The following is a 55,951-nucleotide window of genomic DNA, read 5'->3' on the forward strand; positions in this document are numbered from 1 at the left end:
GACACTGGAGCAGTATCTTGATGCGCGGCCCATCGCCGATCCGATCGCCCTGTTTGATTGCGTGATGCCTTGTGCGGGCGCCGAAGCATTTCTGGTGATGACGGTGGACGAGGCCGAGGCGCGCGGGCTGCCTTATGCGACGATTGGCGGGGCCATCGAAAGGCACAATGCCCATGCGGATGATCCGATCCAACTTCGTGGTGGCTGGACCATGGATATTGATGAATTGTGGGGCATGGCGGAATGTTCCCCTGAAGATGTGGATTTGGTCCAGACCTATGACGACTACCCGGTGATCTCGATGATGCAGATCGAGGATCTGGGGTTTTGCGGCAAAGGCGAGGGGCCGGATTTCCTGCGCGACAAAGACATGACCATCACCGGGGATTTTCCGCACAATACGTCCGGCGGGCAACTTAGCGGCGGGCAGGCCGGGGCGGCGGGTGGTTTCATCGGATTGGTCGAGGCGATCCGGCAGGTGACCGGGCAGGCCGGGCCGACGCAGGTCACCGGGGCAAAAAGGGCACTGGTGAGCGGGTTCGGGATGATCAACTACGACCGGGGGGTGTGTTCCTCGGCTGCGGTGCTGGAGGGCGTTACATGACCGAGCGACTGAAGCCACCCCCAAGGAAGAACCCGCAGAAACGCACGGTCAGCCCGACAAGCCCGCCTGCGATGCGGTCGCGGGCGTCGCTGGGGATATCGGCGGCGGCTGCCGAAGGGCGGTTCATGTTGCAGGTCTGTGGAGAATGCCACGCGGTTCAGTATCCGGCGCGGGACGCTTGCTGCAAATGCCTCTCGGTCGATCTGCCGTGGCAGGATGTGGATCCGGCGGGTCAGTTGCTGGCGGAAACCACCATTCGCACCTCGACGAACCTCTATTTTCGTGAGCGGTCCCCGTGGCGGACCGGCTCGGTCAAGCTGGACGCCGGGCCGGTGATCATTGCCCATGTTCACGGCGACGTGGAACGTGGGGCCCGGGTGCGGTTGGAGAACAAGCTCGACCGGTCGGGCCAAGGTGTATTGCTGGCCATGCCAGAGGAAAGGAGCCCGGATATGGAAGATGATCCGCAACTGCGTGCGATGAGCTCTGACCCGAAGCTGCGGCGTGTGCTGATCGCCGATGGGCGCAATTCGAACGCAGTTGCTTTGGCGCAGGCATTGGCCGAGGCGGGCACAAGTATGATTTTTGTCGGAGAATCAGAGTCCTGGCGGCCAAACCCGAACCGATCTGCATTGGAAAAGGTGCCGGGCGTCGAAATGATGGCGCTGGATGTGACTGACACCAGCTCGGTGCGTGAATTAGCGGGCGAGATCGGCGGTAAGACCGATATCCTGATCAACAATGCACGCTTTGTGCGCCCCGGCGGCGTGCTGGAGCGGGGTGATACCGCCTTTGCCCATGACGAGATGGAGGTGAACTATCTCGGTCTGATGCGGCTGGCTCAGGCGTTCGGGCCCGGGATGTGCGGGCGCACGGCGGATGGGGTTAACTCGGCCGTGGCCTGGGTCAATGTGATTTCCGCCTACGCCTTGGTCAATGCATCAGACTATGGCTGTTTCTCGGCGTCCAATGCTGCCGCGTTTTCTTTGAGCCAGTCCTTGCGGGCCGAGTTCCGGGCATCGGGCCTGCGGCTGATGAATGTTTTTGTCGGTCCCACGGAAGATGACTGGCACCAACCCCTGCCGCCGCCCAAGGTGATGCCGAAGGCGTTGGCGCGCGACGTGGTGAAGGGGCTGCGTGACGGGTTGGAAGATGTCTATTGCGGCGATGTAGCCAAGGACCTTCGCGAGCGGTTCATGGCCGGGCCAAAGATATTGGAGCGGGAAATGACGGGGGGCGGGGCATGAGTGTTCTGGACGATCTAGCGGTCAAGATCGCCTCGGGCGCGGTGCGGATGGTGGATTTGACCCATACCCTCGACCCGGATTTCCCGGTGATCATCCTACCGCCTGAGTTTGGTCAATGCGCGCGGTTCAGGATGGAGGAAATCAGCGCCTATGATCATCGCGGCCCGGCGTGGAAATGGAACAATATCTCGATGTGCGAGCATACGGGAACGCATTTCGATGCGCCGAGCCACTGGATATCGGGCCGGGATGTGCCGAACGGGGCCGTGGATGAGATTGCGGTGGAGCGGCTGGTTGGGCCGGTGGTGGTGATTGATTGTTCCGAAGGTGCGTCGAAAGACGACGATTTTGAACTGACTCCCGAGGTGATTGAGGCCTGGGAGGCCGAGCATGGGACAATCCCCGAGGACTGCTGGGTGTTGATGCGCACGGATTGGTCCAAACGGCGCGGGGCGGAGTATCTGAATATGCAAGATGACGGTCCGCATTCGCCGGGGCCGACGCCGGAGGCGATGCGGTTGCTTGTCGAGGAGCGCAATATCCGCGGGTTCGGGACCGAAACGGTGGGGACGGATGCCGGTCAGGGGATGCATTACACGCCGCCCTATCCGGCGCATTACATCCTGCATGGGGCTGGGAAGTATGGTCTGCAATGCCTTGCAAACCTTGATCTTTTGCCCGCGACGGGGGCGGTATTGATCGCGCCGCCGCTGAAGATCAAGAACGGCACTGGGTCGCCGCTGAGGGTGATGGCGATGGTGGAGGAGGCGTGATGGGCAACCTGACGGCGGTGATCACCGGGGGCAGCAAGGGGATTGGCCGGGATCTGGCCGAGGCGATGCTGGCCGAAGGATACACGGTGATCTCGATCGCGCGGAACCTGCCCGAGGATGCGCCCGACGGGATGATTTCTGTCGCGTGCGATCTTCTGGATGGGGACGCAGTGGCCAAGGTGGCGGCCAAGATCGCGGCTGAGCACAAGGTGACGCATCTGGTGCATAATGCCGGGCTGATCTGGCCGAACCTGGTTGAGGAGGCGGAACCGAGCGATATTACCGGGTTGGCGCAGCTGCATTTGGGCGCGGCGCTGACCCTGCTCAAGGCATTCCTGCCCGCGATGAAAACGCGCGGCATGGGGCGGGTGCTGTTCAATGGCTCGCGTGCGGCTTTGGGCGTTCCGACGCGCACAGCCTATTCCGCCACCAAGGCCGGGATCATCGGCATGGCGCGGACCTGGGCGCTGGAACTGGCACCGCACGGGATCACGGTGAACGTGGTGGCGCCGGGGCCGGTCAGGACCGACAATTTCTGGGGCATCGTGCCCAAAGGGTCGGATCGCGAAGCGGATTTGGCGGCGAAGTTGCCGGTTGGGCGGCTCGGCGAGGTGGGGGATATCACCCGGGCCTTCATGTTCTTTGCTGATCCCAGGAATGGGTTTGTCACCGGGCAGACGCTGTATGTCTGTGGCGGCGCGAGCGTGGGGACGTTGAGCCTGTAAGAAATCGTTGGCGTGCTGGGGCCCACGATTTGCGAGGGAGGCTGGAGATTGACGCCCGGATAACGTAATGGGGCGCCAAGAAATCAGGAGACGCGCCCATGACCAAATCCTTTACCACCACCCGGATATTACGTTTTGGCGATTGCGATATTTCCGGGACGGCGTATTTCCCGTCCTACCTCAACATCCTCAACGGGGTGAACGAGGAATTCTGGGAGGATCTGGGATACCCGTGGCACAAGATTATCTGGGAGGATCGCTGGGGCACGCCGACGGTGCATATCCGCTCGGATTTCTCCAGCCCGTCGTTTTTTGGCGAGGAGCTGACCTTTGTGGTGAAGGTGCTGAAGGTCGGCAAGTCGTCACTGACCATCCACCACGACATCAGCTGCAAGGGTGAGAAACGCTGGGAAAGCACGCAGGTGCTGGCGGCCTCGGATCTGGACAAGCATTGCTCGATCCCGTGGCCGGACGATGTGCGCGCGGCGCTGGAGGCCTATTTGCCGGACGAGGGAGAATAGGGAGGGGTGGTGCGCGAACCCGGCCTATCGGCCGGAACCGCACACCCTGCGTTTCATTAGAAACACTTCTCGATACGGTCCAGGGTACGCATGGCATCGAGCGTCTGGGCGACCGAACCGTTGGGTTCGCGCCCCTCTTGAATTGCGGCGATGAATTCGCGGTCAATCAGTTCGATACCGTTGTTGGAGACGGCGACATCGGAGAGGTCGATCTGGTTTTCATTGCCGTCATAGAGATCGTCATAGCGCGCCAGATAGGTGCCGTTGTCGCAGATATAGCGGAAGAAGGTGCCAAGGGGGCCATCGTTGTTGAACGACAGTGACAGGGTGCAGATTGCGCCCGAGGGGGTTTTCATGCCGATGGACATGTCCATGGCGATGCCGAGGTCCGGGTGGTGTGGACCTTCGAGACCGTAGCAGTCGCTGACGACCTCGCCAGTCTGGTATTGGAACAGGTCGACCGTGTGGCAGGCGTGGTGCCAGAGCAGGTGATCTGTCCAGCTGCGCGGCTCGCCCTTGGCGTTCATGTTGGAGCGGCGGAAGAAATAGGTCTGCACGTCCATCTGCTGGATCTTCAGCTCGCCTGTGGCGACCTTGTTCTGGATCCACTGGTGGGATGGGTTGAAGCGGCGGACCTGACCGGCCATGGCCAAAACGCCGGTTTCCTTTTGCACCCGGACAATCTCTTCGCTGTCCTCTAGGCTGTCAGCCATGGGGATTTCGATCAGCACCGGTTTGCCCGCCTTCATGCAGGCGATGGCCTGTTCGGCGTGAAGCTGGGTCGGGGTGGCGAGTATGACCGCGTCAACATCATCACGCGCGATACATTCCTCGAGCCTGGTGGCGGCGTGACCGATGCCACGTTCGGCGGCCAAGGCTTCGATCTTGGTCTTGGTAGGACCCATGACCGAGGTGACGGTGACCTCGTCAATGGCGGCCAGCGCATCGAGGTGTTTGATGCCGAAGGCGCCGTAAGCGCCAGCTACGCAAATTCGCATGTGTGTTCTCCTTGGCCCGTGATCAGGCGTGGTTTTCCAGAATGATATGGCCGACGGCAGTGTTCGACGCGGGGACGTGATAGTGGCGGTGGATTTCCGTCACCTCGTCGTTCAAAGCGCCGCGCATGACGTGCCACATGACCATTTCGACGCCTTCGCTGCCCGCTTCGCGCAGGTAGTCGACGTGGGGCATCTGGCTGAGGCCCACCGGGTCCGAGGTCAGGCGGTCGAGGAAGCTTTTGTCCCATTCGGGATTGATCAGACCGGCGCGTTTATATTGCAACTGGTGGCTCATCCCGCCGGTGCCGAAGATCATGACATTGAGGTCTTCGTCGAAGCTGTCGATGGCACGGCGTACGGCCTTGCCGAGGTTATAACAGCGGTTTCCGGTGGGGGCGGGGTATTGCACCACGTTCACCGCCAGCGGGATCACCAGGGCGGGCCATTCATCGTCGACGCCATGTTCGCCATACATCACCGACAAAGGCACGGTCAGTCCGTGGTCTACCTCCATCTCGTTCATTACGGTGAGGTCAAACTCGTCCAGGATCAGCGACTGAGCGATGTGAGAGGCGAGCTTCTGGTGGTTCTTGACCACGGGGACGGGGCGCGGGCCCCAGCCTTCGTCGGCAGGTTGGAACTCGGCGGCGCAGCCCAATGCAAAGGTGGGGATGCAGGAGGCATCGAACGCGGTGCAATGGTCATTGTAGACCATGAAGATCACGTCCGGGTTTTGCTCTTTCATCCATTCGCGGGATTTCTGGAAGCCGTCAAAGACCGGTTTCCAGTAAGGCTCTTCGGTAATGCCGGTGTCCATGGCGATGCCGATGGCGGGGACATGGCTGCACCCGACCCCTGCGGTGATACGTGCCATCACTCGTCCTCCCATTCAGATTTATAGCGGTTGCCTTCGATGGAGCGCCCACCGTTCAGCATCATGTCGCGGTAAGCCTCGACTCCCATGCCGGTCATGAGGCCTGCAAGGTTCTGAAAGTTGATGCCGTCATTGGCGGCGAGTTTCGAGGTGTAGTAGATGTTGCCACCGAGTTCGAGCATTCGGTTCCACTCACGCTTGAGCACGGCATCGCGTTGCTCGGGCGTCATCGGGTAGGCGTCGAGATAGGCTGATTCATCGGCGTTGAAGGCGTCACGGTTCTTCTGCAGACGCAAGGAAATGCAGAACTGGTTGAGGTGATAGCCCTCGCGGCCGCGATCAGCGTCAAAGACGAAGGTGCCGGGAATGTCTTCATAAGGTTTATCGGTCATGTCGGTATCCTAGCATTCGGCGCGCGGCAGGTGACAATCACTTCCGACGCCGGGGTATTGAAAAAAGCTATGATGAGTTTGGCGCCATGGCGCGCAGATGGTCGAGGAATTTGGCCTGGGACTGCGTCGGGCGCCAGCTCGCCCGGGTTGTCAGGCCGATAGGGCGGCGGTCGCCGGACAAGGGAATTTCGAGCGCGGCGATGAAGCCTGCGGCCTCCTCAATAGAGATCTGGTTGCGTGAGATGATCGAGACGTAAGGGCCTTCCGCCAAAAGGCCACGTAGCATGATGAGCGACGAGGACACCACGCGGACAGGGGTTTCCGGCCGGTCATGAATGCGCAGGGTGTCAAACAGGTACTGCCCGGCAGGGGCGGTCTTGGGGGGGGCGATCCACGGGTAAGAGAGCGTGTCCTCGATGGTAAGATCGGGTTTGCCTGCCAGGGGATGCGACGGGTGGGCGACGATAGCGAGCGCGTCGTCGAACAGACGTTCCTGTACGATATCATCTGCGGGCGGCGGGTCGCGCAGAGCGCCGATCAGGCAATCCAGATCGCCCTCGCGCAGGGAACGCAGCAACTCGTCGTAGCGGCCATCGACCACGCGGATTTGCATGCCGGGCGTTGACGAGATCATTGCATGCGTGGCGCGGGGCACAATGGTGGTGCGCGCCAGGGGCAGGCTGCCGAGGGCGAAACTGGATTTGTGCTGGCCCAGTTCCTGGGCAATTTCCTCGTTTGCCTGGCGGATTTCGCTGAGCGCCAGCTTGGCACCTAGGACGAAGGCCTGTGCCGAAGGGGTCAGTTCGACACCAGACGGGGTGGCGCGGAAGAAGGGCACGCCGGCCACGTCTTCAAGGCCGCGAGCGGCGCGGTGCACAGTGGGTTGAGAGATGTCGAGATTATGGGCCGCCACGGTGAAGCTGCCGCTGGCGGCGACGGCGATCAGGGTGCGCAGCTGGGCAGCAGTAACGTTGTGATCGAAGGGGCGTGCTTTGGGTAAGCCTTTGAGTGCGGCGCGGGCGCCGATGGACAAGTGATCAAGCGCGGTTTCAACCCGGGCGGCATAGAGCGCGCCGCAAGGCGTGGGGGTGAAGCTGCCCGTGCTGCGCACAAGAAGCGGGGCGCCGATGGCCGCTTCAAGCCGTTTCAGGGCCTGAGTGGCGGCGGGTTGCGACAGGGCGCAAAGATCGGCGGCGGCCGACACTGATCCGGTGCGGGCGGTTTCGCGGAACACCCGCATGTGGCGGACATTGGGAAAGTCGGTGGTCATGGTGGTGTGGCTGGTTGCTATAGCTAAAACTTATTCTAAGGCCTCAATTCGCATTAGGCAATTGCAGACCGTTGCGGCAGGGTTGTGTCGAGAGATTTTGCAGGAGCTTAGACCATGACCAAATCTGCGCTGGTAATCTCAGCCCACTCCGCCGATTTCGTATGGCGCGGGGGCGGGGCGATCGCGCTGCATTCAGAGCTGGGCTACGATGTCACGGTGGTTTGTCTATCCTATGGCGAGCGGGGCGAAAGTGCCAAGCTGTGGAAGCAGGAAGGCATGACACTTGAGAAAGTGAAATCAGAGCGCCGGAAAGAGGCCGAGAATGCCGCCGAGGCGCTTGGTGTGCATGACATCAGGTTCTTTGATATTGGCGACTATCCGCTGGACCTGGGTCGCGAGACGCAGGATCGCATGGTTGACGTGATCCGCGAGGTTCAGCCGAAGTGGATGATGAGCCATTCGAAGTGGGACCCCTACAACACCGATCACATGAACACGACGCAGTTTGCGCTGGAAACCCGCATGATTGCCCAGGCCTGGGGGCATAACCCTGGTGAGAAGGTGTTGGGAGCGCCGCAGCTTTATCTCTTCGAGCCGCACCAGACCGAACAGATGGGATGGAAGCCGAGCGTCTTTCTGGACATCACGCCGGTTTGGGACCGCAAATGGGCGGCGATCCAGTGCATGCAAGGCCAGGAGCACCTGTGGGAATTCTACAAGAACGTGGCGCAGAACCGGGCCAACCACTTCCGGCGCAACTCGGGCGGGATGGCCGGCGGGCGCAAGGCGGAATACGCCGAAGGGTTCGAGACGATCTTCCCGCGCACGGTGGACGAGTTGGAATGAGCGATTTGACGGGACAGACGGGTGTGGTTGTCACCCAGGTGGAACGGGCCGATCAACGCGTGATCGACGGGTTGGCGGAATGTGGTGTGGCCACGGTACACGAGGCGCAGGGGCGCAAGGGGCTGTTGGCGTCCTATATGCGGCCGATCTACACAGGCGCCCGCGTGGCCGGTAGCGCTGTGACGATCCTGGCACCGCCCTGTGATAATTGGATGATCCATGTCTGTATCGAGCAGTTGCAGGACGGCGATATCATGGTGCTGGGCACAACTTCGCCGTCCGATGCGGGATATTTTGGCGATCTGCTGGCGACATCAGCGATGGCGCGCGGCTGTCGCGGGCTGGTGATCGACGCAGGCGTGCGCGACGTACGCGATCTGACCGAGATGGGCTTCCCGGTGTGGTCCAAGGCCATCTGTGCACAGGGAACGGTGAAGGAAACGCTGGGATCGGTGAACGTGCCGGTGGTCTGCGCCGAGGAACTGGTGCAGCCCGGAGATGTGATCGTGGCGGATGATGACGGGGTTGTTGTCGTGCGCCGGGATGAGGCCGCTGCGGTGCTTGAAAAGGCGCGGGCACGGGAAGCGAATGAAGGCGACAAGCGCGCAAGATTTGATGCCGGGGAACTGGGGCTCGATATCTATGACATGCGCGGGCGGTTGGCCGAGAAGGGATTGAAATATCTGTGAGGACGGCGCCGGGGGCCAGCCCCTCGGGACTCCGAGATATTTTTGGTCAGATGAAGAATGGATCAGGGCTCATGACGGGTGTGCGGTGCATGTGGATGCGGGGAGGGACCTCGAAAGGCGGGTATTTCCTAGCTAAGGACCTGCCGGCGGATCGTGATGGGTTCCTGTTGCGGATGATGGGGTCGCCCGATGCGCGTCAGATTGACGGGATGGGCGCGGCGGATCCGCTGACCTCGAAAGTGGCGGTGGTGAATCGGTCCGAGCGACCGGGCGTGGACGTGGATTATCTATTCTTGCAGGTGTTTGTTGACCAAGAGATCGTGACGGATGCGCAGAATTGCGGGAACATTCTGGCTGGCGTGGGGCCTTTTGCCATCGAACGCGGGTTGGTTGAGGCGCAGGACGGCGAGACGCCGGTGGTGATCTACATGGAGAATACCGGGCAGGTGGCCGAGGCGCGCGTACAGACGCCTGATGGCGTGGTGACCTATGCGGGCACGGCACGGATTGACGGGGTTCCGGGGACGGCCGCAGCAGTGCCGGTGGCATTTCGCGACACTGCCGGGTCGAGCTGTGGTGCGTTGTTGCCCTGTGGTGTCGTTGACGAGGTCGAAGGCGTGCAGGTCACGATGATCGACAACGGCATGCCGGTTGTGGTGCTGCGGGCCGAGGATATGGGGATTGCAGGCGATGAGGCCCCGGAGGCTCTGGAGGTTGACGCGGCTTTGCGGTCGCGTCTGGAAGGACTCCGGCTGGCCTGTGGTCCGAAGATGAATTTGGGTGATGTGCGTGAGAAATCAGTGCCGAAACTGACAATGGTCAGCGCGCCACGCGAGGGCGGGGCGGTTTCTACTCGAACCTTTATCCCGCATCGCTGTCACAAGGCGATTGGCGTGCTGGGGGCGGTTTCGGTGGCCACTGCCTGTCTGATCCCCGGATCGGTTGCCTATGATATGGCGGAACGGGGCGAGGGCCGGGAGCGGAGATTGTCAGTGGAGCACCCAACAGGTGAGATGAGCGTGGTGGTGACGTTGGATGACAGCGGTGAGGTGGCACGGGCGGCAATCCTGCGCACGGCGCGCAAACTGATGGATGGTGAGGTGTTCGCATGAGCGACGTACAAGTCATGGATTCGGATTGGCTGGAGTTTCATCCCAACCCGACGAAGCCTTCCTTCAAGCTGCCGCAGGGGGCCGTGGACGCCCATTGCCACGTGTTCGGGCCGTCACCGGAGTTTCCCTTTGCGCCCGAGCGCAAATACACGCCCTGCAATGCGGGTAAGGACAGGCTTTTTGAGCTGCGTGATTTTCTGGGCTTCGAGCGCAATGTGATCGTGCAGGCGACCTGCCATGGCAAGGACAACCGGGCGATGGTGGATGCCTGTCGCGCAGCAGGGGATTTGGCGCGGGGGATTGCCAGCGTTGGGCCTGATATCACCGACGCCGAGATCGCCGAGATGGACGCGGCGGGGGTGCGTGGAGTCCGGTTCAACTTTGTCAAACGGCTGGTGGATGCGACGCCGAAAGAGGTGTTCCTGTCGATTGCCGAAAAGATCAAGCCGTTTGGTTGGCATGTGGTGGTGTATTTCGAGGTAGCGGACCTGGAGGAGCTTGTGCCGTTCCTTGAAAGCCTTCCGACGGTGATCGTGGTGGATCACATGGGGCGGCCCGACGTGGGAAAGGGCGTGAAACATCCTGACTTCAAACGGTTTCTTGACCTCATGGCGCGCAATGAAAACATCTGGAGCAAGGTAACCTGCCCGGAGCGGTTGAGCCTAGAAGGGCTGCCCTATGATGACGTGGTGCCCTATGCCCGGACCGTGACAGAGATGTTTCCCGACCGGGTGCTGTGGGGCACCGACTGGCCCCATCCCAACATGAAATCGCATATGCCCGATGACGGGCAGCTGGTCGATTTCATTCCGAAAATCGCGCGAACCGAAGAGTTGCAGCGCAAGCTGCTGATTGACAACCCGATGCGCCTGTATTGGGCGCGCTAGGAGAACAAGATGGATCAACCCGGTTTCGACGTGCATGCCGACATTCCCGGCACCACGATCTTTGACGGCACACAGGCGATGAAGGGCTATGCGCTCAACAAGATGTGCTATGGTTTCAATCGCGCCGAGAACCGCGAAGGCTTCTTGGCGGATGAAGAAGGCTGGATGGAAAAATACGGACTGAACGAAGGCCAGAAGCAGGCCATTCGCGACCGCAACATCCTGACGATGATCGAACAGGGCGGCAATATCTACTACCTCGCCAAACTGGCCGGCATTTTCAAGCTGTCGGTGCAGGATGTGGGCGGTATGCAGACCGGCCGCACCACCGAAGAATTCAAAGAATACCTTCAGAGCAAGGCGTAAGGGGCAGATATCATGGCAAAAATTCTTGGTGGGATTACAACCTCGCATATTCCGGCCGTTGGTAATGCGATCCAGAACGAACTTTATGACGATCCGTATTGGAAGCCGTTTTTTGACGGCTATCCGAAGGTGCATGGCTGGATTGACGAGCACAAGCCAGATTACGTGATAAACATTTACAACGACCACGGGCTTGGATTTTTCCTGGACCAGATGCCGACCTTTGCAATTGGTGCGGCGCATGAATACCGCAACGAGGATGAGGGCTGGGGTCTGCCGTCCCTTGATCCGTTCCCGGGCGCGCCGGAACTGAGCTGGCATATCATTGAATCGATGGTGGCGGACGAGTTCGACATCACATCCTGCCAGGAGCTGGCTGTGGATCATGGCTTTGTCGTGCCGATGCAGCTTTTCTGGCCCGGAGCGCCGAACAATGTGGATATGCCCAAGGCGGTGCCGATTTCAGCCAATACGGTGCAGCATCCGATCCCGACACTGAAGCGGGCGTTGGCGTTTGGCCGTAGCCTGCGCAAGGCACTGCTGAGTTTTCCTGAGGATGCTAAGATCGTTGTTCTGGGAACCGGCGGGTTGAGCCACCAGCTGGATGGGGAACGTGCCGGGCATATCAACAAGGAGTTCGACCAGTACTGCCTTGAAAATATTGTGAATAATCCCGACGAGCTGACCAAGATCAGCCGCATGGAGCTGGTCGAGAAAGCGGGCGCGCAGGGCACTGAATTCCTGATGTGGATGATGATGCGCGGAGCGCTCGGAGACGACGTGACCGAGATAACACGGAATTACCACATCCCGATTTCCAATACGGCGGCGGGGACGTTGCTTTTGGAATGTGCGGCGTGATTGAGGAGATCTGAAATGAAAACCCAAGTTTGTATCATCGGCGGCGGGCCTTCGGGGCTGATGCTGTCTCAATTGCTTGATCTCAAGGGGATCGACACCATCGTTCTGGAACGCCAGAGCCGGGAATATGTGCTGGGGCGGATTCGTGCGGGCGTGTTGGAACACGGCTTTGCCGACCTGATGCGCGAGGCACAATGTGGTGCGCGGATGGACATGGAAGGCGAAATCCACGAGGGCTTCTTCATCGCCCATGACGGCGAGATGACCCGGGTCGATTTGCACAAGCATTCCGGCGGTAATTCGGTGATGGTCTATGGCCAGACCGAGTTGACCCGTGACCTTTACGAGGCGCGCGACAAGATGAATAGCAAGGTCATTCACAATGTCGAGGATGTGAAGCTGCACAACGTGAAAAGCGACGAGTCGCCCTATGTGTCCTATCGTGCAGGGGATGAGATCATCCGGATCGATTGCGATTACATCATCGGGGCTGATGGGTTCCACGGGGTCAGCCGCAAGACCATTCCGGGCGACGTGCTGCGCGAATACGAGAAGGTCTATCCGTTTGGCTGGCTGGGGGTGCTGAGCCGGACCAAGCCGGTGAGCCCTGAGCTGATCTATGCCAAGCACGAGCGGGGCTTTGCGCTGTGTTCACTGCGTTCCCAGGTGTTGAGCCGCTATTACATCCAGGTGCCATTGACCGATACGGTCGAGGATTGGTCAGATGAGGATTTCTGGGCCGAGCTAAAGCGGCGCTTGCCGGACGAGGTGGCAGAGCGGCTGGAAACCGGGCCGTCGATCGAGAAGTCGATTGCGCCCTTGCGCAGCTTCGTCGCCGAACCGATGCGCTATGGCAACCTGTTTCTGGCCGGCGATGCGGCGCATATCGTGCCGCCGACCGGTGCCCGTGGGTTGAATTCGGCGGCGTCAGATATCTATTACCTCTATCACGCGATGGTGGATCATTACCTGAACAATGACGATCAAGGTCTTGATGTATATTCACAAAAGGCTTTGGCGCGGGTGTGGAAGGCACAGCGGTTCAGCTGGTGGATGACCAATATGCTGCATCGCTACCCCGACAGCATCGACTATGATCAGCGCTTGCAGCAGATCGAGATGGAGTACCTGTTTTCCTCAGATGCGGCGATGGCATCACTGGCGGAAAACTACACCGGGTTGCCGTTCTGAAGCACTCGGGGCTCGCGCCTCTGTTCAGGTTATTCGCGGGAAATCAGGGTTTTCCGGGCCGTTTGTGTTGACAAGCGGCCCGGGCATGGAAACCCTGACACCCGGAAAACAAGCTTTGGGAGGAGCGACACATGAAATTCAGACATCTGATGATGGCGGCCTGTGCGGCGGCGATGACCACTGGCGCGGGATATGCCGAGGGCCTCAAGGTCGGCATGATTACCACGCTGTCGGGTGGCGGCGCGGGGCTTGGCATCGATGTGCGTGACGGGTTCATGCTTGCGGTGAAGCAAAGCGGCGCGGACATGGAAGTGGTGATCGAGGATGATCAGCGTAAGCCGGATATCGCGGTGCAACTGGCTGACAAGATGGTGCAGCAGGAGAAGGTTGACGTTCTGACCGGGATCATCTGGTCGAACCTAGCGATGGCGGTTGTTCCTGCGGTAACGGCTCAGGGCAAGTTTTACCTGTCGCCCAACGCGGGTCCAAGCGCGCTGGCGGGCAAGGGTTGTCACAAGAACTACTTCAACGTCAGCTGGCAGAACGATGCCTTCAGCGAGGCGGCGGGGGCCTGGGCCAGTGAGAACGGTATCGGCAAGGTGTTCCTGATGGCACCGAACTATCCGGCGGGCAAGGACATGATGGCGGGCTTCAAGCGCTACTTCAAAGGCGAGGTCAGCGACGAGGTCTATACCAAGCTGGGCCAGAGTGACTATGCCGCCGAGATTGCCCAGATCAAGGCGTCTGATGCGGATATGGCTTATTACTTCCTGCCCGGCGGCATGGGGATTTCGTTCATGAAGCAATATGCCGGGTCGGGGGCCGACAAGGCCGTGATGGGACCGGCGTTTTCGTTTGACCAGGGCATCCTGGGTGCAATCGGCGAGGCGGCCCTGGGTGTGAAGAACACCTCGCACTGGGGCAAGGATATCGACAATGCCGCCAACAAGGCCTTCGTCGAAAGCTTCCAGGCCGAATATGGTCGTCTACCGTCGCTCTATGCAAGCCAGGGTTTCGATACGGCGGCGCTGCTGATCTCGGCCATGGGCAAGGCGGATGTTAAGGACGCGGATGCGTTCCGTGCGGCGCTTGAGGCGGCGGATTTCGCGTCGACGCGTGGCGATTTCTCGTTCGGTCCGAACCATCATCCGGTGCAGACAATTTACATGCGCGAAGTGGTGAAAGAGGGCGACGTGGTGACCAACAAGATCATCGGCACGGCCTCGGCCGGGCATACCGACACCTATGCAGGTGACTGCAAGATGTAAGCACCGTTTTCGACGGGACAATTGGGGCCGGGGGGCGTGATGCCGCTCGGCCCTTTTTTCGTGTGATTCCCCCGAACGCCCCGGCATTTTGGAGGTGAAAACCTGTGTTGCTGGCGCCGGCGGTTCACGAAAAACCGTGCAATCCTTGGGTAATGAGTCGAAAAACGACAATTTCAAAAATTTACCAATTGATAAAAAATTTATTTGTGGCACCCTGAATGCAAGTAACATGAGGGAGATGAAACGATGGGCAATTCCCCCAGGACCCCAGGGCTGGCGGCAGGGCGTTTGCCTGCCGAGACACTGGCGCAGAATTTTGCCGACCTGCACGAACCGCTGGATTCGCATGAGGCGGCGGTGGCCGCGGACCGGTGTTATTTTTGTCATGACGCGCCCTGTATGGAAGCTTGCCCAACCTCGATAGACATTCCCTTGTTCATCCGACAGATCGCGACCGATACGCCGTTGGCGGCCGCGCGCACGATCCTTGAGCAGAATATCCTTGGCGGGATGTGCGCCCGGGTTTGCCCGACCGAGACCCTGTGCGAAGAGGTCTGCGTGCGTGAGACCGCCGAGGGCAAGCCGGTCGAGATCGGGCGGCTTCAACGCTTTGCTACCGATGCCGCGATGTCCCATGGGCCGCAGCCGTTCTCCCGTGCGGTGCCCAGCGGAAAGTCGGTGGCCGTGGTGGGGGCAGGACCGGCCGGACTGGCCTGTGCCCACCGCCTTGCCATGCATGGCCATGATGTCGTGGTGTATGACGCCCGCGAGAAGGCCGGGGGCCTGAACGAATTCGGGATTGCCTCGTACAAGGCGGTTGATGGCTTTGCCGGGCGTGAAGTTGATTGGCTGCTTGGCATTGGTGGCATCAAAGTGAAGACCGGTCAGGCGTTGGGGCGCGACGTCGATCTGGACGGGTTGGCAGCGGGGCACGACGCAGTGTTCCTTGGCGTCGGGTTGGGCGATGTGAACACACTTGGCCTTGCGGGCGAAGACCTGGACGGGGTCGGCGACGCGGTCGACTGGATTGCCGACCTGCGCCAAGCTGGCGACATGGGGTCGGTCAGCGTCGGAAGTAATGTTGTTGTCATTGGCGGTGGCATGACGGCCGTGGATGCGGCGGTGCAGGCCAAGGCGCTTGGCGCGGGGGAAGTGACGCTGGCCTATCGCCGGCGGCAGGACCAGATGAAGGCGAGCGGGTACGAACAGGAATTGGCCGCCACCAAGGGCGTGCGGATCGTGACCGAGGCCACGCCGGAAGCGATCCTTGGCAATGGTGCGATAGAGGCGGTGGAGTTTTCCGTGACCGGCAGCGACGAGCGCTTCCGTGTAACGGCCGATCAGCTGCTTTGTGCGATTGGTCAGAAACTGGTGACGGTAGTCGGTTTGGATACCGAGGGCGGCAAGATCGTGGTCGATGACGCGGGCCGGACCAGCCGCGAAGGGGTTTGGGCCGGCGGCGATTGCGCCAGTGGTGGTGACGACCTGACCGTGACGGCTGTGGCCGAGGGTCGCGATGCGGCAGAAGACATTCATGCGGTTTTGACGGGGGTGGCGGGCTGAAGCCCGCCCTACGGAGGTAGATATGGCTGATCTGACAACTGACTTTCTGGGTATCAAGACCCCCAACCCGTTCTGGCTGGCCTCTGCGCCGCCGACGGACAAGGAATACAACGTCCGCCGCGCCTTCGAGGCCGGATGGGGGGGCGTGGTGTGGAAGACGCTGGGCGAGGACGGCCCGCCGATCGTCAACGTCAACGGGCCACGCTATGGCGCGATGTGGGGGGCGGACCGGCGGCTTTTGGCGCTCAACAATATCGAGCTGATCACCGACCGGCCGTTGCAGACCAATCTCGACGAAATCAAGCGGGTGAAGGCGGATTATCCGGATCGCGCCATCATCGTGTCGCTGATGGTGCCCTGCACGGAAGAGGCCTGGAAGGGCATCCTGCCAAGGGTAATGGAAACCGGCGCGGACGGGATCGAGCTGAACTTCGGTTGCCCGCATGGCATGAGCGAGCGCGGCATGGGGGCCGCCGTGGGCCAGGTGCCGGAATATATCGAGATGGTGACGCGCTGGTGCAAGGAAGTCTATGACAAGCCGGTGATCGTCAAGCTGACCCCGAACATCAGCGACATTCGTTATCCGGCGCGGGCGGCGCTGGCGGGCGGCGCGGATGCGGTGAGCCTGATCAACACCGTGAGTTCGATCATCTCGGTCAATCTGGATGATTTCAGCCCCGAGCCGTCGATTGATGGCAAGGGCAGCCATGGCGGCATGTGCGGCCCGGCAGTGAAGCCGATCGCGCTCAATATGGTGGCCGAGATAAAACGCGATGCCGAGACCGCCGGCATTCCGATTAGTGGGATTGGCGGCGTCACCACGTGGCGCGATGCGGCCGAGTTCATGGCCTTGGGCGCGGGCAATGTGCAGGTCTGCACGGCGGCGATGACCTATGGATTCAAAGTGGTGCAGGAGATGATTTCGGGCCTTAGCGACTGGATGGACAAGAAGGGCTATACCAGCACCGATCAGTTCATCGGCAGCGCGGTGCCGAATGTCACTGACTGGCAATATCTGAACCTGAACCACATCACCAAGGCCAAGATCGACCAGACATCCTGCATCAAGTGCGGTCGCTGTTTTGCCGCCTGCGAGGATACCAGCCACCAGGCGATCTGGATGAAGGACGACCGGGTGTTCGAGGTCAATGACGCGGAATGCGTGGCCTGCAACCTCTGCGTCAATGTCTGCCCGGTCGAAGGGTGTATCACCATGGAGACGATGCAGCCGGGACAAGTGGACCCGCGCACCGGCGAAACGGTGAAGGACGAGTATGGCAACTGGACCATGCATCCCAACAACCCCGGCTCGGGCTGTGCGGCGGAGTAGAGTCTCCGAACTGCAACGGCTTTGAGGTGATGAAGGAAACCGGTCTTGTTTTGGCGAGGCCGGTTTTCTATGTCAGCCGCATGTGACCGTGGCACGACCCGGTTTTCTGAAACCCTTTTTCGAGGAAAGGACATAGACATGATGATGACGATGCTTTCCTGCAAGGGATCTTTCACCGCCTGAACACGCGCGACGCTGTTTTAAGGCGTTAGCCCGGCCGCACGGCCGGGGTTCTGACTATTTTCGAGAGATGAAAACCGATGGGCAATTCCCAGAACGGCTGTGCACAGGCTGTGCACAGCGAGACCTTTTTCGCACGCGACGGCTGGATCGAAGGCCGGGCGCTGGATCAATTGAAACACCTGGAGGGTCTGGATGGCGTGCGCGCCGTGGCAGGCTTTCCCGATCTGCATCCGGGCAAATATGGGCCGGTGGGTTGTGCCGTGCTGGCCGACCGGCTGCATCCGCAGCTTGTCGGTTCGGACATTGGCTGCGGCATGGGGCTGTTCCGGCTCGACCTGCCGCTGCGCAAGCTGAAGCTCGACAAGGCGGCGGAACGGCTGCGAAATCTCGCCGGGCCGGTGGACGGTGACGAGATGGCCGAACGGCTGGAGGAGCTGGGGCTTGACGCTGCGCTTGCACCCGAGGCCCTGGGCTCGGTCGGGGGTGGCAACCATTTTTGCGAGGCGCAGAAGGTGGTGCAGGCTGCACCCGAAAGTGGGCTGGAGAAAGGCGCGCTGGTGCTGCTGGTGCATTCGGGATCGCGTGGGGTGGGGCATTCGATCCTGTCGCGCCTGATCGCAGAGGGGCTGGTGTCGCTGGACCCGGAGAGCGAGGCCGGGCGCGATTACCTGCGCCGTCATAATGAAGCGGTGGCCTGGGCAGGTTTGAACCGCAAGGTGATCGCCGAGCGGGCGGCAATGGCGTTGCGCGCCACGTGTGAGCCGCTGGTCGATGTGCTGCATAACCTGCTGTCACCCGAGTTTGGCGGCTGGCTGCATCGCAAGGGGGCCGCGGTGGCGTCCGGGCTGGTGCCGCTGGCTGGCTCGCGGGCAGCACCAAGCTTCCTGATGCAGCCTTTGGGTCATGCGGGGGCGCTGGCGTCGATGGCCCATGGGGCGGGGCGCAAGTATGATCGGTCGTCCATGCATGGGCGGGTGCGCGCCGGTCGCGCCGATCTGGCGGCGTTGAAGCGGACCCGGTTAGGCGGGCGGGTGATCTGCGATGAGAAAACCCTGCTGATCGAGGAGGCGCCCGAGGCCTACAAGCCGGTGTTGGAGGTGGTTTCGGCTCTGGAACAGACCGACGTGGCGCGCCCCGTGGCCGAGATGCACCCGCTGATCACCTACAAGCGGGCGATTGAAAGGGGGGCGTCATGAGCGGCTATGATACGATCACCCTGTTGATCAGTTCCGGAAATGGGCCGGGCGAGTGCCAGCAGGCCGTTCAGGGCGTGCTGGAGAGGTTGCGGCAAGAGGCTGAGATTTACGGCGTGGATTGCGATGTCGCCATCGAACCGGGGCGGCACGGGCCGAAATCGGCGGTGGTGTCCTTGCATAGGGCCGGGGCCGAGGCGCTGGCGGCGCGCTGGCTGGGTAGCATCAAGTGGCAATGTCCCAGCCGGTTGCGCCCTGGGCACAAGCGCAAGAACTGGTTTGTCGGCGTGTTTCGCATGGCCGCGGCACGACAGGTTGAGAGGCTTGATCCGGGCGGTGTGCGGGTCGAGACATTTCGCGCCGGCGGGCCGGGCGGGCAGCATCAGAACACCACGGACAGTGCGGTGCGTGCCACCCATCTGCCCAGTGGACTGAGCGTTGTGGCGCGCGATGAACGGTCGCAGCATCGCAACCGGGCGGTGGCGCTGGAACGGCTGGGGCAATTGCTGAACGCGGTGGCCGAGGTGCGGGCTGCCGAGGTGCGCAACCGGCAATGGGCGGCGCATAAGGCGCTGGAGCGTGGCGCGCCTGTGCGGGTGTTTCATGGGCCGAGGTTTCGAGAGCGGTAGCGGTTAGGTCGTTTGGCGGCTGAAGCAGATGTTCCGGGCGCAAAGCGCTTTGGGAGGCGTGTCAGCAATGCGTTTAGAAACCCAATCTTCCCTTCCGGTACCGGGCCCGTTCTTGCAAGACCGGGCTATGCATATTGAAACTTGATCGGTTGTGCGGCGGGCACAGCCGTGTGTGGCCTCAGGGCGCCAGCATCCTTGTGAACAACTGGGTCAGGTATCGCTGCGCCTCGGGGAAAGGGTCGACATCCGGACCGCCCAGAACCGCATGCACTTGCACGTCGAAATCGGCGTAATGCTGGGTCAGAGCCCAGATCGAAAACAGAAGATGGTGCGGGTTGACCTCGGCGATCTTGCCCTCTGCGACCCAGTTATTTAGGATTTCGGCCTTCTGGTCGACCAGGTCTTTCAATTCGCCCGAAAGGGCCGGGCCGATGCGCGGGGCCCCCTGGATGATTTCGTTGGCAAACAGGCGGCTTTCGCGCGGGTAGTCGCGGCTCATCTCCAATTTGCGTAGCACGTAGGCCAGGATTTCATCGAGCGGATCGCCCTCGGCATTCAGGGCCTCCAGCGGGTCGAGCCAGGTTTCCATCAGGCCGTCAAGCAGGGCCGTATGGATCGCCTCTTTCGACGGGAAATAGTAGAGCAGGTTGGGTTTTGACAACCCGGCGGCTTTGGCGATCTGATCCAGGGTCGAGCCGCGATAGCCGTTTTGCGAAAACACGTCGAGTGCCGCCTCGAGGATGGTGGCGGTGTTCTTGCGCTGAATGCGGGTTTTGGGGGCGGATTTGGACATAAAGCAGATCACGAATTGCAAGCCGTCCAAAACTAGCAGGTCGGGGGGCGGCAAACTAGCCCCAACAACAAGATCACTTCAATGCGTCAAGCTCGTGTTGCGGCACACCGATTCCCTTGAGGATAATCATCTTGACGCTCCGCTTGGCCTCGGCCCATTGCGCATCCGATAGCGGCGCGCCGTTGTTCAGGGTTTCGATCTGATGGCCGAAATCGGCGTAATGCTGGGTCGTCGCCCAGAGCATGTAAAGCAAGTGGCGTGGATCAATCGGGTCCATCCGGCCGTCATCAATCCAGCCCTGGATCACGTCAATCCGGCCATTGGTCCATTCGACCAGGGTGGTTTCCAGATAGTCCTGGATGACCGGCGCACGGTGCATTACCTCGGAGGCCCAGACCTTGGAGCCCGCCGGGTGGCGGCGCGAGATTTCCATCTTGGCGTCGATATACGCGCCGAGTCCCTCGGCTGGCCCCTCGGCAGATTCAAAAGTGTTGGCCGCCTGCAACCAGACCTGGAAGATGCTCTGGACCACTTCACGATAGAGAGCTTCCTTGGTGGGGAAGTAATAGTGCAGGTTGGCCTTGGGCAGTCCCGCCACATCGGCGATCAACTGCATGGTTGCCCCGCCAAACCCGGCCTCCGCAAAGACTTTTTCCGCAGCGGCCAGGATTGTTCGCTCGTTTTCGCGGCGAATTTCCTTTTTGCTGAGGGGGCGGAGGTTGGATGCCATTGCGGGCCTTTCAGAATTTTCTTGACCGTTTGGTCAGGCTGTGGTGCTCTCTTCTTGACCATACGGTCAGGAATTGGGTGAAGGCAAGAGGGTGCAAAGAAGACTCCGGCCGGGATTCCTGCATCGCCAAACGGGAGAATGACATGGCTGCACCTGGAGAAAACCTGCGGATCAACGGCGACCGGTTGTGGGACAGCCTGATGGAGATGGCCCAGATCGGCCCCGGGGTCGCGGGCGGCAACAATCGTCAGACGTTGACCGACGAAGACGGCGAGGGCCGCGCCCTGTTTCAAAAGTGGTGCGAGGCTGCCGGGTGCTCGATGGGCGTGGATACGATGGGCAACATGTTTGCCCGCCGTGAAGGTACCGACCCTGACGCATTGCCGGTCTATGTCGGTTCGCATCTCGATACCCAACCGACGGGCGGTAAGTACGATGGGGTTCTGGGCGTTCTGGGCGGTTTGGAGATCGTCCGCACGCTGAATGATCTGGGGATCAGGACGAAACACCCGATCGTTGTCACCAACTGGACCAATGAAGAGGGCACGCGCTACGCGCCGGCGATGCTGGCCTCGGGCGTGTTTGCCGGGGTGCATACCGAGGACTGGGCCAAGGACCGCGTTGATGCCGAGGGCAAACGCTTTGGCGATGAGCTGAAGCGGATTGGCTGGCAAGGCGACGAACCGGTTGGATCGCGCAAGATGCATGCGATGTTCGAGCTGCATATCGAACAGGGGCCGATCCTGGAGGCCAAGGAAAAGGACATCGGCGTAGTCACCCATGGTCAGGGGCTTAGCTGGACGCAGGTGACCATTACCGGCAAGGATGCCCATACAGGCTCAACCCCGATGCCGATGCGTCGCAACGCGGGCCTGGGCATGGCGCGGGTGCTGGAGGCGGTAGATGATATTGCCTGGAGTCACGCACCGCATGCGGTGGGCGCGGCAGGGCATATCGACGTCTATCCCAATTCGCGCAACGTGATCCCGGGGCAGGTGGTCTTTACCGTCGATTTCCGCTCGCCCGATCTGAGCGTGATCGAGGATATGGAAAAGCGCCTGCGGGTCGAGGGCCAGAAGATCGCCGACCGGATGCATCTGGAGATCGCGTTCGAAAAGGTAGGCGGGTTCGATCCGGTGACCTTTGACGAGGGCTGCGTGACGGCAGTGCGTAGTGCGGCCGAGCGGCTGGGCTATTCCCACATGGACCTGATTTCCGGTGCCGGTCACGATGCCTGCTGGATCAACCAGGTGGCGCCAACAGCAATGGTGATGTGCCCTTGTGTGGATGGGTTGTCGCATAACGAGGCCGAGGAGATTTCCAAGGACTGGGCCACGGCAGGCACGGATGTGCTGATGCATTCGGTGGTGGAAACGGCGGGGATCGTGGAGTGAGCCGATAGGTCGGATTGGGGGCCAGCCCCCACTCCCGCGAGATATTTTTGGTCAGATGAAGGGGCTGGGGAGGCCCCGTGAGGGAGAAAAACCATGAGCACCACAGTTATCAAGAACGGCACCGTCGTGACCGCAGACCTGACCTACGAGGCCGATGTGCTGATCGAGGGCGGGGTGATCACCGAGATCGGCAAAGGGCTGACCGGCGACAAGGAGCTGGACGCCACGGGCTGCTATGTGATGCCCGGCGGGATCGACCCGCATACCCATCTGGAAATGCCCTTCATGGGGACCTATTCGTCCGATGATTTCGAAAGCGGCACCCGCGCCGGGCTGGCGGGGGGCACCACGATGGTGGTGGATTTCGCGCTGCCCAACCAGGGCGAGAGCCTGCTGGATGCGCTGAAACGCTGGGACAACAAATCGACCCGGGCAAACTGCGATTATTCCTTCCACATGGCGGTGACATGGTGGGGTGAGCAGGTGTTTGACGACATGAAGACCGTCGTGCAAGAGCGTGGAATCAATACCTTTAAGCACTTCCTTGCCTACAAGGGCGCGCTGATGGTGAACGATGACGAGCTTTATGCGTCGTTCCAGCGTCTGGCCGAGCTGGGGGCGACCCCGATGGTTCATGCCGAGAATGGCGACGTGGTGGCGGAGTTGAGCGCAAAGCTGCTGCGTGAAGGCAATACCGGCCCCGAGGCGCATGCTTACAGCCGCCCGCCGCAGGTTGAGGGCGAGGCCACCAACCGGGCGATCATGATCGCCGATATGGCAGGGGCGCCGCTTTATGTGGTGCACGTGTCCTGCGAGGAAAGCCACGAGGCGATCCGGCGGGCGCGGATGCAGGGCAAGCGGGTTTGGGGTGAGCCGTTGATCCAGCACCTGACGCTGGATGAAAGCGAGTATTTCAACAAGGATTGGGATCATGCCGCGCGCCGGGTGATGAGCCCGCCGTTCCGCAACAAGCAGCATCAGGATTCGCTTTGGGCCGGGCTGCAAAGCGGGTCGTTGAGCGTGGTGGCGACGGATCATTGTGCCTTTACCACGGAACAGAAACGCTATGGCGTGGGGGATTTCACCAAGATCCCGAATGGCACCGGCGGGTTGGAAGATCGGATGCCGATGCTGTGGACCAACGGGGTTGCAACCGGGCGGTTGACCATGAACGAATTCGTGGCGGTTACATCAACAAATATCGCCAAGATATTGAATTGCTATCCGAAAAAAGGGGCGGTTCTGGTTGGGGCAGACGCCGATCTGGTGGTCTGGGACCCGGAGAAAGAGAAGACCATTGCCGCTGGCGCTCAGCAATCAAGCATCGATTACAACGTGTTCGAGGGTCATCATGTGAAGGGCTTGCCGCGTTACACCCTGACCCGCGGCCACGTTGCGGTGATGGATGGCGAAATCAACACACAGGAAGGCCACGGTAAGTTCGTCGCCCGCGAGGCCAATGCGACGGTGAACACCGCGCTGAGCCAGTGGAAAGAGCTGACCGCACCGCAACCGGTGGTGCGCAGCGGCATTCCGGCGACGGGGGTGTGATGTCGGAAGTATTTGCCTTCACGGATAAAGACGTCGAGAGCGTGCGACGGTGCATTCAGGCAATTGCCGAGGGGCCGTTTCTCCCAGACTGGGAATTCGCAACAGTGATGGGTTTTAAACGTCAGGAATTGCAGGATTGGCTGGCGCTAGATGTGTTCGAAATCGAAGGGGATGCGATGAAAATGGCAATTGCGGCGATGAACAATCTCAGTGGCTACCCGCATGGAAAGAACGAGGAACTGGAGGATATGACAAACCTAGCCCGAAACGAGATTCGCCCTTTGTTGGTGAAGTTCAAAAAGGCGAAGGGGTTAGAGCCAAGCTCCTCCTATTTCGACAATCTCGTATGAAACAGAAGCGATAACAATATGAGCGATCCCGTCATATCGGCCAAGAATCTGGACCTGACGTTCCAGACCAATGACGGCCCTGTGCATGCGTTGAAAGACGTGTCGCTTGCCATCAACAAGGGCGATTTCGTCAGCTTCATCGGGCCGTCGGGCTGTGGCAAGACCACGTTTTTGCGGGTGGTGGCCGCGCTGGAAGAACCCACCGGCGGCACCGTGACCGTCAACGGAATGAGCCCGGAAGAGGCCCGTAAGGCAAGAGCTTATGGCTATGTCTTCCAGGCCGCAGGACTGTATCCCTGGCGCACGATCCGGGGCAATATCCAACTGCCACTGGAAATCATGGGGTTTCCGAAGTCCGAATGGCAAAGCCATATCGACAAGGTGCTGGACCTGGTTGATCTGCGCGGTTTTGGCAAGAAGTTTCCCTGGCAACTTTCGGGCGGGATGCAGCAGCGGGCAAGCATTGCCCGGGCGCTGGCTTTCGATGCTGATATCCTGCTGATGGATGAGCCTTTCGGGGCGCTGGATGAGATCGTGCGCGACCATTTGAACGAGCAGTTGCTGGAATTGTGGGACAAGACTCACAAAACCATCGGGTTCGTGACCCACTCGATCCCCGAGGCGGTGTATCTGTCGACCAAGATCGTGGTGATGAGCCCGCGTCCGGGGCGGATCACGGATGTGATCGAGAATACCCTGCCGCGCGAACGGCCGTTGGATATTCGCGATACGCCGGAATTCCAGGCGATCGCGCATCGGGTGCGCGACGGGCTGAGGGCGGGACATGCTTATGACGATTGAGCGCTGTCACATACTGAGGGAGCGGCGATGAAGTCCTTTCTCTCCATCCTCACCGTGGTCGCGGCCATAATTGGGCTGTGGTATGCGGCCTGCGTGCCGATGAACATCCACGAGGCGGCGATGCAGGCGCAGCGGGCCGGGGCCGAAGTCACGCCCGAGACTGCGCCCGAGCGGCGCAAGATGGGGCGGATTGCCCTGATGGTGAAGAACCCGCAGCTGTGGGGCACGGTTTATGCGCAGGATCGTCCGCAGCTTCCCGCACCGCATCAGGTGGGGGCGGAGTTGTGGAAGACCACCTGGGGCATGGTCGAAAAGGGCCGGGCGTTTTCCAAGCGTAGCCTGCTGCTGCATGGCTGGATCACGCTGTCTGCGACCTTGCTGGGGTTCGCTTTTGGCACGTTGCTGGGGATCGTGTTGGCGGTGAGTATCGTGCATAGCCGGGCGATGGATATGTCGGTGATGCCGTGGATCATTGCCAGCCAGACGGTACCGATCCTGGCGATTGCACCGATGATCGTGGTGGTGCTGGCGGCGCTACAGGTGGATGACCTGATCGCCAAGGGGGTGATCTCGATGTATCTGAGCTTCTTCCCAGTGGTTGTCGGCATGGTGAAGGGATTGCGCAGCCCGGACGGGATGCAGATGGACCAGATGCGCACGTGGTATGCCAGCCGGTCGCAGACTTTCTGGAAACTGCGGCTGCCAAGTTCGATGCCTTACCTGTTTGCCTCATTGAAGGTGGGCGTGGCGGCCTCGCTGATTGGAGCTGTGGTGGCTGAATTGAGTCTGAGTCAGAATGGGGGCCTCGGGGCGCGTCTGCTGGCCGGAAGTTACTATGGGCAGACGGTGCAGATCTGGAGCGCACTACTGGCGGCGGCGGCGCTGGCGGCGGTGCTAGTCTGGGCCATCGGGGTTGCGCAGAACATTACACTGAAACGGATGGGGTTCACGCGATGAGCTGGTTTTACGGATCATTGCTCTTCTGGGCCGTGGCCTGGGCAGTCAATGCGCAGCTCTCCAAGCGTAGTGAACGATGGGTGCGGTTCTTCGTACCGACGCTGTTCGGGATCACCGTGCTGGTGATCTGGGAGGGGATGGTGCGCGGGTTCAATATCAACCCGGTTCTATTGCCGGCGCCCTCAGCGATTGGCTCTACGCTGGTTGGGGAAATTCCGACTCTGTGGACCGACCTGGTGCAGACCTTCTTCAAGGGCGCGCTGAGCGGATACATTATTGGCTGTGGCGCGGCGGTGCTGGTGGCAATTGCGGTGGATCGTTCGCCATTCCTGCAACGCGGGCTTTTGCCGGTGGGCAATTTCGTGGCGGCGCTGCCCATCGTCGGCATGGCACCGATCCTGGTGATGTGGTTCGGGTTCGACTGGCACTCGAAAGCGGCGGTTGTGGTGGTTATGGTGTTCTTCCCGATGCTGGTGAACACGGTGCAGGGACTGCAAGCGAGCGACGCGTTACAGCGCGACCTGATGAATACCTACGCCGCCAACTATCGTCAGAGCCTGCTTAAGCTGCGGCTGCCGGCGGCGATGCCGTTCATGTTCAACGGGCTGAAAATCTGTACTACCTTGGCGCTGATCGGTGCGATCGTGGCAGAGTTCTTTGGCTCGCCCATCAAGGGGATGGGCTTTCGTATTTCGACCGAGGTGGGCCGATTGGCCCTTGATATGGTATGGTCGGAAATCGCCGTGGCGGCCATCGTGGGCTCGGCATTCTATGGCGCGGTGGCGCTGGCCGAGAAGATGGTGACCTTCTGGCATCCCTCGCAGCGGGGGCAATAAGGATTAAAAAACCTAATCAAAATCAACAAGGAGAGTACAAGATGAAAAAGATGATTGGCGCAGCCATCGCGGGTGTGATGGCGTTTGGAGCGTCGGCGGCGCAAGCGGCCGATGACGTGACGCTCCAGCTTAAATGGGTGACCCAGGCGCAGTTTGCCGGGTATTACGTGGCGCTGGACAAGGGGTTCTATTCCGAGGAAGGGCTGAACGTGACGATCAAGCCCGGCGGCCCGGACATTGCCCCGGCGCAGGTGATCGCCGGTGGTGGGGCCGACGTTGTTCTGGACTGGATGCCATCGGCGCTGGCCAGCCGTGAGAAGGGTCTGGACCTGGTGAACATCGCCCAGCCGTTCAAGAGCTCGGGCATGATGCTGACCTGCCGCAAGGATGCGGGGATTTCCAGCCCGGCAGACTTCGCGGGCAAGACCCTGGGTGTCTGGTTCTTTGGCAATGAATACCCGTTCCTGAGCTGGATGAGCAAACTGGGTCTGGCGACCGATGGCAGCGACGCCGGCGTGACTGTGTTGAAACAAGGGTTTAACGTTGATCCGATCCTCAATGGCCAGGCCGATTGCGTGTCGACCATGACCTATAACGAATACTGGCAGATCATCGACGCGGGCCTGACGCCCGATGAGTTGATGGTATTCAAGTACGAGGACCAGGGCGTGGCGACGCTGGAGGACGGCATGTATGTGCTGGGCTCGAACCTGAACGACGCGGCCTTCAAGGAGAAGATGGTCAAGTTCGTGCGGGCCTCGATGAAGGGCTGGAAATACGCCGAGGAAAACCCGGACGAGGCGGCGATGATCGTTCTGGACAATGATGCCTCGGGCGCACAGACCGAGAAGCACCAGAAGCGGATGATGGGCGAGATTGCCAAGCTGACCGCAGGGTCCAACGGATCGCTTGATCCGGCCGATTACGAGCGCACGGTTCAGTCGCTTCTGTCGGGTGGTTCGGACCCGGTGATCACCAAGGCGCCGGAAGGGGCCTGGACCCATGACATCACGGATGCAGCGCTGAACTAAGCACCGCTTTGACATGATTGAACGGCCCCGAAGAAATTCGGGGCCGTTTGCTGTTTACAAGGGTGATGCACACGGCTAGAGAGGCCTCGGTTCGGGACGTGGCGCAGTCTGGTAGCGCACCTGTTTTGGGTACAGGGGGTCGTAGGTTCGAATCCTGCCGTCCCGACCAAATTCCTTGAGATATGATAGAGGTTTGCCAATGAACCTGCATGTCATTGGTCAAACGGCAGGTCCTCAGGCTGGAACGGTCTTTGGCTGCGTAAGGCGTCAGCGACAGCTTTGCGGGACTTTCCCGACCTTCGTATTGACGGTGATAACTGGCGATGAAAGCCAGAAGCCGACACTGTTTCTCTAGGTGGCAAGTGCCTCTATCAAGCAGACACTGACCACCACAAAAAGTACGACGAAATATTCAGTTCTAAATGGCTGCGCCAGAACCATATGGTGCGAGCCACCCAAATGGTTCGGTCTTCAGAAAAGTTGCTCTGTGTCCTTTAAAGTGCAAAGCTCATTCTCACCAATACGAATAAAAGGGGAGTGTACCATGAACGTTTTTAAGGCGCTGATCGCATCGGTTTGCTCGATGCTCATTCTCGGGGCTCCGGCGTTTGCCGGATCGCACGAGGATTGCCACCGGGGCACATTGGATGATGCCTATTGCGACCGCAATCTCGACCAAACAGCTGATTTGCCGCTCGATCCGGCAGATTGGGTCGATCCGTCCACAATCATTTTCACCTATACACCGGTCGAAGATCCGGCGGTCTATGCCAATATTTGGCAGGGTTTCGTTGATCATATGGCCGAAGTCACCGGCCGCAAGGTTGTGTTTTTCCCGGTTCAGTCGAACGCGGCGCAATTGGAAGCTATGCGCTCAGGTCGTTTGCACGTAGCCGGCTTTAACACCGGTTCCAACCCGATTGCCGTCAGCTGCGCCGGCTTCGTGCCATTCGGAATGATGGCCTATGATGACGGCTCCTTCGGTTACGAGATGGAGATCATCGTTCCCGCAGACTCGCCGATGACATCGCCTGATCAGATCAAGGGCAAGACCATGGCCTTTACCTCGCCAACCTCTAACTCGGGTTTCAAGGCGCCTTCGGCAATCCTGAAAGGTGAGTTTGATCTGGTGGCCGAGCGTGATTTCACCCCGACTTATTCGGGCAAGCACGACAACTCGATTCTGGGCGTCTACAACGGCGACTACGAGGTTGCAGCCGTTGCCAACTCGGTTCTTCAGCGGATGATCCGCCGTGGGGTGATCGAAGAGGGTAAGATCCGCACGATCTACAAATCGCAGACCTTCCCGACCACCGGCTATGGCACTGCCCATAACCTGCACCCCGAACTGACCGCCAAGATTAAGACGGCATTCTGGACCTATGAGTGGGATGAGAACTTTAAGAAGGAGTTCAAGAAGGCTGATCGTTTCGTAGGCATCACCCACAAGTTCGACTGGGCGGTGATCCGTCAGATCGATACCGCCAATGGTGTGAGCTACGACTGCAAGTAATTTGCGGCGTCAATACAGGCTGGGCCCGTCGGACATGTCGGGCCCAGTGTTAATTCTATTGCTTTCAGGAAACACGACTAATGCTTCGCCTGCAAAACCTGTCCAAGCGCTACAAGACCGGCGATCTAGCTTTGAACAACGTTACGTTGGAAATACCGAATGGGCAGTTGGTCGCCCTGATCGGGCCGTCTGGTGCGGGGAAATCCACGCTGATTCGTTGTGTCAATCGGCTGGTTGATGCCACCGAAGGTACGATTCATTTGGGCGACCGAGAGATCACCGGACTATCCATGACGGAGCTGCGTAAGGCCCGGCGCAGAATGGGCATGATCTTTCAGGAATATGCCCTGGTCGAACGTCTGACTGTGATGGAGAACGTCCTGTCAGGCCGCCTTGGATATGTGAACTTCTGGCAAAGCCTTTGCAGGAAATTCCCAAAGGACAGTGTGCGCGAAGCCTATCACCTGCTTGATCGGGTGGGCCTGATGCATATGGCCGACAAAAGGGCCGATGAGCTCTCGGGCGGTCAGCGTCAACGCGTCGGCATCTGCCGTGCGCTGATCCAGCATCCCGAATTGTTGCTGGTAGATGAACCCACTGCCAGCCTCGATCCGAAAACCTCGCGTCAGATCATGCGGCTGATTAAGGAACTTTGCGAAGAACGCGGCCTCGCTGCGATCATCAACATTCACGATGTGGCCCTGGCGCAGATGTACTCGGAACGGGTAGTTGGTCTGAAACTGGGCGAGATCGTCTATGATGGGGCGCCGGATGGTCTGACGCCTGATGTTCTGACCCAGATCTACGGCCAGGAAGATTGGGAAGCCACCATTGAGGCGGTGGAGGGCGATGTCAGTGAGGTCGGCGATGGTGGGCAGGCCGCATGACTGATCCAATGACTAACTACGTCGATGACTGGAAGAAACCGCCGTTCATCAAAAGCTCGTTGCTGCGCTGGCTGATCTATCTCGCGACGGTGACCTATTTCACCCTCGCCCTTTGGTCGATGGACGTGAACTGGCCCCGCGTCGTTGAAGGCATTCCGCGCGGCATGGAAATGCTAAGCAAGTTTTTCCCGCCCGATCTAAGTGATTCACGCGGCGTCATTCTGGATGGCATAATGGAAAGCATCTGGATGGCGGTGATCTCGACTATCGGGGGCATCCTGCTGTCGGTCCCCATCGGGCTGGGCGCAGCTCGCAACCTGGCGCCAAGTTGGGTCTATTTTTTCTGCCGTGGCATCATCGCGGTTTCAAGAACCTTCCCAGAGGTCATCCTGGCAATTTTCGCGGTGAAATTCTTTGGCTTCGGCCCATTTGCCGGGTTCGTGGCGCTGTCCATCGGCACGATCGGGTTTTTCGCCAAGCTTCTGGCCGAAGACATCGAGAACATGAGCAAATCCCAGGCCGAGGCGGTCAGGGCCACCGGAGCGAGCTGGCTGCAATGGATCAACTATGCGATTCAGCCGCAGGTTATGCCACGGATGATCGGCCTGTCGCTTTACCGGCTGGACATCAATTTCCGCGAAAGCGCAGTTGTCGGCATCGTCGGTGCCGGAGGAATCGGCGCTCACCTTCTGACCTCGGTGCAACGTTATGAATATGCCACCACGGCGACAGTCCTGTTCGCCATCATCGCGATTGTCATTTCGCTGGAATACTCCTCTGGTTACCTAAGAAAGTGGGTACAGTAATGCCATTGATCGAGACAAATGACGGGCCGGTCTGGCGTCGGCGCACCCCGTTGAAGCAATGGCTAATTTGGGCGGCTTGGCTGATTGGTATTTGCATTGCGGCCTATGCCTGGAACTTGATATCGGAAAAGACCATCTGGATGTTTGTTTGGGACGCACCAAGGCAGATGACCGATATCGGCGCTCGAATGTTCCCGCCTGATTGGGACTATCTTGCTAAACTATGGAAACCGGTCTGGGATACGCTTAACATTGCTACGATTGGCACGGCCATCGCGATGATCCTTGCCGTGCCCATAGCCTTTCTAGCCGCGCATAACACGACACCACACAAATCCGTGCGCGCGGTCATGCTCTTCATCATCGTCGGCACACGGTCGGTCAACTCGTTGATTTGGGCGCTATTGCTTGTGGTCATTGTCGGCCCCGGTGTGCTGGCGGGAACAATCGCCATCGGGTTCCGCTCGATCGGCGGCTGCTCCAAGCTGATTTACGAGGCCATCGAGGAGATCGACCAAACCCAGGTTGAAGCGATCGAGGCGACAGGGGGATCGCGAGCGCAGCAGATGATTTACGGTATCGTGCCCCAGATTCTGCCCACGATCGCCGGTGTTGGTGTGTTCCGCTGGGACATCAACGTACGTGGTTCGACCATTCTTGGCATCGTCGGCGCTGGCGGGATCGGTGTGCAGCTGAATGCCTCGATCAATGTTCTGGCCTGGACGCAGGTTTCGATGATCCTGCTGGTCATCCTCGGTACCGTGTTCCTCTCAGAGTTCATTTCGGCCAAGGTGCGCGGAGCCATTATCTGAGATGGCGACCCGGGATGCAAACTGGGCGGTCCGACAATATGAGGCCATACGCCCGCTTCTGCCCAAGACCGAAATGTCTTCGACGTCGGAACAGGCGGCCAATCTTGGAGATCTGGCGGACAGGTTCGACGCCTTCCTGCTGGATGCGTTTGGCGTCCTCAACATTGGTAACTCCGCGATTGCTGGCGCCCCTGAGCGTGTGAAGTTGTTGCAGGACTTGGGAAAACGCGTGCTCGTGCTGACCAACGGCGCGACATTTCCTGCCGAACAATCGCTTCAGAAGTTCTTCGACCTTGGCTTTGAATTCAGCCTGACCGACATCGTGTCGAGCCGCGAAGCGCTTAACAAAGCGCTTAAGATTCGGTATCAAACCGGCTTCTGGGGGGCGATGGCGGCTGCGGGCTCACAGCTTGAAACCCTTGGTGTGCGCTGTCAAAAACTCGGGATTGAGCGCTCGGTGTACGACGCAGCTTCCGGGTTTTTGCTGCTTTCAACCGCAGAATGGACTGATGATCAACAGTCCCATTTGCTCGACAGTCTCAAAGAAAACCCGCGTCCGGTTCTGGTGGGAAATCCAGATATCGTTGCACCACGAGAACAGGGGTTAACCTTGGAGCCAGGGTTTTTCGCCTATGAATTGAACAGACAGCTTAACATCCGTCCGCATTTCTTCGGCAAGCCATATGGCAACGTGTATGACCTGGCATTGTCCAACCTGCCCGACGTCGACCTTTCGCGGGTTCTAATGGTCGGGGATACGTTGCACACTGACATACTGGGAGGCGCCGCTTACGGTTTCCGCACCGCCCTGGTAACCGATCACGGGTTGTTTTCCGGTCGCAAAGTTGCTCCTTACATACAACAAACCGGCATCGTGCCAGACTACGTCGTACCTACGATATGAACGTCAATAAGCCAGACTGGCTATTTCTTCGTCCTCGACCACGGTCGAACCTTGTTGTCCACGAGAGTTGATGAAAATCGCTGGGGCACAAGATCTGGCTGCTCAGCCACTGAAGGTGATATGTAATCTGTAAGACAGCCTCGTCATGCTCGCACAAGCCCACATTTATTTACTTCTGCCAACATTCGAGCAATAGTCGCCAACGGCCGTTTTTTTCTCATGGAGGCGATTTCTGCAACCGACGCGATGGTCTGGTTGGGGCTCAAAGCGGTCCTTGGGGGTGGGGCCATGGCGAAATCGGTGATCGTTGGCCGTCGGGTAGTGTCCGATCAACCCGGCAGCTATCTGTACGGTTCCGCGACTTAAAACACCCTAAAACGCAGACGCGGCGCAGGTGCCAGGGTTTGGGCTGACACATGCGCCGCGCTGAGAGGGCCGGAGCCGCACGCATGACGCGTTACTGCTGGCCTTCAATTTCCGCCGCGATGGCCTCGTAGGCTTCTTTGGCGCCTGCGGGTAGGCGGTGAGCGATGCCCTGGTGGCAGTCGATACAGGTCTTGCCTTCGTCAAACGCTTCTTCGTGGCGATCGGCGCTGCGCGATTGCTGGGCGCCAAAATCCATCGAGAACTCATCATGGCAGTTGCGGCATTCCCGCGAGTCGGTTTTTTTCATCGCACGCCAGACATTCGACGCCAGGTGGATGCGTTTTTCCTCGAACTTCTCGGGGGTGTCGATGCTGCCCATGGCCTTGTGATAAAGCTCGCGGGTGGCTTGGACCTTGCGGATCATCTTGTGGGTCCAGTCTTTGGGTACGTGACAATCAGAGCAGACCGCGCGCACGCCCGAGCGGTTATAGTAGTGGATCGTCTCGGTATATTCCTCGTACACGTTGGCTTCCATCTCGTGGCACGAGATACAGAAGGTTTCGGTGTTGGTGGCCTCGACCGCCCAGTTGAAGCCGCCCCAGAACAGCACACCACAGATGCCGCCCACGATGAAAAGGAGCGGTATGCCGAATATGGCCCGGCGGCGGGTCTTGCCTGTGTCTGCGCTCATTGTCGTTTCCTTCGGTCCGTTACACGTCTTTTTCGGGCAAGGCGGATGTCACACCGCCCTGCGATTTTCAATTCAGGAATGCGGGCCGACGGCCCGCCTCCTGCCGGTAGTTGTACCGATCAGTTGTCGCCTTCGAAAAGGTTCTCAACCAGCGGTTCGGCGTCAACCTGCGGCACATGGCACTGGTTGCAGAAGTAGCGACGCATGCTCATTTCCTGCATGACGTTGCCTTCCATGTCCAGATAGTGGCTGTCACCCAGTTTGGGGGCCTTTTCCTTTTCAAAGGTTTCGGTCGAGTGGCAGTTCAGGCAGGTGTTTTCCTGCAGTACGATCCGGTCATTGTCGGTCTTGTGCGGAACGGCCGGGGGCTGCAGTTTCCACGCGCGTTTGAAGCCGCCGGTGGCATAGACTTCGTCCTTGCGGTCGAACTGCTGGGCATCTGCCGACAGTTCGCTGTCGCCGCGCAGCGACTTGACTTCGGCCGTGGCCATGGGCGCGGTCAACATTAGCCCAAGTGCAACTGCCGTCAGGGTGATCTTTTTCATGGGTTTCATCGCTTCCTCCAAGGATTAGATATCAAGCAACTTTAGTCTCTTCAGTTTCGGTCGGTTCGGATTGCGGGGTCTCGGCGCTGGTATTGGTATTGTGAGCGTCGAGTGGGTGAGGGGCTGTGAAGGCCCGATTACGCAGGCCAAAGGCGTAGACGTCATGCGGGCATATATCGATGCAGCGGCCGCAATTGGTGCAGGCGCCAGACAGGATGACGGGAATTCCGTCGGGGGCGCTTTTGACCGCGGGCGGGATGACCTGCAATTCGGGGCAGACCTCGTAGCATTCCATGCAGTCGTCGCATTTGTCGCGGCCATCTGCGCGCACCCGGATCAGGCTTCGTGCGCCCAGGAGCGAGTAGAAGGCGCCCATCGGGCAGAGGTGGCCGCACCAGCCGCGCTTGGCGACCAGCAGGTCGAAGGCGAAGATGCCGATAAGGACGACCCAGCCCAGCCCCATACCGAAGACCAAGCCGCGAAAGATGATCGAGACCGGGTTGATCAGTTCATAAGCCAATGTGCCGGTGACAGCCGCAAGCGCCACGGTCAGCGCCAGCATCCAGTAACGAGTGGAGAGCTTCAGTTTCGAACTGCCCTTTAGGTCGAGCTTGCGCCGGCCCCAGAGGGCCGCATCAGTGACGATATTGACCGGGCAGACCCAGGAACAATAGACCCGTCCACCGACGAGGAAATAGAACACGGCAACGATAGCCGCGCCGATGATCACCGCCGATGAGAGGCCGGTAAAGCCCGCCGCCAGCATCTGGATGAACAGGAGCGGCTCGGTCAGCGGTATGAAATCGAACACCAGGCTGGAGGCCAGATTGCCCTTGAGGATGTAGAGCCCGGCCCACGGGCCAAGCAGGAACAGGGCCAGCGTTCCGATCTGGGTCGAACGGCGCAGGATCAGGAACTTGTGGGCCTTGAACCAGCCCTTTTCCTCGATGGCGTCTTTGCCGAGGTTCCTGAGGGGCGTGACGGTCATTTTGCCTCCTCCAGTCCACGGTTAAGTGTATCGAGCGGGTTCGAGGAGAACGGAGTGCCGTCCATCGCCGCATCCGGCGAGGTGATCGCGCCTGCGGCCTCGGGGTTGTCGAAGACCAGGCCACGGCCGCCATGGTCGTATTGCACCCCTTCGGGCAGGTTATAGCGGTGTTCGGTGTCCGGCGTGACGAGGGAACCACCGGCCTCTTGCTGTTTTTCCCATCCCAGCCGGTAGTGTTCTCCAAGCTGACCCTTGGCGATGCGCATAGGCAGCACCTTGATCGCGGCCTCTTCGAGGATGCAGGCTTTTTCGCACAGACCACAGCCGGTGCAGGCATCTGAATGTACCACAGGGATAAACAGCGCGTGTTTGCCCGAGCGGACGTTGGCTTGGTAGTCCAGTGAAATCGCGTCGCCGCGTACCGGACAGATGTTGAAGCAGACCTCGCAGCGCAGGCCCTGGAATGCGATGCAGGCCTCCTGGTCGACGACCACGGCAAGGCCCATGCGGCTTTCGGTGATGTCGGTCATGCCAGGGTCGAGTGCGCCGGTGGGGCAGTTGGGGACGCAAGGTACATCCTCGCACATTTCACAGGGCCCGGTGCGGGCCGTGAAATAGGGGGTGCCGGTGGCAACGTCGCTGCCCAGTTCGGACAGTTTGAGAATATCATAGGGGCAGTCGCGCACGCAGATGCCACAGCGGGTGCAGGCAGCCAGGAATTCATCCTCGGCCAGCGCGCCGGGCGGGCGGATCGCGTTCTCGGGCAGGGCGCGGGCCCTGTCTGCATAGAGCCCCACACCAAAGCCGAACAGGCCCACGGTGCAGGCGGTTTTGCCCATGTCAGCCAATGCCCGGCGGCGTGTCACCGGGTTGGCCCAAGGGTTCTTGTTGTTTTGGCTCGTGGCAGTCATTGCCGTATTCCAGTGGTCCGATCAGTCTTGTCTCGGGGTCCGGGAGTGGGCCTCGGGGGTGCCCCCCGCCCGCAGGGAGGATTGCGGGCGGGGCGCGTTTTCAAGAGATGCGTGGATCAGGCCTTTTCGACCTTGCAGGCGCACTTCTTGTAGTCGGTCTCTTTCGACAGCGGGTCGGTGGCATCAAGCGTCAGCTTGTTGACCAGACGGCTGGCGTCGAACCATGGCACGAACACGAGGCCCTTGGGCGGCCGGTTCCGGCCGCGGGTTTCGACCCGGGTGACGATCTCGCCGCGACGGGTCGAGATCTTGACCTTGGAGCCGTCCCGCAGCTTGCGTTTGCGGGCGTCGTCCTTGTGCATGTAGAGCACGGCGTCCGGCACGGCGCGATAGAGCTCGGGCACGCGGCGGGTCATCGACCCCGAGTGCCAGTGTTCCAGCACACGACCGGTGCAGAGCCAGAGGTCGAACTCGTCATCCGGGGCTTCTGCTGCCGGTTCGAACGGTGCGAAGATGATGTTCGCCCGGCCGTCCGGCTTGCCGTAGAAGTTGACGGTGTTCTCGTCGCCTTCGACATGCGGGTCATAGCCGCCGCGGAAGCGCCACAGCGTTTCCTTGCCGTCGATCACTGGCCAGCGCAGGCCGCGGGCCTTGTGATAGGCATCGAACTCGGCCATTTCGTGACCTTTCTTCGGAATGCCTTCGATCGAGTTGAACTGGCGGTACTCTTCGAACATGCCCTTCTGGACGTAGAAGCCGAAATCCGCACTCTCGTGGTTGTCGTATTCGTTGCCACGATCGTCCATGATCTTGCCGTCGAACGGGAACTTGTCGATCTCGCCATTGGCATAGAGCACATCGTAAAGCGTCTTGCCGGCGTATTCAGATTGGGCCACCAGCTCGGCGGGCCAGACGTCGTCGACCTTGACGTATTTCGAGAACTCCATGATCTGCCACATGTCCGATTTGGACTCGCCCGGTGCGGCAACCTGTTCGCGCCAGAACTGGGTCCGGCGTTCGGCGTTGCCATAGGCACCTTCCTTCTCGGCCCACATGGCGGTGGGCAGGATCAGGTCGGCCGCCATGGCCGAAACGGTCGGGTAGGGGTCCGACACGGTGACGAAGTTGTCGGGGTTGCGCCAGCCGGGCAGGCTTTCCTCGTTCATGTTGGCTGCGGCCTGCATGTTGTTATTACACATCACCCAGAAGCAGTTCATCACGCTGTCCTTGAGCGCCCGGTGCATGGCAACCGCGTGGATGAGCGTCGGGCCCTCATCCGATTTCGGACCCAGGATCGTGCCGGCAGGCAGTTTCCAGATCTTCTCGGCATAAGCGCGGTGCGCGTCTTTGGCGACCACCAGGTCTGCAGGCAGGCGGTGGGTGAAGGTGCCCACTTCGCGTGCGGTACCGCAGGCCGAAGGTTGACCTGTGAGCGAGAACGGGCCATTGCCGGGTTCCGAGATTTTGCCCGTCAGCAGGTGGATATTGTAGACGTTGCCGTTGACCCAGACACCGCGGGTGTGCTGGTTGAAGCCCATGGTCCAGTACGAGACGACCTTTTTATTTGGGTCGGCATAGACTTGGGCCAGCTTTTCAAGCTGGTCGGCCGGCACGCCCGACAGTTCGGCTGTGTATTCCAGCGTGTAGGGCGACACCGCTTCGGCAAACTCCTCGAAGGTCATATCGCTCATCGCGCCCTTGTTGGGGTTCGCGGCTGCCTTCTGCAGCGGGTGCGAGTCGCGCAACCCGTAACCGATATCCGTGGTGGCGCGTTTGAAGTTGGTGTGGTTCTTGACGAACTCCTCGTTATACGCCTTGTTCTGGATGATGTAGTTGGCGATGTAGTTGGTGATCGCCAAGTCGGTTTGCGGCGTGAAGGTCATGGAGTTGTCGGACAGTTCGTAGCAGCGATGCTCGAATGTCGACAGGACATGCACTTCGCAGCCCGGTTTCGTCAAACGCGTGTTGGTCAGACGCGACCACAGGATTGGGTGCATCTCGGCCATGTTGGCGCCCCAGAGCACAAACGCATCGGCATGCTCAAGGTCGTCATAGCATCCCATCGGTTCGTCGATACCGAAGGCGCGCATGAAGGCACCCACGGCCGAGGCCATGCAGTGACGCGCGTTGGGTTCAAGCGAGTTCGAGCGGAACCCGGCCTTAAGGAGTTTCGAGGCGGCATAGCCTTCCCACACCGTCCATTGGCCGGAACCGAACATGCCAACACCCTTGGGCCCTTTGGCCTTGCGGGCGGCGACCCATTTGTCGGCCATGGTCTGGAAAGCTTCTTCCCAGCTGACCTCGGTGAAGTCGCCGTTCTTGTCGAACTTGCCGTCCGTCTTGCGCAGAAGCGGTGTGGTCAGGCGGTCCTTGCCATACATGATCTTGGTCAGGAAATAACCCTTGATGCAGTTCAGGCCCCGGTTCACGGGGGCGTCCGGGTCACCCTGGGTGGCGACAACCTTGCCGTCCTTGACGCCGACCAGCACGCTGCAGCCGGTGCCGCAGAAGCGGCAGGCTGTCTTGTCCCATCTGATCCCGTCATCGGCGTCCTGCGCCACGGCGGCCCCCGAAGGGAGGGTTACACCGGCGGTTGCCGCGGCGGCGGCGACCGCATTTGCCTTGATGAAGTCACGGCGATTAAGTGACATGGTTGCTTCTCCTTGACCTTCAAAATTGGATTTGTTGGTTTCTTTGTTATTGCTCAGCTGTTTTTCGTACGTTTCGTTCTATTCGGTGTATTCGTAGACCAGCGCGGTGTTGATCACGCCGTCGATCGAGTGGAACCCCATGATTGTGTCGCTGCAAAAAGCGCGTTCCGGATGATCGACGGTGACCACCAGCTTGCCTTTCGGGTCGCTGGCATGGACCTCGACCGCTTCCAGCGCGGCCACTTCAGTTTCCACTGCGGCCGCCTTTTCCGGTTTCGAGTAGATGACAAGACTGCAGATCGTCATGCGCATTCCTTTCGGTCTGCCGGGGCGATTTGCCCGGGTTGGGTGATACTGAGCGCCCCTTGCGGGCAACGCGTGGCGCAGGCGCCACAGCCAGTGCAACGGGCGGTGTCGATGAAGATATCGCTGCGCCCGCCTAGGGCTGGACGGAAGCGAATAGCGTCCTCGTCACACCAGCTTTCGCAGGCGCGGCAGGACACGGCGTGGTATTCGAGGCAAGTGTCCGCAACGGCGGCCCGGACCGGCCAGGCATCTTCGGGCGCGCGGGTTTCTGCGAATGCCGATGCTTCGCAGGCCTCGGCGCAGGCACCGCAGAAGGTGCATTGCGCCTTGGCGAAGTTCACTTCCGGGTAGCCTCCCCGCCCTTGCACCAGGATTTTCTGGGGGCAGGCGGCGATGCACTTGCTGCACGCCGTGCAGGCATCGAGGAACAACTCTTCGGGATGCGAGAAGGGCGGCCGAATTTTTGATCCACCACCGCCGAACCTGCTGAACAGATCACGGCGCGAAAGTGGTGTTTGGCCCATGGATTCTTCTCCTGGGGGGAGAGGTAGACCCGTGGAAGAGGAGCAAACTTAACAAAAATCAAGTTAGCGGAAACAAAGTCAGCTTCTTTTCTCGCGATAATGGTGAGTGGGCTCTTTGGTCGCACGCAGGGCCTCTGAAACCGTGCCGGCGTCTCCCGCGCGGGCGTTCTATTGATCCGGCTTCTGTTGGCGTCAGGACCGGGGTGAGTCCACGTCGTGAAAGCGCAAAAAAGCCCTCCAAGGTTCTCACCTTGAAGGGCTTTTTATGGCTCCGGCGGTAGGGATCGAACCTACGACCAATTGATTAACAGTCAACTGCTCTACCGCTGAGCTACGCCGGAACTGTGCGGCGTCATATAGCAACCGCATCTCGCGCCGTCCAGAAGATTTTCACCCATTGGGAAGGGTTTTTTGTGCCCGGTTCAGATCAGGCGGAATTCGGCATCGGCAGACAGGCGGGGGGACGAAGAAACGCGCCTTTTCAACGTTAAATCAACGAGATGAGCGAAGACATTGCGGGTGGCGGCACCGATCAGGGCTGCGGGCACATCGGTATAGATGCTTGTGGCAAGCGCATAGGCCGTGGCCGGGCCGTCGGACAGGCGGGTGAGAATCTCGGCCTCGCGGGCATTGCGGTGCGAAATCAACCAGTCGAGCCGCCCGGCCGGGTCGGCAATAGGGGCACCATGGCCGGAATGGAAGACGCGCCATTTTCGGCGTTGCAGCCGGGCGCAGGAGGCCATGAAATCGGTCAGGTCCCCATCCGGAGGCGAGACCAGCGAACTGGCCCAGCCCATAACGTGATCGCCGCAAAACAGTGCGTTGTCCCATTCGAAGCTGAGGTGGTTGCCGTAGTGGCCGGGCGTGTGAATGGCGCGCAGCGACCAGCCGTCCCCGTCAACGGTTTCTCCATCGGTGAGTGTGATGTCGGGGTGAAAGGCGGCATCAACCCCTTCGCCGCCACCAGCCAACCCGCCAGCCGCCAGTTGTTGCATGACCTCGGAGCGACCGGCCTGCCAGTCGCCCAGGGCGAGGACCGGGGCTCCGCTGGCCTTGGACAGAGCGCGCGTCAGAGGGGAATGGTCGACATGGGAATGGGTGACAAAGATATGGGTGATCTCCTGCCCCGGTTGTACCGCGTCGAGAATCGCCTGCAGGTGCGACGCGTTTTCCGGGCCGGGGTCAATCACCGCAAGCCCGTGGTCGCCCAGGATATAGGTGTTGGTGCCGCGATAAGTCATCGGCGACGGGTTGGGGCAGAGCACCCGGCGCAGGCCGGGCTCAAGCACCATTGCCGCACCAGTCGGCGGGTTGAAATCGTCGGGAGGCAGGGGGGAGGACATGCGCGCTCTTTCTTCCTGATTGGATTGGGCCTAGGAATAGGCATGTTTTTCGGATGGCTCAAACGCTATATGCCGCGCTCGCTCTATGGGCGGGCGGCACTGATTCTGATCCTGCCTGTGGTGCTGTTGCAACTGGTGGTGTCGATCGTGTTCGTTCAGCGCCATTTCGAAGGGGTGACTCAGCAGATGGCGAACACCGCCAGCCGCGAGATCCGGCTGGTGATGAATACGCTGGAAAGCGGTTCCGAGGTGATGCAGGGGAGCGCTGGTCTATCCGAGCAGTTGGAAATTGCTGTGACGCCTCTGGTGGCGGCGCAGGTGCCGGACGGCAACCATCGCCGGTGGTATGACTTCTCCGGGCTGATCATGCTGGAGGAGTTCAACCGGTTGGTGCCGGGGTTGCTTGCGGTGGACTTGCCGGACGATCACGTGGTGCGCTTCTATGTGCAGACAGAAACCGCCGGGCCGGTGATGCTGGAATTCGACCGCCTCAGGGTGTCGGCGCGCAATCCGCACCAGCTCTTTGCCAACATGATCTTTTTCGGCATCCTGCTGACTGTGATCGCCTTCATCTACCTGCGCAATCAGCTGCGGCCGATCAAGCGGTTGTCGCGGGCGGCCGAGGCCTTCGGGCGCGGGCGCAACGTGCCGTTCCGGCCCACCGGCGCGATAGAGGTGCGGGCGGCAGGCAATGCGTTTCTGGACATGCGCGCCCGGATCGAGCGGCAGATCGAGCAGCGTACGCTGATGCTGTCGGGCGTGAGCCACGATTTGCGCACGCCGTTGACGCGGATGAAGCTGGGCCTGTCGCTGCTCGATGAGGAGGATCGTGCGCCGCTCAAGCGCGACGTGGAAGAGATGCAGCGGTTGCTGGATGAGTTCCTGTCCTTTGTCCGCGATGCCTCGGAGGGCGAGGCCGAACCGGTTGACCCGATTGCGTTGGTGAATCAGCTTGTCGAAGATTGCCAACGGGCGGGCGATGCGGTGGTGATGCTGCCGTCTGTTGGATCGGGCGAAGTTGGTTTGCGACCGGTGGCGATGCGCCGGGCGGTGGAAAACCTGATTTCCAACGCGGTGCGTTACGGCAAGCAGGCTGAGGTGTCGGTGGAACTGACCGAGAAGAGCTTGCGCATTCGGGTCGAGGATGACGGGCCGGGTATCCCGGCAGATCGTCGCGAAGAGGCGATGCGGCCTTTTTCAAGACTGGATTCGGCCCGCAACCAGAACAGCGGGTCCGGGGTTGGACTGGGACTGGCGATCGCGGTCGACGTGGCGCGCGCCCATGGCGGGGTGCTGCGTCTTGGCAAAAGCAAGAAGCTCGGTGGATTGCGGGCGGATATTGTCGTGGCGCGGTAAGGGTGGTTGCAGCGCCTGGGGTCGAACCAGCAACCAAGGTGTTATGAGCGCCGCGCTCTGCCGCGGAGCTACGCTGCAATTGGCACGGGTGGTAGGAATTGAACCCACATCTTCAGGGTTGGAAGCTGATGTTCTACCGTTGAACTACACCCGCGTATTGCGGGCGACATGCAAAAGCGTCGCCACTGTTTAGTGCCGTCGCCATTTCCTCGATATGTGCATGATCAGTTTCATGGCGGAACCACTACCTTAAGGGTGAGTCTTGGTCAATCCGCCTCACGTGTCCACAGCAGCATTCTATGTTGGCTATGTGGTGGCCCTGGCGTGATGCCTTCGGGGAAACTGCGGGTCTCATTCTCCCGAAGGCTGCAAAATGCTCCTGATTTTACCCACGTCGCGCACTGGGAGAGCAGTGGTGATAAGTTTTAAGTTATTGAAAAAAGGATAAAATTGGAGCGGGTAACGGGAATCGAACCCGTAACTAAAGCTTGGGAAGCTGCCGTGATACCTTTTCACCATACCCGCGCTCGAGGCGTGAGATAGCCTGCGGGGCAGATGGGGTCAAGCGGTGCCGTGGCCCTCGGCCAGGAAGAGCGCGCGGAGGCTGAGGGCAAGGGTGACGAGGTAACCCAGGGCACCGAGGGCGGGCGGCTGCGAGAGGGCGAGGGGTCCGGAAAGGAGGACCGTCAAGAGCCCCCAGCCGGTGGCGAGAAGTAAGGCGGCGATCAAGATGGGCCGCGCCGCGCCGGTGGTGTGAGCCGACAGGGTGGGCAACGCCAGCGCAAGGCCCGGGGCGAGAGCAACGAGGTCGTAATCGTAGCCATAGGGGCTGATCCCCAGCCCGGCAAAGATCGAGAGCGCCAGCAGGTGTGGCATCTGCCAGCGTTTGATCAGGGCGATGATGATCGTGCCGAGGAGTGTTGCGGCCAAGAGCGCCTGGGCTGCCAGGGCAAAGCCCCCAGGGGCGCCCAGTGAGCGCAGCAGGGCGTAGAGCGAGGTCATCCGCTCCATCGGGTAGGCACCGTGGCGCAGGAAATTGCCAGAGTCGTGCACGGAGGTCAGGAAGGCCTGCCATATCTCTACACCATAGACCCACGTCGCGAGGGTCAATGAACCGACGAGGACAAATACGGCGGTAAACACCATCCGCCAGCCGCCGCGGAAAAGGGCGACCAGCCCGATGCCGAGGCCGAGATGGGGTTTGAATGCGAGCAAGCCAAGCGGCACCCCGGCGCTCGCTGGGCGGTTGCGCAGGACCAGAAGGAAAGTCAGGGCAAAGAGCAGTGCGGTGAGAAAGCCGTTCTGCCCGGCGCGGATGTTCATCAAAATGGCAGGCAGAGTGAGCATCACTGCCGGGATGGCATGCCCCGGGGCAAGGCGTGTGAGCGTCCAGATCAGCATTGCAAGCGTGAGACCGGTGAAAAGCGCATAGCCGATGCCGACGGGGACCCGCGACAGGACCTGGGTGAATAGCCCGAACTGCGGCGGGTAGGTCCAGGGCATGAAGATATCACCACCCGGTTTTGTCTTCTGCCAGGCCTCGAAGGCGGGCGCGTCATAGGGCAGGGCGGGTTGGCCCGCGCTGGAGAGTTCGCCCACATAGTGGAATATCTTGTAGTCGATGGCGCCGGGCTCCTGTCCGAGCCAATGCGGCGCGCCGATTTGTATTGCGGTGATGACAATCAGGGCAAAAAGCGCCAGTACAACCGTGCGGAAGCTCTGTGCGCGCAAGCGAATAAGGGGTGTGTCGGGTGTCATACCTGCTCTGCCTTCCCCGTTTGGGGGGTGATGCCTGTTTTGGCGGCAACTTAGCAGCCTGCATGGCGCAGGTCCATTTCGTGATCAGTGCAGATCGAGACTTGGGTCTTTTTCGTCCTCATCGGGCATGTGACGCGGTTCGAACAATGGGAAATACCAGAAGCCGAGCCAGCCACGGCGGATCAGGGCCGGTGGCCCGTCCTCGCGCCGGGTCAGGGATTTGGGCACGAATTCAAGGATCGCCCAGAGCCGTGCGGCAATGCTGTGCGAGAAGGAATTGTGCAGCGGCCCGTTGGGGTTGGGGCCAATATAGGGCAGGCCGCCCGGGGTCTTGGCGCCCTCGACCTTGCCTTCGAGATAGCGCGCGCGCGCGCCGTTCGATTTGCCTTCTCCCTTGAGACGCAAGCCAAGGGGCATGTCGGGCAGGGGCGTGTCGCGATGGGTGTTGTCCTCGGCATCGGCTTCGGCCTCGACCTCTTTCAGGCGGTCAAGCATCCAAAGCAGGGTGAGCTTGCCAATGCCGCTTTCGTCTTCCCTGGGAGAACCGCCGATATCCGAGTGATAGCCGGGGAACCAGCGCTGCACCACGTATTGCGCCCGTTTGGTGCTGGCGTCGCGGAAGTTGTTTCCGTGGTAGAAGGGTTTGCCTTCGAGCGGGCCGGGCTCTTCACCAAATTCAGCTTGATCCATTTCGGGTCTCCAGCGCATGGCGCGGAACATCGTGCGGCGTTCATGCTTGGCCAGGGCCTGGATCACGATGCGCACCGAGACGTTGGAATTGACGCTGGGATGGGTGCCGAACTCGACGATGCTGCCGGTGGAAAGAAGGTTACGGACGGGGCGGCGGAAACGGATGAGTGAACTGACGGTATCAAAAAGCAAAAGCGCCCGGATCGGGGCCGATTTTGGTCGCAGGGCGCGTTCATATTCCCGCAGGGACTGAAAAACGAGGTCGTCTTTGGCATTTTTCCTGGAATCGCTCACTTGGCGATAGGCCCGAAAGACCGGGGCGACAAGATGCAGTTTCGACCGGTCGACGAAGCCGAAGTTATGGATGAACCCGGCCAGCATGCGGGCAGCATAGGCGCCGCGCGAAAAGCCGGTGATGTAGATCTGATCGTTCTCAAATGCCTCGCGCTTGGCCTTGCGATCCGTGCGGTTGCGATAGCGTGTGTCGCCGGAAACATAGTTTTCGCAAATCACGCGATAAGCGGACAGCACATCGTCTTCCAAGCCATAACCAAAGGTCTGTCCAAGAAACCCGCGCATCATCTTGCGTAACTGACCAAACCATTGCGGCCCGTAATAGGTGCCGATGCCCATGATGTAATGGGTCATCTGATCAGGATCGTTCTTGTCCAGCGTCTTGTAGAGCTTAAGGACATTTGTTTCGCGGTCGCCGATTTCGTTCCCGGTTCCGTCAATACAGATGATGATCTTCTTTTGTGGTGTAATGGCTGTGGTCATGGGGCCGCCTCCTTGTGCTCAGGGTAGAGCGGAGCGGCGCAAAATCAACGGGGGGTTTCCATACCTCAGCCGATGTCGCGGTAATCGGCATCGGTGACCTTTTCCAGCCAGTCCGCTGCGGAGCCGTCTTTCTGTTCCTGGGCCGCGATATGGGTCATGGCGCAATCGGGTGAAGCTCCGTGCCAATGTTCTTCCCCTGGAGCGAACCAGATCACATCGCCGGGGAAGATTTCGCGCACAGCACCGCCGCGTGTGCCGCAGCGGCCCTTGCCGGAGGTAACGATCAGGGTCTGGCCATAGGGATGGGTGTGCCAGGCGGTGCGGGCGCCCGGCTCGAACGTGACCGAAAGGGCGTGAAGCCGGGCCGGGTCGGGGGCCGAGATGATAGGATCGAAACGGACAGTACCGGTGAAATAGTCCGGGTTGGGTAAGGTAGAAGGGCGGGAGCCGGCGCGGTGGATATCCATGATCAGGGCCTTTTGCTGGTGATGCACAGTGAATGCGCAGCCTACGCGGCTCAGAACAGCAAAAGCAACCGCGCCTCACCCCAAAGGATATGCCACCAGAGGTAATAGGCCAGCCGAAACCCCAGCATCAAGGCAAAGCCGTGGCGGCGCAGAAGGTAGAGCTGAACCAGGGAAATGCCGAAGATGTTGATGGCGGTAACGATTTGGGTCCAGTCCGCCGATCCGGTCCATCCGGCGGCCATCTGAAAGGCGGGTTCGGATAGGGCCGCGAGCAGAATGGTCGGCACGGGATTGCGGGTTAACGCAAAGACCAGGGCGGCGGGTAAAAGGTGAAACGCGGTTTCCGCAACCAGCATGATGGCGGGATAGAACAGCAGGCTTTGGGGAAAGCGTGCATTTATGTCGGCTGGGAAGGGGTGCAGGGTGTCGACGGTGATTGCGACAGCGGCAAACACCAGTGACAGCATCAAAGTCGGGGTCGCGCGGGGCTTCTTGCGCAAAGGGGCAACAAACCCCGCTCTTTGCAGGTACCAGAGCGAGGGAGCGCCGATGAGAAGGCACAGCGCCAGCATCGAGATTGGTGGCAGGTCTAATCCATAACCGCTGAATCGCCGGGCGGTTGCGGGGTCAAAGGCGAAGCTTGCCAGCCCAGCGGCGACGTAGCACGCGAGCAGGATCGGAAGCTGGTCCGCTATCTTGCGTTTGCGCGCCACGATCAGCCGCGGCGACGACGCCGGCGCCGTCCACCACCATCGCCGTCATCGTTGCCGCCGGTGTTGAAGCTAACATCCGGCAGATCAACAACGGCGTTGAGGATCGGGAAGGGTTCAGCGGAGTTTGGCAGCGCCGAGGCGTTGACGAAATGCTCTTGGAAGCGAGGTTCGACCGCGGTCTCGATCTTGACGATGTCGCGGACGGTCTGTTCGATCTCGCTGCGCGCCTCGGAGTTCAACAATGCGATACGAGCTCCGGTGCCGGCAGCGTTGCCAGCAGAGGTGACTTTGTCGAGCGGACAGTCGGGGATCATACCCAGAACCATGGCGTGTTTAGGCGAAATATGCGCTCCAAACGCGCCCGCCAGCACGATCCGGTCCACCGTGTCGATCTCGAGCTTGTCCATCAGGAGGCGCGCACCGGAATAGAGCGCGGCCTTGGCCATCTGGATGGCGCGGATGTCGGGGTTGGTGACGGTGATTGCGGGGTTGTCTTCGGTGCCCTGCCACAGGACATAGGCTTGGGTGCGGCCATCAGGGATGCAGCGTGCACTACCGGTTTGATCAGCGTTTCCGATGAGGCCAGAGGCGTCGACAAGGCCCGCAAGGCGCATCTCGGCGATGGCCTCGATGATGCCAGAGCCGCAGATTCCGGTGATGCCGGTATTGGCAACGGCAATATCGAACCCGTCCTCGTCCGACCACAATTCGCTACCGATGATACGGAAACGGGGTTCTTTTGTGACGGGGTCGATTTCGACGCGTTCAATGGCACCGGGCGCGGCACGCTGGCCCGAACTGATTTGCGCGCCCTCAAAGGCCGGTCCGGTGGGCGACGAGCAGGCCAGCACCTTGGTCTTGTTGCCCAACTGGATTTCGGCGTTGGTACCGACATCTACGATCAACACCAGATCTTCGGACTTTTCTGGGGCCTCGGACAGCGCCACGGCGGCAGCGTCCGCGCCGACATGCCCAGCGATACAGGGCAGGATATAGGTCCGCGCCGCCGGGTGCAGGTTTAAGTCGAGGTCCGCCGCGCGCAGGTGCAGGGCGTCGGAGGTGGCCAGCGCAAAAGGGGCCTGGCCCAGCTCGTAGGGATCGATACCGAGGAACAGATGGTGCATGACCGGGTTCATCACGAAGACCGCGTCCATGATTAGCGCTTTGTCGATCTCGGCCTCGGCGGCGATCTGGGTAAAGAGCGCGTTCATACCCTCACGCACGGCGTTGGTCATTTCATCGGCGCCGCCGGGGTTCATCATCGAATAGGAGACCCGGCTCATCAGGTCTTCGCCAAAACGAATCTGCGGGTTCATCAATCCGGAGGAGGCGACCACTTCACCGGTTTGCAGATCGCAGAGGTGAGCGGCGATTGTGGTAGAGCCGAGATCGACGGCAAGGCCATAGATCGAGCCGTCATAATAGCCGGGCCAGAGATGCATGATGCGGGGACGTTCGCCGGCCTCGCCCATGTGAATCGCGGCGGTAACGGCCCATTTGCCCTTGCGCAGGGCGGATTGCAGTTCGTGAAGGATGTGCAGATCGGGGCATACATCCTTGATTTCCCATTGATCCTCCAGCGCGGCAACCAGTCGTTCAAGGTCGCCTGACGGGTCGTGCATGTCGGGTTCCTGCACCTCGACATAATGCAGGCGAACGGATGGGTTCATGACAATGTCGCGGGCCTCGGCACGTTTGCGCACGACCTGCTTGTGGACCTGGGATTCGGGCGGCACGTCGATCACAACGTCATTTTGGATCGTGGCCTGACAGCCCAGGCGACGGCCTTGTTTGAGACCGCGCTTGTCCTCATATCGCTGCTCGACGGCGTTCCATTCGGAAAGTGCATCGTCGGCTACCGTGAGACCGTGCTTGGGAAACTCGCCATAGGAGGGCGTAATCTGGCATTTCGAGCAGATACCACGGCCGCCACAGACGGAGTCGAGATCGACCCCAAGCTGGCGCGCTGCGGTCAGCACCGGGGTGCCAACGGGGAAATTTCCGCGTTTGCCGGATGGGGTGAAGATGACGAGAGGTTCTTTGGTCATGCGCGCGCTCTTGTTTCTCAGTTAACGACACAATAGGCGCTTTGCGCGCCGCGAAAAGATGCAGAGCGGCATAATCTTTTCCGGTTGCGGCATTTCAAGGGGTCAGCGGCGCGCCGGGTCGGTCTGATCGGGGCGTGGTGCGATCTCGATCAGCTCTATCGCGTCGTCGCCATCGATCTCGTTGCCCTTGGTGTCGATAAGTTCCTGGTCCGCGTCGTTCCAGCCCTTGATACCCAGCTTGACCGAGCGAGCATCGGTGAAGCCCATCTCGGCCAAGGTTTCGGCGGCAAAGGCCGAACGGTTACCAGAGCGGCAGATGATAAGAACGGGTTTGTCACGGGCGGTGACAAGGCCGGGTTCGGTTTCGGCGTAGTCCCACTCGGCAGCGCTTTCTAGGATGCCGCGCGGGACGTTGAGAGAGCCGGCGATGCGGGCGCGGGCGAACTCGTCACGTTCGCGGATGTCGAGCAGTAGCGCATCGGGGTGTTCGGCGATGATATCGGGGACGTCCCACGGCATGATTTCGGTGATCCGTTGGGCGGCCTCGGCGGCGAGCTGGTTGTAGGTCTTGCGGGTCATGCGGCAGTCCTTGCTTGGTGGCGGCAAGTGATAGAACGCGGGCCGTGGCGGCTCAAGCCGCGGGATGTCGCAGTCGGGCCAAGGCCCTTCGAAGGGCCTTGGAACGCAATTTCGAAATTGCGTGCAAGCGCCTTCGAAAGCGCTTTTCCCTATCGGAACCCGCTCCCTATCGGAATCCGCGGGCGTGGAAGATGAAGCCGAGAAGGTTCAGCAGCACCTGCGCCGCCAGGATCGCGGTGGAGCCGGATTGGTCATAATCGGGGGCGACCTCGACCAGATCGATGCCGACCACCTCGTGGTGTTTGGCGACCTGTTGCAGCAGTTCGAGCACGTCGTAGTAGAGGAACCCGCCATGGGACGGCGTGCCGGTGCCCGGCGCAATCGACGGGCAGAAGGCGTCGATGTCTATGGTGATATAGACCCTTGCGCCCTTGGGGATTCGTTTGCGCAGACCCTTGGGGCCGAGCGCCCGGGCCTGGCGAACGGAGAGGATATCGGACCCCATGGTGCGGGCGTCGTCATAGCCCTCTTTCGCGGTCGAGCTGACATTGCGGATGCCGACCTGGGTCAGGCCGGTGACGTAAGACTTTTCGGCCGCGCGGCGCATCGGGTTGCCGTGGCCAAAGCGCACGCCGTGGCGCTCATCGACGAAATCGAGATGGGCGTCGATCTGCAGGATGTGAACGTCGCCCTGACCCTCGAAAGCGTTGACGCAGGGGATGTTGATCGAATGATCGCCGCCAATGGTGACCGGCAGGGCGCCCGCGGTCAGCGCCGCGCGCACCCCGGCCTCGATATTGGCGTGGGATTTGACGGTGTCGGTATGCACGATATCGGCGTCGCCCATGTCGATCATGCGGACCGAACCGGGCAGGTAAATCGCGTCGTCCTCGTGGTCATAGGCCCCGGCATGACCGAAGCTGAACAGCGTCGAGGCCTCGCGCACGGCGCGCGGGCCGAAGCGGGCCCCCGAGCGCCACTGGGTGCCGAAATCGAAAGGGGCGCCAAGGATGGCGACGTCGGCCTCGAGCAAAGACCAATCGGCGACATAGGGTCGTTTGCCAAAGGTCGAAATTCCTACGAAGGGCAGGTCGAGCCGCCCGCTTTCATATCCGTGATCGCTCATGGTCCCATTTCCTCGGTTTTTGGGCAGCGTGACCGCGTTTGTCGCATGGGGCAAGCGCGAATTGGGGTTTCCCCCAAGCGGCTTCCATGCAATAGGGACGTGCCAACCGATCCCGAGCTTTGGAGAGCCAAGATGGAGATTCGCGAGGCCCTGACCTTCGATGATGTTCTGCTTGTACCCGGTGCGTCAAGCGTGCTGCCCAGCACAGCCGATACGCGCACGCGCGTGACCAAGAGCATTGACCTTAACATCCCGCTTTTGTCGAGCGCGATGGACACCGTGACCGAGGCGCGCATGGCAATTGCTATTGCCCAGGCTGGCGGCATGGGGGTGATCCACAAGAACCTGACTGTTGAACAGCAGGCGCGCGAGGTGCGCCGGGTGAAGCGGTTTGAAAGTGGCATCGTCTACAACCCGGTGACGCTAAAGGCTTCGGATACCATCGCCGACGCCCGCGCCTTGGTCGAGCGTTACAATTTCACCGGCTTCCCGGTGACCGATGAAACCGGCCATATCGTCGGCATCGTCACCAATCGTGACATGCGGTTTTCTACCAGCGACGAGATGCCGGTAAGCGCGGTGATGACCACCAACGACCTAGCGATGTTGGCAGAACCGGCGGACCTGGACGAGGCCAAATCCCTGATGCGCTCGCGTCGGATCGAGAAACTGCTGGTGCATGATGGCACGGGCAAGCTGACCGGGCTGTTGACGTTGAAGGATACCGAACAGGCCGTGTTGAACCCGACCGCGTGCAAGGATCACCTTGGGCGGCTGCGGGTGGCGGCAGCCTCGTCAGTGGGGGATTCGGGGTTTGCCCGCTCCGAGGCCCTTGTTGACGCGGGTTGTGACATCATCGTGGTCGACACGGCACATGGCCATTCCGAGGGGGTGATCGAGGCGGTGAAACGCGCCAAGACCCTGTCGAACGAGGTGCAGATCATTGCCGGTAATGTCGCAACGGGCGAGGCCACGCGCGCGCTGATCGACGCCGGTGCCGATGCGATCAAGGTCGGGATTGGGCCGGGCAGCATCTGTACCACGCGGATGGTGGCGGGCGTGGGCGTGCCGCAGCTGACCGCGATTTCCGATTGTGCCAAGGCCGCCGGTGATGTGCCGGTGATCGCCGATGGGGGCATCAAGTTTTCGGGTGATTTTGCCAAGGCGATTGCCGCGGGGGCATCCTGTGCAATGGTCGGTTCGATGATCGCAGGGACTGATGAGAGCCCGGGGGAAGTCATTCTTTATCAAGGCCGTAGCTTCAAAAGCTATCGTGGTATGGGCTCGCTTGGCGCCATGGCACGGGGCTCGGCCGATCGTTATTTCCAGAAGGACGCAGCCAGCGACAAGCTGGTGCCGGAAGGGATCGAGGGTCAGGTGCCCTACAAGGGGTCGGCAAATGCGGTGATCCACCAGTTGGTGGGCGGTCTGCGCGCGGCGATGGGATATACCGGCTGCGCCACTGTCGAGGAAATGCGCAGGAACTGTAAATTCGTCAAGATCACCGGCGCGGGGCTGAAGGAAAGCCATGTGCATGACGTGCAGATCACCCGCGAGAGCCCGAACTACCGGATGGGCTGATGACACCGGGCGCGCGGGTTCAGGCGGCGATCGAGTGTCTTGAACGTATTCTCGATAGGGTGCCTGCTGAAAAGGCATTGACCGGGTGGGCCCGGGGCGCGCGCTACGCCGGGTCCAAGGACCGCGCCGCTGTGCGCGATCATGTCTATGATGTGCTGCGGCAGAAGCGGCTATGTGCCCTGCGAGGTGGACGCGAGGACGCACGGGCGCTGATGATCGGGCTGGTTCGGGTGCAAGGGGGTGACCTGCCGGCCTTGTTCAACGGGCAGGGTCATGCACCGGCTCCTCTGAGTGAATCCGAGGAAATGGCTGGCGACCTTGCCGTCGCGGCCCCGCCCGAACTGCCCGAATGGTTGCTGCCGGCGTTGCGGGACCAGTTCGGAGAGGGACTGCAAGACGAGTTGGATCAGCTATGTCAAAGGGCCGAAGTCTTCCTGCGGGTGAACTTGCGCAAGAGTGATGTCCCAACCGCGCGCGCGATGCTTGCAGAGGATGGGGTAAAAGCCGAAGCATTTTCGTTGGCGTTGGCCGCGTTACGGGTTGTCGAAGGGCCGCGGCGGATCAGGAATTCAAAGGCCTATCAGCAAGGGCATGTGGAGTTGCAGGACGCGGCCAGCCAGGCGGCGATGGAATTGATTGAACTCGCCAAGTGTTCGAAAATTCTCGATTATTGCGCCGGAGGTGGTGGAAAAACATTGGCGCTTGCCGGGCGGGAAGACGCCCGGTTCTTTGCCTATGATGCTAACGTGCAGCGGATGCATGATCTGCCCATCCGTGCCAAGCGCGCCGGGGTGACGGTGCAGATTTTACAGGAAAAGTCTTTACGCAAATTTGTGCCCTATGACTTGGTGCTATGTGACGTGCCGTGCTCGGGCAGCGGCACCTGGCGGCGTGATCCAGATGCCAAGTGGCGATTCACCCGGGAAAAACTGAACGATCTTAACGAGGTGCAGAGCGAGATTCTGGATCGCGCCGCGCCGCTTGTGGCGCAGGGCGGGACGCTGGTCTACGCCACTTGTTCTCTGCTGGCCGAGGAGAACGAGCATCAGATTGCCGCATTCCTGGCGCGTCATCCGGATTGGCGAGTGACGCTGCAGAAACGCTGGTCACTAGTCGACGGTGCGGACGGGTTCTTTTCGGCACACTTGCGTCTAGAAGATTAATCGCGCAAATTCAACCATGGCGGGAAATGCATTTCGGTTAACGCCGGATTAAGACTTTGGCGGACAAAGTCGGGGCAAGAATCGTCTGAAGGGTTGGGTAATTGACGCATACGGCACTAACGCCCGGGCAAACCACTCGCACTGCGATGCGGCTGAAACCACGCGCGGGGCTGATCGCCGTGATCGCGGCGTTGTTCTGTGCGGCGGGTTTCTGGATTGGCAGCGGCGCGGTTGCGAGCTTTTTCTGGCTTCTGGGCGGAACGCTCATGGCCGTTGTCGGCGCGGTTTTTGCGCTTATCTGGGCGTTTCGGCTGCGCAACCGCAGGGCACAGGACCTGGTTTCGCAATTCGTCGCTCAGGACGCGGCACCATGCTTCGTTACCGATGACGAGGGTGAGCTGTGGTATGTCAATGACGCCGCGAAAGACCGGTTTCGTGGGGATGCGCTGACATTGGCCGGGCTTTTGGGTGATGTGTTCGCCAGCCCGCTTGCGGTGCTGCACCGGCTACGCCGCAAGGCCGAAAAAACCGGCGCCGCGCGCGAAGATATTGCCACCCGTAAGGGCAGCGTCCGTCTGTCGACCCACCGGCTTGGCAGCGGAGAATACCTGTGGCGGGTCGAAGAGATCGGCCCGCGTTCCAGCGCCAGCAGCGGCGATGCCAGTTTCCTGCCGCTGTTGACGGTCGGGCGAAATGATACAGTGCTGTTCATGAACGACGCCGCGCGGCGTCTGGTTGGGGAACGGGTCAAGGCGCTGGACCGGTTGTTTGTCGATCTGCCGCCGCGTCCGGGCGAAGCGAACGCGCTCAACACCACGTCCGGCACGGTTCAATGCATTCTTGCCGAACGCGAATTGCCCGGTGGCCGCAGGGAAATCGTCATGGTGCCGACCGACACGACCGAGGAGAGTGAGGTTGCTTTGCCCGTGCCTAGTGATGGGGGGTGGAACGATGTCGAGGCCTTGCCAGTGCCGCTGCTGAAGGTGGCCCCGGGGGGCGAGGTTCTGCTGTCGAACCGTCTGGCCCGCGATCTGCTCGGGCGGCAGGACTGTACCGGTGTGCATCTGGCAACGATGATGGAAGGATTGGGGCGGTCGCTGACCGATTGGTTGTCCGAAGTGTCGACGGGCCGCGAAACCAACAGTTCGGAATTCCTGCGGGTGACTCGTGAAGACCGTGAGGTCTTTGCGCAGGTGATGCTGAAACGTGCCTCTGATCCAGGTGATCCCGCGCTTGTGGCGGTGCTAAATGATGCGACAGAGTTGAAGACTCTTGAGGCGCAATTCGTGCAAAGCCAGAAAATGCAGGCGATCGGACAGCTTGCCGGGGGGGTGGCGCATGATTTCAACAACTTGCTTACAGCGATTGCTGGGCATTGCGACCTGCTCTTGCTGCGCCACGACCAAGGGGATCCGGATTACAGCGACCTTGTGCAGATCAATCAGAATGCCAACCGGGCGGCGGCGCTGGTCAACCAGTTACTGGCGTTTTCCCGCAAACAGACGTTGCGGCTGGAGGAACTGGATCTGCGCGATACGTTATCAGACCTGACTCATCTTCTAGGCCGGCTGGTAGGTGAAAAGGTGACACTGACCCTGACACATGATCCAACGCTGCACCGACTGCGCGCCGACAAGCGGCAGTTGGAGCAGGTGGTGATGAACCTGGTGGTGAACGCCCGGGACGCAATGCCCAACGGCGGAGAGATCAGGATTGAGACCCGGAATCTGAGTTACCCCAAGCAGGTGCGGCGCGACCGGGCGACGGTGCCCGCTGGCGATTATGTCGTGGTCGAGATACGCGACGAAGGTGTCGGCATACCCACCGACAAGTTGCAGAAGATCTTTGAACCCTTCTACACCACGAAACGCACAGGTGAGGGCACCGGACTGGGTTTGTCAACGGCCTATGGCATTGTCAAACAGAGCGGCGGGTTCATTTTTACCGAAAGTACCCCGTCGGTTGGCACCTGCTTCACCCTGCTGTTTCCGGCGAATCAAACCGTCAGGGACGAAGCCCATGCTAACCCTGCAACGCATCCTGCCGAATTCCAACCCGCTGCAACACCGCCCGGGCTGGACCGGTCGGGGGCGGCGTCACCCGCACCGCATGAAGGTGATGGAGCGGGAGAGGGGGCAAGTGATGCCGATGGTGACGGGGTAATCCTGTTGGTTGAAGACGAAGCCCCGGTACGCGCCTTTGCATCGCGCGCGCTGCGGTTGCGCGGCTATACGGTGCTCGAGGCGGAATCCGCTGAGGACGCACTTGAGATGCTGGAGGAAACCGACCTTTCGGTGGATATTTTCGTGACCGATGTGATCATGCCGGGCATGGACGGTCCCAGTTGGGTGCGCCAGGCGCTGGAAACTCGACCGGGAGTGCGAGTGGTCTTTGTTTCGGGCTATGCCGAGGATGCCTTTGGTGAGGGGCAGATGAAAATCCCCAACTCGGTCTTCCTGCCGAAACCGTTTTCGCTGTCGG

Annotated in this window: 55 protein-coding genes and 5 tRNA genes (2 of these 60 cut by a window edge); 35 read left to right on the forward strand and 25 right to left on the reverse strand. The window is 60.4% G+C overall.

The features are described from left to right. The 5 genes from RXV86_RS04980 to RXV86_RS05000 form a co-directional block, all read left to right on the forward strand. On the forward strand, positions 1-604 hold the 3' portion of the coding sequence (locus tag RXV86_RS04980) for a thiolase family protein (protein ID WP_316297965.1). The gene continues 563 nt to the left of window position 1, outside the view; the window shows 604 of its 1,167 coding nt (coding positions 564-1,167); the start codon falls outside the window, past its left edge; the stop codon is at positions 602-604. Beyond that, positions 601-1,851 carry an SDR family NAD(P)-dependent oxidoreductase gene (locus RXV86_RS04985; RefSeq protein WP_316297967.1) on the forward strand — a complete coding sequence of 417 codons (1,251 nt, stop codon included), beginning with the start codon at positions 601-603 and terminating at the stop codon, positions 1,849-1,851. The genes RXV86_RS04980 and RXV86_RS04985 overlap by 4 nt, the downstream gene beginning before the upstream one ends. Next, positions 1,848-2,624, forward strand: coding sequence for a cyclase family protein (locus tag RXV86_RS04990; protein WP_316297969.1), 777 nt, complete (start codon positions 1,848-1,850; stop codon positions 2,622-2,624). Before RXV86_RS04985 ends, RXV86_RS04990 begins: the two co-directional genes overlap by 4 nt. Then, the gene (locus RXV86_RS04995) at positions 2,624-3,349 is read left to right on the forward strand and encodes an SDR family oxidoreductase (protein WP_316297971.1); all 726 of its coding nucleotides are present in this window, start codon (positions 2,624-2,626) and stop codon (positions 3,347-3,349) included. The genes RXV86_RS04990 and RXV86_RS04995 overlap by 1 nt, the downstream gene beginning before the upstream one ends. A gap of 98 nt (positions 3,350-3,447) precedes the next feature. After that, positions 3,448-3,870, forward strand: coding sequence for a thioesterase family protein (locus RXV86_RS05000; protein WP_316297973.1), 423 nt, complete (start codon positions 3,448-3,450; stop codon positions 3,868-3,870). Positions 3,871-3,926: 56 nt separating this feature from the next. On the opposite strand, the gene RXV86_RS05005 is transcribed toward RXV86_RS05000, so the two are convergent. The 4 genes from RXV86_RS05005 to RXV86_RS05020 form a co-directional block, all read right to left on the reverse strand. Next, positions 3,927-4,868: a Gfo/Idh/MocA family oxidoreductase gene (locus RXV86_RS05005; protein WP_316297975.1), complete on the reverse strand. Its 942-nt coding sequence runs from the start codon at positions 4,866-4,868 to the stop codon at positions 3,927-3,929. A 22-nt stretch (positions 4,869-4,890) separates the two neighbouring features. After that, a complete protein-coding gene (locus RXV86_RS05010; protein ID WP_316297977.1) occupies positions 4,891-5,742 on the reverse strand; it encodes a class III extradiol dioxygenase subunit beta in 852 nt (283 codons plus the stop codon). Beyond that, on the reverse strand, positions 5,742-6,134 hold the full coding sequence (gene ligA, locus RXV86_RS05015) for a protocatechuate 4,5-dioxygenase subunit alpha (protein ID WP_316297978.1): 393 nt from the start codon (positions 6,132-6,134) through the stop codon (positions 5,742-5,744). Before ligA ends, RXV86_RS05010 begins: the two co-directional genes overlap by 1 nt. Before the next feature lie 67 nt (positions 6,135-6,201). After that, complete coding sequence (locus RXV86_RS05020) at positions 6,202-7,404, reverse strand: LysR family transcriptional regulator (protein ID WP_316297980.1); 1,203 nt, start codon at positions 7,402-7,404, stop codon at positions 6,202-6,204. Positions 7,405-7,518: 114 nt separating this feature from the next. On the opposite strand from RXV86_RS05020, the gene RXV86_RS05025 reads away from it, so the two are divergent. From RXV86_RS05025 to prfH, 12 genes are all read left to right on the forward strand, one after another. Continuing rightward, positions 7,519-8,250, forward strand: a complete 732-nt coding sequence (locus RXV86_RS05025) for a PIG-L deacetylase family protein (protein ID WP_316297982.1) — start codon at positions 7,519-7,521, stop codon at positions 8,248-8,250. After that, complete coding sequence (locus RXV86_RS05030) at positions 8,247-8,939, forward strand: 4-carboxy-4-hydroxy-2-oxoadipate aldolase/oxaloacetate decarboxylase (RefSeq protein WP_316297983.1); 693 nt, start codon at positions 8,247-8,249, stop codon at positions 8,937-8,939. Before RXV86_RS05025 ends, RXV86_RS05030 begins: the two co-directional genes overlap by 4 nt. Before the next feature lie 71 nt (positions 8,940-9,010). Next, on the forward strand, positions 9,011-10,051 hold the full coding sequence (locus RXV86_RS05035; RefSeq protein WP_316297985.1) for a 4-oxalomesaconate tautomerase: 1,041 nt from the start codon (positions 9,011-9,013) through the stop codon (positions 10,049-10,051). Further along, positions 10,048-10,938, forward strand: a complete 891-nt coding sequence (locus tag RXV86_RS05040) for an amidohydrolase family protein (protein WP_316297986.1) — start codon at positions 10,048-10,050, stop codon at positions 10,936-10,938. Before RXV86_RS05035 ends, RXV86_RS05040 begins: the two co-directional genes overlap by 4 nt. Before the next feature lie 9 nt (positions 10,939-10,947). Continuing rightward, positions 10,948-11,304 (forward strand): protocatechuate 4,5-dioxygenase subunit alpha, encoded by a 357-nt coding sequence (locus RXV86_RS05045; RefSeq protein ID WP_316297987.1) that lies wholly within the window; start codon positions 10,948-10,950, stop codon positions 11,302-11,304. Between the two features lie 12 nt (positions 11,305-11,316). Next, positions 11,317-12,165, forward strand: coding sequence for a class III extradiol dioxygenase family protein (locus RXV86_RS05050; RefSeq protein WP_316297989.1), 849 nt, complete (start codon positions 11,317-11,319; stop codon positions 12,163-12,165). Positions 12,166-12,180: 15 nt separating this feature from the next. After that, positions 12,181-13,356, forward strand: a complete 1,176-nt coding sequence (pobA, locus tag RXV86_RS05055; protein WP_316297992.1) for a 4-hydroxybenzoate 3-monooxygenase — start codon at positions 12,181-12,183, stop codon at positions 13,354-13,356. Positions 13,357-13,487: 131 nt separating this feature from the next. Further along, positions 13,488-14,624, forward strand: coding sequence for an ABC transporter substrate-binding protein (locus tag RXV86_RS05060; protein ID WP_316297994.1), 1,137 nt, complete (start codon positions 13,488-13,490; stop codon positions 14,622-14,624). Positions 14,625-14,870: 246 nt separating this feature from the next. Beyond that, positions 14,871-16,187 carry an NAD(P)-dependent oxidoreductase gene (locus RXV86_RS05065; RefSeq protein WP_316297996.1) on the forward strand — a complete coding sequence of 439 codons (1,317 nt, stop codon included), beginning with the start codon at positions 14,871-14,873 and terminating at the stop codon, positions 16,185-16,187. A 22-nt stretch (positions 16,188-16,209) separates the two neighbouring features. After that, a complete protein-coding gene (preA, locus tag RXV86_RS05070; RefSeq protein WP_316297998.1) occupies positions 16,210-17,517 on the forward strand; it encodes an NAD-dependent dihydropyrimidine dehydrogenase subunit PreA in 1,308 nt (435 codons plus the stop codon). A gap of 260 nt (positions 17,518-17,777) precedes the next feature. Further along, a complete protein-coding gene (locus RXV86_RS05075) occupies positions 17,778-18,896 on the forward strand; it encodes an RNA ligase RtcB family protein (RefSeq protein ID WP_316297999.1) in 1,119 nt (372 codons plus the stop codon). Next, positions 18,893-19,522: a peptide chain release factor H gene (prfH, locus tag RXV86_RS05080; RefSeq protein WP_316298001.1), complete on the forward strand. Its 630-nt coding sequence runs from the start codon at positions 18,893-18,895 to the stop codon at positions 19,520-19,522. The genes RXV86_RS05075 and prfH overlap by 4 nt, the downstream gene beginning before the upstream one ends. 178 nt (positions 19,523-19,700) lie before the next feature. Here prfH and RXV86_RS05085 read toward each other — a convergent pair whose 3' ends face one another. Continuing rightward, entirely contained in the window at positions 19,701-20,315 is a 615-nt protein-coding gene (locus tag RXV86_RS05085) for a TetR family transcriptional regulator C-terminal domain-containing protein (protein WP_316298002.1), read from the reverse strand. Positions 20,316-20,388: 73 nt separating this feature from the next. After that, positions 20,389-21,045, reverse strand: coding sequence for a TetR/AcrR family transcriptional regulator (locus RXV86_RS05090; protein WP_316298004.1), 657 nt, complete (start codon positions 21,043-21,045; stop codon positions 20,389-20,391). A 143-nt stretch (positions 21,046-21,188) separates the two neighbouring features. On the opposite strand from RXV86_RS05090, the gene RXV86_RS05095 reads away from it, so the two are divergent. The 14 genes from RXV86_RS05095 to RXV86_RS05160 all read left to right on the forward strand — a co-directional run bounded on the left by RXV86_RS05095 (position 21,189) and on the right by RXV86_RS05160 (position 33,253). After that, a complete protein-coding gene (locus tag RXV86_RS05095) occupies positions 21,189-22,439 on the forward strand; it encodes a Zn-dependent hydrolase (RefSeq protein ID WP_316298006.1) in 1,251 nt (416 codons plus the stop codon). 93 nt (positions 22,440-22,532) lie between these two features. After that, positions 22,533-23,990 (forward strand): dihydropyrimidinase, encoded by a 1,458-nt coding sequence (gene hydA, locus RXV86_RS05100; RefSeq protein ID WP_316298008.1) that lies wholly within the window; start codon positions 22,533-22,535, stop codon positions 23,988-23,990. Further along, positions 23,990-24,340, forward strand: coding sequence for a hypothetical protein (locus tag RXV86_RS05105; protein ID WP_316298010.1), 351 nt, complete (start codon positions 23,990-23,992; stop codon positions 24,338-24,340). The genes hydA and RXV86_RS05105 overlap by 1 nt, the downstream gene beginning before the upstream one ends. A gap of 18 nt (positions 24,341-24,358) precedes the next feature. Then, entirely contained in the window at positions 24,359-25,141 is a 783-nt protein-coding gene (locus RXV86_RS05110; RefSeq protein ID WP_316298012.1) for an ABC transporter ATP-binding protein, read from the forward strand. A 27-nt stretch (positions 25,142-25,168) separates the two neighbouring features. Further along, complete coding sequence (locus RXV86_RS05115; RefSeq protein WP_316298014.1) at positions 25,169-26,098, forward strand: ABC transporter permease; 930 nt, start codon at positions 25,169-25,171, stop codon at positions 26,096-26,098. Continuing rightward, positions 26,095-26,934, forward strand: coding sequence for an ABC transporter permease (locus tag RXV86_RS05120; protein ID WP_316298015.1), 840 nt, complete (start codon positions 26,095-26,097; stop codon positions 26,932-26,934). The genes RXV86_RS05115 and RXV86_RS05120 overlap by 4 nt, the downstream gene beginning before the upstream one ends. A 41-nt stretch (positions 26,935-26,975) precedes the next feature. Further along, positions 26,976-27,965, forward strand: a complete 990-nt coding sequence (locus tag RXV86_RS05125) for an ABC transporter substrate-binding protein (protein ID WP_316298016.1) — start codon at positions 26,976-26,978, stop codon at positions 27,963-27,965. A 92-nt stretch (positions 27,966-28,057) separates the two neighbouring features. Beyond that, positions 28,058-28,134 (forward strand) — tRNA-Pro (locus RXV86_RS05130). Between the two features lie 375 nt (positions 28,135-28,509). Then, positions 28,510-29,478 carry a phosphate/phosphite/phosphonate ABC transporter substrate-binding protein gene (gene phnD, locus RXV86_RS05135; RefSeq protein WP_316298018.1) on the forward strand — a complete coding sequence of 323 codons (969 nt, stop codon included), beginning with the start codon at positions 28,510-28,512 and terminating at the stop codon, positions 29,476-29,478. An 80-nt stretch (positions 29,479-29,558) separates the two neighbouring features. Beyond that, positions 29,559-30,365 carry a phosphonate ABC transporter ATP-binding protein gene (phnC, locus tag RXV86_RS05140; RefSeq protein WP_316298020.1) on the forward strand — a complete coding sequence of 269 codons (807 nt, stop codon included), beginning with the start codon at positions 29,559-29,561 and terminating at the stop codon, positions 30,363-30,365. Next, a complete protein-coding gene (gene phnE, locus RXV86_RS05145) occupies positions 30,362-31,171 on the forward strand; it encodes a phosphonate ABC transporter, permease protein PhnE (protein ID WP_316298021.1) in 810 nt (269 codons plus the stop codon). Before phnC ends, phnE (RXV86_RS05145) begins: the two co-directional genes overlap by 4 nt. Next, the gene (gene phnE / locus RXV86_RS05150; protein WP_316298023.1) at positions 31,171-31,983 is read left to right on the forward strand and encodes a phosphonate ABC transporter, permease protein PhnE; all 813 of its coding nucleotides are present in this window, start codon (positions 31,171-31,173) and stop codon (positions 31,981-31,983) included. The genes phnE (RXV86_RS05145) and phnE (RXV86_RS05150) overlap by 1 nt, the downstream gene beginning before the upstream one ends. Positions 31,984-32,056: 73 nt before the next feature. Then, positions 32,057-32,887 carry an HAD-IIA family hydrolase gene (locus RXV86_RS05155; RefSeq protein WP_316298024.1) on the forward strand — a complete coding sequence of 277 codons (831 nt, stop codon included), beginning with the start codon at positions 32,057-32,059 and terminating at the stop codon, positions 32,885-32,887. Positions 32,888-33,106: 219 nt separating this feature from the next. After that, positions 33,107-33,253, forward strand: coding sequence for a hypothetical protein (locus RXV86_RS05160; protein ID WP_316298025.1), 147 nt, complete (start codon positions 33,107-33,109; stop codon positions 33,251-33,253). A gap of 91 nt (positions 33,254-33,344) precedes the next feature. Here the strand turns inward: RXV86_RS05160 and RXV86_RS05165 are convergent, their stop codons facing one another. The 9 genes from RXV86_RS05165 to RXV86_RS05205 form a co-directional block, all read right to left on the reverse strand. Beyond that, positions 33,345-33,944, reverse strand: a complete 600-nt coding sequence (locus tag RXV86_RS05165) for a NapC/NirT family cytochrome c (protein WP_316298027.1) — start codon at positions 33,942-33,944, stop codon at positions 33,345-33,347. Between the two features lie 119 nt (positions 33,945-34,063). After that, positions 34,064-34,489: a nitrate reductase cytochrome c-type subunit gene (locus tag RXV86_RS05170; protein ID WP_316298029.1), complete on the reverse strand. Its 426-nt coding sequence runs from the start codon at positions 34,487-34,489 to the stop codon at positions 34,064-34,066. Between the two features lie 31 nt (positions 34,490-34,520). Beyond that, entirely contained in the window at positions 34,521-35,477 is a 957-nt protein-coding gene (gene napH, locus RXV86_RS05175) for a quinol dehydrogenase ferredoxin subunit NapH (RefSeq protein ID WP_316298030.1), read from the reverse strand. Beyond that, a complete protein-coding gene (gene napG / locus RXV86_RS05180; protein ID WP_316298032.1) occupies positions 35,474-36,388 on the reverse strand; it encodes a ferredoxin-type protein NapG in 915 nt (304 codons plus the stop codon). The genes napH and napG overlap by 4 nt, the downstream gene beginning before the upstream one ends. Positions 36,389-36,504: 116 nt before the next feature. Next, positions 36,505-39,039: a nitrate reductase catalytic subunit NapA gene (gene napA / locus RXV86_RS05185; RefSeq protein WP_316298033.1), complete on the reverse strand. Its 2,535-nt coding sequence runs from the start codon at positions 39,037-39,039 to the stop codon at positions 36,505-36,507. A 78-nt stretch (positions 39,040-39,117) separates the two neighbouring features. After that, complete coding sequence (locus tag RXV86_RS05190; protein ID WP_316298035.1) at positions 39,118-39,345, reverse strand: chaperone NapD; 228 nt, start codon at positions 39,343-39,345, stop codon at positions 39,118-39,120. Further along, positions 39,342-39,869 carry a ferredoxin-type protein NapF gene (napF, locus tag RXV86_RS05195; RefSeq protein WP_316298036.1) on the reverse strand — a complete coding sequence of 176 codons (528 nt, stop codon included), beginning with the start codon at positions 39,867-39,869 and terminating at the stop codon, positions 39,342-39,344. Before napF ends, RXV86_RS05190 begins: the two co-directional genes overlap by 4 nt. Positions 39,870-40,135: 266 nt before the next feature. Further along, positions 40,136-40,210: transfer RNA gene (locus RXV86_RS05200), tRNA-Asn, on the reverse strand. An 81-nt stretch (positions 40,211-40,291) separates the two neighbouring features. Continuing rightward, positions 40,292-41,212, reverse strand: coding sequence for an MBL fold metallo-hydrolase (locus RXV86_RS05205; protein WP_316298038.1), 921 nt, complete (start codon positions 41,210-41,212; stop codon positions 40,292-40,294). A 42-nt stretch (positions 41,213-41,254) separates the two neighbouring features. Between RXV86_RS05205 and RXV86_RS05210 the strand changes: the two genes are divergently transcribed. Continuing rightward, positions 41,255-42,568, forward strand: a complete 1,314-nt coding sequence (locus RXV86_RS05210) for an ATP-binding protein (RefSeq protein WP_316298039.1) — start codon at positions 41,255-41,257, stop codon at positions 42,566-42,568. 3 nt (positions 42,569-42,571) lie between these two features. Here RXV86_RS05210 and RXV86_RS05215 read toward each other — a convergent pair. The 10 genes from RXV86_RS05215 to speB all read right to left on the reverse strand — a co-directional run bounded on the left by RXV86_RS05215 (position 42,572) and on the right by speB (position 50,726). Further along, a tRNA-Met gene (locus RXV86_RS05215) sits at positions 42,572-42,646 on the reverse strand. Positions 42,647-42,648: 2 nt separating this feature from the next. Continuing rightward, positions 42,649-42,722: transfer RNA gene (locus RXV86_RS05220), tRNA-Trp, on the reverse strand. Between the two features lie 297 nt (positions 42,723-43,019). Further along, positions 43,020-43,093: transfer RNA gene (locus RXV86_RS05225), tRNA-Gly, on the reverse strand. Between the two features lie 36 nt (positions 43,094-43,129). After that, positions 43,130-44,326, reverse strand: a complete 1,197-nt coding sequence (locus RXV86_RS05230; protein WP_316298041.1) for a glycosyltransferase family 87 protein — start codon at positions 44,324-44,326, stop codon at positions 43,130-43,132. Between the two features lie 84 nt (positions 44,327-44,410). Further along, positions 44,411-45,793 carry a DUF2235 domain-containing protein gene (locus RXV86_RS05235; RefSeq protein ID WP_316298043.1) on the reverse strand — a complete coding sequence of 461 codons (1,383 nt, stop codon included), beginning with the start codon at positions 45,791-45,793 and terminating at the stop codon, positions 44,411-44,413. A 65-nt stretch (positions 45,794-45,858) separates the two neighbouring features. Next, positions 45,859-46,260 (reverse strand): cupin domain-containing protein, encoded by a 402-nt coding sequence (locus tag RXV86_RS05240; RefSeq protein WP_316298044.1) that lies wholly within the window; start codon positions 46,258-46,260, stop codon positions 45,859-45,861. 50 nt (positions 46,261-46,310) lie between these two features. Continuing rightward, positions 46,311-46,973: a hypothetical protein gene (locus RXV86_RS05245; protein WP_316298046.1), complete on the reverse strand. Its 663-nt coding sequence runs from the start codon at positions 46,971-46,973 to the stop codon at positions 46,311-46,313. Positions 46,974-46,975: 2 nt separating this feature from the next. Beyond that, positions 46,976-49,021 carry an ASKHA domain-containing protein gene (locus tag RXV86_RS05250; RefSeq protein ID WP_316298048.1) on the reverse strand — a complete coding sequence of 682 codons (2,046 nt, stop codon included), beginning with the start codon at positions 49,019-49,021 and terminating at the stop codon, positions 46,976-46,978. 102 nt (positions 49,022-49,123) lie between these two features. Continuing rightward, positions 49,124-49,600 carry a rhodanese-like domain-containing protein gene (locus RXV86_RS05255; protein ID WP_316298049.1) on the reverse strand — a complete coding sequence of 159 codons (477 nt, stop codon included), beginning with the start codon at positions 49,598-49,600 and terminating at the stop codon, positions 49,124-49,126. Positions 49,601-49,766: 166 nt separating this feature from the next. Next, a complete protein-coding gene (gene speB / locus RXV86_RS05260; RefSeq protein ID WP_316298050.1) occupies positions 49,767-50,726 on the reverse strand; it encodes an agmatinase in 960 nt (319 codons plus the stop codon). Positions 50,727-50,858: 132 nt separating this feature from the next. Here speB and guaB point away from each other — a divergent pair, with 132 nt between their 5' ends. The 3 genes from guaB to RXV86_RS05275 all read left to right on the forward strand — a co-directional run. Continuing rightward, complete coding sequence (gene guaB / locus RXV86_RS05265) at positions 50,859-52,307, forward strand: IMP dehydrogenase (RefSeq protein WP_316298052.1); 1,449 nt, start codon at positions 50,859-50,861, stop codon at positions 52,305-52,307. After that, positions 52,307-53,470, forward strand: a complete 1,164-nt coding sequence (locus RXV86_RS05270) for an RsmB/NOP family class I SAM-dependent RNA methyltransferase (RefSeq protein ID WP_316298054.1) — start codon at positions 52,307-52,309, stop codon at positions 53,468-53,470. Before guaB ends, RXV86_RS05270 begins: the two co-directional genes overlap by 1 nt. 146 nt (positions 53,471-53,616) lie before the next feature. Next, positions 53,617-55,951 carry the 5' portion of an ATP-binding protein gene (locus tag RXV86_RS05275; protein WP_316298056.1) on the forward strand. The gene runs 35 nt beyond the window's last position, so only the first 2,335 of its 2,370 coding nucleotides appear in the window; it begins with the start codon at positions 53,617-53,619; the stop codon falls past the right edge of the window.

Origin of the sequence: Aliisedimentitalea sp. MJ-SS2, assembly GCF_032586155.1 — a bacterium.
In the GTDB taxonomy this organism is placed as follows: domain Bacteria; phylum Pseudomonadota; class Alphaproteobacteria; order Rhodobacterales; family Rhodobacteraceae; genus JAWHTC01.

What these genes read in the sequence shown, in the direction of transcription:
- preA (WP_316297998.1), top strand. Translation starts at nt 16,210, where the DNA reads ATGGCTGATCTGACAACTGACTTTCTGGGTATCAAGACCCCCAACCCG.
- RXV86_RS05065 (WP_316297996.1), top strand. Translation starts at nt 14,871, where the DNA reads ATGGGCAATTCCCCCAGGACCCCAGGGCTGGCGGCAGGGCGTTTGCCT.
- ligA (WP_316297978.1), bottom strand. Translation starts at nt 6,134, where the DNA reads ATGACCGATAAACCTTATGAAGACATTCCCGGCACCTTCGTCTTTGAC.
- phnD (WP_316298018.1), top strand. Translation starts at nt 28,510, where the DNA reads ATGAACGTTTTTAAGGCGCTGATCGCATCGGTTTGCTCGATGCTCATT.
- phnE (WP_316298021.1), top strand. Translation starts at nt 30,362, where the DNA reads ATGACTGATCCAATGACTAACTACGTCGATGACTGGAAGAAACCGCCG.
- RXV86_RS04990 (WP_316297969.1), top strand. Translation starts at nt 1,848, where the DNA reads ATGAGTGTTCTGGACGATCTAGCGGTCAAGATCGCCTCGGGCGCGGTG.
- RXV86_RS05120 (WP_316298015.1), top strand. Translation starts at nt 26,095, where the DNA reads ATGAGCTGGTTTTACGGATCATTGCTCTTCTGGGCCGTGGCCTGGGCA.
- RXV86_RS05160 (WP_316298025.1), top strand. Translation starts at nt 33,107, where the DNA reads ATGGAGGCGATTTCTGCAACCGACGCGATGGTCTGGTTGGGGCTCAAA.
- pobA (WP_316297992.1), top strand. Translation starts at nt 12,181, where the DNA reads ATGAAAACCCAAGTTTGTATCATCGGCGGCGGGCCTTCGGGGCTGATG.
- RXV86_RS05190 (WP_316298035.1), bottom strand. Translation starts at nt 39,345, where the DNA reads ATGACGATCTGCAGTCTTGTCATCTACTCGAAACCGGAAAAGGCGGCC.
- RXV86_RS05240 (WP_316298044.1), bottom strand. Translation starts at nt 46,260, where the DNA reads ATGGATATCCACCGCGCCGGCTCCCGCCCTTCTACCTTACCCAACCCG.
- RXV86_RS05030 (WP_316297983.1), top strand. Translation starts at nt 8,247, where the DNA reads ATGAGCGATTTGACGGGACAGACGGGTGTGGTTGTCACCCAGGTGGAA.
- napF (WP_316298036.1), bottom strand. Translation starts at nt 39,869, where the DNA reads ATGGGCCAAACACCACTTTCGCGCCGTGATCTGTTCAGCAGGTTCGGC.
- RXV86_RS05000 (WP_316297973.1), top strand. Translation starts at nt 3,448, where the DNA reads ATGACCAAATCCTTTACCACCACCCGGATATTACGTTTTGGCGATTGC.
- RXV86_RS05085 (WP_316298002.1), bottom strand. Translation starts at nt 20,315, where the DNA reads ATGTCCAAATCCGCCCCCAAAACCCGCATTCAGCGCAAGAACACCGCC.
- RXV86_RS05125 (WP_316298016.1), top strand. Translation starts at nt 26,976, where the DNA reads ATGAAAAAGATGATTGGCGCAGCCATCGCGGGTGTGATGGCGTTTGGA.
- RXV86_RS05165 (WP_316298027.1), bottom strand. Translation starts at nt 33,944, where the DNA reads ATGAGCGCAGACACAGGCAAGACCCGCCGCCGGGCCATATTCGGCATA.
- hydA (WP_316298008.1), top strand. Translation starts at nt 22,533, where the DNA reads ATGAGCACCACAGTTATCAAGAACGGCACCGTCGTGACCGCAGACCTG.
- guaB (WP_316298052.1), top strand. Translation starts at nt 50,859, where the DNA reads ATGGAGATTCGCGAGGCCCTGACCTTCGATGATGTTCTGCTTGTACCC.
- RXV86_RS04985 (WP_316297967.1), top strand. Translation starts at nt 601, where the DNA reads ATGACCGAGCGACTGAAGCCACCCCCAAGGAAGAACCCGCAGAAACGC.
- RXV86_RS05205 (WP_316298038.1), bottom strand. Translation starts at nt 41,212, where the DNA reads ATGTCCTCCCCCCTGCCTCCCGACGATTTCAACCCGCCGACTGGTGCG.
- RXV86_RS05170 (WP_316298029.1), bottom strand. Translation starts at nt 34,489, where the DNA reads ATGAAAAAGATCACCCTGACGGCAGTTGCACTTGGGCTAATGTTGACC.
- prfH (WP_316298001.1), top strand. Translation starts at nt 18,893, where the DNA reads ATGAGCGGCTATGATACGATCACCCTGTTGATCAGTTCCGGAAATGGG.
- RXV86_RS05210 (WP_316298039.1), top strand. Translation starts at nt 41,255, where the DNA reads ATGTTTTTCGGATGGCTCAAACGCTATATGCCGCGCTCGCTCTATGGG.
- RXV86_RS05110 (WP_316298012.1), top strand. Translation starts at nt 24,359, where the DNA reads ATGAGCGATCCCGTCATATCGGCCAAGAATCTGGACCTGACGTTCCAG.
- RXV86_RS05005 (WP_316297975.1), bottom strand. Translation starts at nt 4,868, where the DNA reads ATGCGAATTTGCGTAGCTGGCGCTTACGGCGCCTTCGGCATCAAACAC.
- phnC (WP_316298020.1), top strand. Translation starts at nt 29,559, where the DNA reads ATGCTTCGCCTGCAAAACCTGTCCAAGCGCTACAAGACCGGCGATCTA.
- RXV86_RS05060 (WP_316297994.1), top strand. Translation starts at nt 13,488, where the DNA reads ATGAAATTCAGACATCTGATGATGGCGGCCTGTGCGGCGGCGATGACC.
- RXV86_RS05090 (WP_316298004.1), bottom strand. Translation starts at nt 21,045, where the DNA reads ATGGCATCCAACCTCCGCCCCCTCAGCAAAAAGGAAATTCGCCGCGAA.
- RXV86_RS05020 (WP_316297980.1), bottom strand. Translation starts at nt 7,404, where the DNA reads ATGACCACCGACTTTCCCAATGTCCGCCACATGCGGGTGTTCCGCGAA.
- RXV86_RS05255 (WP_316298049.1), bottom strand. Translation starts at nt 49,600, where the DNA reads ATGACCCGCAAGACCTACAACCAGCTCGCCGCCGAGGCCGCCCAACGG.
- phnE (WP_316298023.1), top strand. Translation starts at nt 31,171, where the DNA reads ATGCCATTGATCGAGACAAATGACGGGCCGGTCTGGCGTCGGCGCACC.
- RXV86_RS05095 (WP_316298006.1), top strand. Translation starts at nt 21,189, where the DNA reads ATGGCTGCACCTGGAGAAAACCTGCGGATCAACGGCGACCGGTTGTGG.
- napH (WP_316298030.1), bottom strand. Translation starts at nt 35,477, where the DNA reads ATGACCGTCACGCCCCTCAGGAACCTCGGCAAAGACGCCATCGAGGAA.
- RXV86_RS05075 (WP_316297999.1), top strand. Translation starts at nt 17,778, where the DNA reads ATGGGCAATTCCCAGAACGGCTGTGCACAGGCTGTGCACAGCGAGACC.
- RXV86_RS05035 (WP_316297985.1), top strand. Translation starts at nt 9,011, where the DNA reads ATGACGGGTGTGCGGTGCATGTGGATGCGGGGAGGGACCTCGAAAGGC.
- RXV86_RS04995 (WP_316297971.1), top strand. Translation starts at nt 2,624, where the DNA reads ATGGGCAACCTGACGGCGGTGATCACCGGGGGCAGCAAGGGGATTGGC.
- RXV86_RS05235 (WP_316298043.1), bottom strand. Translation starts at nt 45,793, where the DNA reads ATGACCACAGCCATTACACCACAAAAGAAGATCATCATCTGTATTGAC.
- RXV86_RS05025 (WP_316297982.1), top strand. Translation starts at nt 7,519, where the DNA reads ATGACCAAATCTGCGCTGGTAATCTCAGCCCACTCCGCCGATTTCGTA.
- RXV86_RS05050 (WP_316297989.1), top strand. Translation starts at nt 11,317, where the DNA reads ATGGCAAAAATTCTTGGTGGGATTACAACCTCGCATATTCCGGCCGTT.
- RXV86_RS05045 (WP_316297987.1), top strand. Translation starts at nt 10,948, where the DNA reads ATGGATCAACCCGGTTTCGACGTGCATGCCGACATTCCCGGCACCACG.
- RXV86_RS05115 (WP_316298014.1), top strand. Translation starts at nt 25,169, where the DNA reads ATGAAGTCCTTTCTCTCCATCCTCACCGTGGTCGCGGCCATAATTGGG.
- RXV86_RS05040 (WP_316297986.1), top strand. Translation starts at nt 10,048, where the DNA reads ATGAGCGACGTACAAGTCATGGATTCGGATTGGCTGGAGTTTCATCCC.
- RXV86_RS05270 (WP_316298054.1), top strand. Translation starts at nt 52,307, where the DNA reads ATGACACCGGGCGCGCGGGTTCAGGCGGCGATCGAGTGTCTTGAACGT.
- napG (WP_316298032.1), bottom strand. Translation starts at nt 36,388, where the DNA reads ATGACTGCCACGAGCCAAAACAACAAGAACCCTTGGGCCAACCCGGTG.
- RXV86_RS05230 (WP_316298041.1), bottom strand. Translation starts at nt 44,326, where the DNA reads ATGACACCCGACACACCCCTTATTCGCTTGCGCGCACAGAGCTTCCGC.
- napA (WP_316298033.1), bottom strand. Translation starts at nt 39,039, where the DNA reads ATGTCACTTAATCGCCGTGACTTCATCAAGGCAAATGCGGTCGCCGCC.
- RXV86_RS05010 (WP_316297977.1), bottom strand. Translation starts at nt 5,742, where the DNA reads ATGGCACGTATCACCGCAGGGGTCGGGTGCAGCCATGTCCCCGCCATC.
- RXV86_RS05105 (WP_316298010.1), top strand. Translation starts at nt 23,990, where the DNA reads ATGTCGGAAGTATTTGCCTTCACGGATAAAGACGTCGAGAGCGTGCGA.
- RXV86_RS05250 (WP_316298048.1), bottom strand. Translation starts at nt 49,021, where the DNA reads ATGACCAAAGAACCTCTCGTCATCTTCACCCCATCCGGCAAACGCGGA.
- RXV86_RS05155 (WP_316298024.1), top strand. Translation starts at nt 32,057, where the DNA reads ATGTCTTCGACGTCGGAACAGGCGGCCAATCTTGGAGATCTGGCGGAC.
- speB (WP_316298050.1), bottom strand. Translation starts at nt 50,726, where the DNA reads ATGAGCGATCACGGATATGAAAGCGGGCGGCTCGACCTGCCCTTCGTA.